This is a genomic window from Chitinophaga silvisoli (genome assembly GCF_003412465.1).
Classification (GTDB): Bacteria; Bacteroidota; Bacteroidia; order Chitinophagales; family Chitinophagaceae; genus Chitinophaga; species Chitinophaga silvisoli.
On sequence record NZ_QTJV01000009.1, the window covers coordinates 1 to 57671 of the forward strand.

Annotated in this window: 47 protein-coding genes (1 of these 47 running past the window's edge); 11 read left to right on the forward strand and 36 right to left on the reverse strand. The window is 42.7% G+C overall.

What is annotated here, in order from left to right; translation table 11 throughout:
* Both DXN04_RS21740 and DXN04_RS21745 read right to left on the reverse strand, forming a co-directional pair.
* Positions 1 to 5249: tandem-95 repeat protein (locus DXN04_RS21740; RefSeq protein WP_116855510.1), on the reverse strand; the 5249-nt coding region annotated here is incomplete at its 3' end.
* A 388-nt stretch (positions 5250 to 5637) separates the two neighbouring features.
* Positions 5638 to 6009, reverse strand: a complete 372-nt coding sequence (locus DXN04_RS21745; RefSeq protein ID WP_116855511.1) for a SpoIIAA family protein — start codon at positions 6007 to 6009, stop codon at positions 5638 to 5640.
* A gap of 69 nt (positions 6010 to 6078) precedes the next feature.
* Here DXN04_RS21745 and DXN04_RS21750 point away from each other — a divergent pair, with 69 nt between their 5' ends.
* Positions 6079 to 6984 carry a helix-turn-helix domain-containing protein gene (locus tag DXN04_RS21750; protein ID WP_116855512.1) on the forward strand — a complete coding sequence of 302 codons (906 nt, stop codon included), beginning with the start codon at positions 6079 to 6081 and terminating at the stop codon, positions 6982 to 6984.
* On the opposite strand, the gene DXN04_RS21755 is transcribed toward DXN04_RS21750, so the two are convergent.
* Positions 6974 to 7219: a hypothetical protein gene (locus DXN04_RS21755; protein ID WP_116855513.1), complete on the reverse strand. Its 246-nt coding sequence runs from the start codon at positions 7217 to 7219 to the stop codon at positions 6974 to 6976. The genes DXN04_RS21750 and DXN04_RS21755 overlap by 11 nt on opposite strands.
* Positions 7220 to 7387: 168 nt before the next feature.
* On the opposite strand from DXN04_RS21755, the gene DXN04_RS21760 reads away from it, so the two are divergent.
* Complete coding sequence (locus tag DXN04_RS21760; RefSeq protein ID WP_116855514.1) at positions 7388 to 8410, forward strand: endo alpha-1,4 polygalactosaminidase; 1023 nt, start codon at positions 7388 to 7390, stop codon at positions 8408 to 8410.
* Between the two features lie 115 nt (positions 8411 to 8525).
* On the opposite strand, the gene DXN04_RS21765 is transcribed toward DXN04_RS21760, so the two are convergent.
* The 9 genes from DXN04_RS21765 to DXN04_RS21805 all read right to left on the reverse strand — a co-directional run bounded on the left by DXN04_RS21765 (position 8526) and on the right by DXN04_RS21805 (position 18287).
* On the reverse strand, positions 8526 to 8864 hold the full coding sequence (locus tag DXN04_RS21765; RefSeq protein WP_116855515.1) for a TfoX/Sxy family protein: 339 nt from the start codon (positions 8862 to 8864) through the stop codon (positions 8526 to 8528).
* A 13-nt stretch (positions 8865 to 8877) separates the two neighbouring features.
* On the reverse strand, positions 8878 to 9810 hold the full coding sequence (locus DXN04_RS21770; protein WP_116855516.1) for a nitrilase family protein: 933 nt from the start codon (positions 9808 to 9810) through the stop codon (positions 8878 to 8880).
* A 28-nt stretch (positions 9811 to 9838) separates the two neighbouring features.
* A complete protein-coding gene (locus tag DXN04_RS21775) occupies positions 9839 to 10561 on the reverse strand; it encodes a DUF6597 domain-containing transcriptional factor (protein ID WP_116855517.1) in 723 nt (240 codons plus the stop codon).
* 137 nt (positions 10562 to 10698) lie between these two features.
* Entirely contained in the window at positions 10699 to 11247 is a 549-nt protein-coding gene (locus DXN04_RS21780; protein WP_116855518.1) for an isochorismatase family cysteine hydrolase, read from the reverse strand.
* Positions 11244 to 12461, reverse strand: a complete 1218-nt coding sequence (locus tag DXN04_RS21785; RefSeq protein ID WP_116855519.1) for an MFS transporter — start codon at positions 12459 to 12461, stop codon at positions 11244 to 11246. Before DXN04_RS21785 ends, DXN04_RS21780 begins: the two co-directional genes overlap by 4 nt.
* 64 nt (positions 12462 to 12525) lie before the next feature.
* Positions 12526 to 13098: a TetR/AcrR family transcriptional regulator gene (locus tag DXN04_RS21790; RefSeq protein WP_116855520.1), complete on the reverse strand. Its 573-nt coding sequence runs from the start codon at positions 13096 to 13098 to the stop codon at positions 12526 to 12528.
* Positions 13099 to 13158: 60 nt separating this feature from the next.
* The gene (locus DXN04_RS21795; RefSeq protein WP_116855521.1) at positions 13159 to 16233 is read right to left on the reverse strand and encodes an AsmA family protein; all 3075 of its coding nucleotides are present in this window, start codon (positions 16231 to 16233) and stop codon (positions 13159 to 13161) included.
* A 96-nt stretch (positions 16234 to 16329) separates the two neighbouring features.
* Positions 16330 to 17169, reverse strand: a complete 840-nt coding sequence (locus DXN04_RS21800) for a TIGR02452 family protein (protein WP_158569104.1) — start codon at positions 17167 to 17169, stop codon at positions 16330 to 16332.
* On the reverse strand, positions 17169 to 18287 hold the full coding sequence (locus DXN04_RS21805) for an acyltransferase family protein (RefSeq protein ID WP_116855523.1): 1119 nt from the start codon (positions 18285 to 18287) through the stop codon (positions 17169 to 17171). The genes DXN04_RS21800 and DXN04_RS21805 overlap by 1 nt, the downstream gene beginning before the upstream one ends.
* Before the next feature lie 212 nt (positions 18288 to 18499).
* Here DXN04_RS21805 and DXN04_RS21810 point away from each other — a divergent pair, with 212 nt between their 5' ends.
* Both DXN04_RS21810 and DXN04_RS21815 read left to right on the forward strand, forming a co-directional pair.
* Entirely contained in the window at positions 18500 to 19567 is a 1068-nt protein-coding gene (locus DXN04_RS21810) for an acyltransferase family protein (protein ID WP_116855524.1), read from the forward strand.
* A 6-nt stretch (positions 19568 to 19573) separates the two neighbouring features.
* A complete protein-coding gene (locus tag DXN04_RS21815; protein ID WP_116855525.1) occupies positions 19574 to 20980 on the forward strand; it encodes a serine hydrolase domain-containing protein in 1407 nt (468 codons plus the stop codon).
* Here the strand turns inward: DXN04_RS21815 and DXN04_RS21820 are convergent.
* The 4 genes from DXN04_RS21820 to DXN04_RS21835 form a co-directional block, all read right to left on the reverse strand.
* A complete protein-coding gene (locus DXN04_RS21820; RefSeq protein WP_116855526.1) occupies positions 20972 to 22444 on the reverse strand; it encodes a hypothetical protein in 1473 nt (490 codons plus the stop codon). The two genes, DXN04_RS21815 and DXN04_RS21820, sit on opposite strands and share 9 nt — an antisense overlap.
* 3 nt (positions 22445 to 22447) lie before the next feature.
* Entirely contained in the window at positions 22448 to 24397 is a 1950-nt protein-coding gene (locus tag DXN04_RS21825; RefSeq protein ID WP_116855527.1) for a fibronectin type III domain-containing protein, read from the reverse strand.
* A gap of 4 nt (positions 24398 to 24401) precedes the next feature.
* Positions 24402 to 28403: a hypothetical protein gene (locus DXN04_RS21830; RefSeq protein ID WP_116855528.1), complete on the reverse strand. Its 4002-nt coding sequence runs from the start codon at positions 28401 to 28403 to the stop codon at positions 24402 to 24404.
* Positions 28404 to 28547: 144 nt separating this feature from the next.
* Positions 28548 to 29090, reverse strand: a complete 543-nt coding sequence (locus DXN04_RS21835; protein ID WP_116855529.1) for a hypothetical protein — start codon at positions 29088 to 29090, stop codon at positions 28548 to 28550.
* A gap of 270 nt (positions 29091 to 29360) precedes the next feature.
* Here DXN04_RS21835 and DXN04_RS21840 point away from each other — a divergent pair, with 270 nt between their 5' ends.
* From DXN04_RS21840 to DXN04_RS21855, 4 genes are all read left to right on the forward strand, one after another.
* On the forward strand, positions 29361 to 30371 hold the full coding sequence (locus DXN04_RS21840) for an NAD-dependent epimerase/dehydratase family protein (protein ID WP_116855530.1): 1011 nt from the start codon (positions 29361 to 29363) through the stop codon (positions 30369 to 30371).
* An 8-nt stretch (positions 30372 to 30379) separates the two neighbouring features.
* Positions 30380 to 30967: a Crp/Fnr family transcriptional regulator gene (locus DXN04_RS21845; protein WP_116855531.1), complete on the forward strand. Its 588-nt coding sequence runs from the start codon at positions 30380 to 30382 to the stop codon at positions 30965 to 30967.
* A gap of 225 nt (positions 30968 to 31192) precedes the next feature.
* The gene (locus tag DXN04_RS21850) at positions 31193 to 32887 is read left to right on the forward strand and encodes an RICIN domain-containing protein (RefSeq protein ID WP_116855532.1); all 1695 of its coding nucleotides are present in this window, start codon (positions 31193 to 31195) and stop codon (positions 32885 to 32887) included.
* Between the two features lie 136 nt (positions 32888 to 33023).
* Entirely contained in the window at positions 33024 to 34523 is a 1500-nt protein-coding gene (locus DXN04_RS21855) for an RICIN domain-containing protein (protein WP_116855533.1), read from the forward strand.
* A gap of 1152 nt (positions 34524 to 35675) precedes the next feature.
* Here the strand turns inward: DXN04_RS21855 and DXN04_RS21870 are convergent.
* Positions 35676 to 36077, reverse strand: a complete 402-nt coding sequence (locus DXN04_RS21870; protein ID WP_147320020.1) for a hypothetical protein — start codon at positions 36075 to 36077, stop codon at positions 35676 to 35678.
* A gap of 452 nt (positions 36078 to 36529) precedes the next feature.
* Between DXN04_RS21870 and DXN04_RS35840 the strand changes: the two genes are divergently transcribed.
* Complete coding sequence (locus tag DXN04_RS35840) at positions 36530 to 36682, forward strand: transposase domain-containing protein (RefSeq protein ID WP_158569105.1); 153 nt, start codon at positions 36530 to 36532, stop codon at positions 36680 to 36682.
* A 245-nt stretch (positions 36683 to 36927) separates the two neighbouring features.
* Here DXN04_RS35840 and DXN04_RS21880 read toward each other — a convergent pair whose 3' ends face one another.
* From DXN04_RS21880 to DXN04_RS35845, 9 genes are all read right to left on the reverse strand, one after another.
* Complete coding sequence (locus DXN04_RS21880; RefSeq protein ID WP_116855538.1) at positions 36928 to 37263, reverse strand: DUF1493 family protein; 336 nt, start codon at positions 37261 to 37263, stop codon at positions 36928 to 36930.
* Between the two features lie 2 nt (positions 37264 to 37265).
* Complete coding sequence (locus DXN04_RS21885; RefSeq protein ID WP_116855539.1) at positions 37266 to 38321, reverse strand: hypothetical protein; 1056 nt, start codon at positions 38319 to 38321, stop codon at positions 37266 to 37268.
* 260 nt (positions 38322 to 38581) lie between these two features.
* Positions 38582 to 39181, reverse strand: coding sequence for a hypothetical protein (locus DXN04_RS21890; RefSeq protein ID WP_116855540.1), 600 nt, complete (start codon positions 39179 to 39181; stop codon positions 38582 to 38584).
* 195 nt (positions 39182 to 39376) lie between these two features.
* Entirely contained in the window at positions 39377 to 40330 is a 954-nt protein-coding gene (locus DXN04_RS21895) for an NlpC/P60 family protein (protein ID WP_116855541.1), read from the reverse strand.
* Between the two features lie 256 nt (positions 40331 to 40586).
* Entirely contained in the window at positions 40587 to 40919 is a 333-nt protein-coding gene (locus DXN04_RS21900) for a hypothetical protein (RefSeq protein WP_147320021.1), read from the reverse strand.
* 60 nt (positions 40920 to 40979) lie between these two features.
* Positions 40980 to 41306 (reverse strand): hypothetical protein, encoded by a 327-nt coding sequence (locus DXN04_RS21905; protein WP_147320022.1) that lies wholly within the window; start codon positions 41304 to 41306, stop codon positions 40980 to 40982.
* A complete protein-coding gene (locus tag DXN04_RS21910; RefSeq protein WP_116855544.1) occupies positions 41281 to 41571 on the reverse strand; it encodes a hypothetical protein in 291 nt (96 codons plus the stop codon). The genes DXN04_RS21905 and DXN04_RS21910 overlap by 26 nt, the downstream gene beginning before the upstream one ends.
* A gap of 51 nt (positions 41572 to 41622) precedes the next feature.
* Positions 41623 to 42831, reverse strand: coding sequence for a hypothetical protein (locus DXN04_RS21915; protein ID WP_147320023.1), 1209 nt, complete (start codon positions 42829 to 42831; stop codon positions 41623 to 41625).
* A gap of 269 nt (positions 42832 to 43100) precedes the next feature.
* Positions 43101 to 43334, reverse strand: a complete 234-nt coding sequence (locus tag DXN04_RS35845) for a DUF4372 domain-containing protein (RefSeq protein ID WP_116855546.1) — start codon at positions 43332 to 43334, stop codon at positions 43101 to 43103.
* A gap of 197 nt (positions 43335 to 43531) precedes the next feature.
* On the opposite strand from DXN04_RS35845, the gene DXN04_RS21925 reads away from it, so the two are divergent.
* Together DXN04_RS21925 and DXN04_RS21930 are read left to right on the forward strand one after the other, a co-directional pair.
* Positions 43532 to 43870 (forward strand): helix-turn-helix domain-containing protein, encoded by a 339-nt coding sequence (locus tag DXN04_RS21925; protein ID WP_116855547.1) that lies wholly within the window; start codon positions 43532 to 43534, stop codon positions 43868 to 43870.
* A 23-nt stretch (positions 43871 to 43893) separates the two neighbouring features.
* Complete coding sequence (locus tag DXN04_RS21930; RefSeq protein WP_116855548.1) at positions 43894 to 44463, forward strand: hypothetical protein; 570 nt, start codon at positions 43894 to 43896, stop codon at positions 44461 to 44463.
* A 234-nt stretch (positions 44464 to 44697) separates the two neighbouring features.
* Here DXN04_RS21930 and DXN04_RS21935 read toward each other — a convergent pair whose 3' ends face one another.
* The 10 genes from DXN04_RS21935 to DXN04_RS21975 all read right to left on the reverse strand — a co-directional run.
* Positions 44698 to 45021 (reverse strand): hypothetical protein, encoded by a 324-nt coding sequence (locus tag DXN04_RS21935; protein ID WP_116855549.1) that lies wholly within the window; start codon positions 45019 to 45021, stop codon positions 44698 to 44700.
* The gene (locus DXN04_RS35640; RefSeq protein ID WP_262512514.1) at positions 45011 to 45133 is read right to left on the reverse strand and encodes a hypothetical protein; all 123 of its coding nucleotides are present in this window, start codon (positions 45131 to 45133) and stop codon (positions 45011 to 45013) included. The genes DXN04_RS21935 and DXN04_RS35640 overlap by 11 nt, the downstream gene beginning before the upstream one ends.
* A gap of 501 nt (positions 45134 to 45634) precedes the next feature.
* Complete coding sequence (locus DXN04_RS21940; protein ID WP_116855550.1) at positions 45635 to 45859, reverse strand: hypothetical protein; 225 nt, start codon at positions 45857 to 45859, stop codon at positions 45635 to 45637.
* Positions 45860 to 45954: 95 nt separating this feature from the next.
* Entirely contained in the window at positions 45955 to 47541 is a 1587-nt protein-coding gene (locus DXN04_RS21945) for a polymorphic toxin type 44 domain-containing protein (protein ID WP_147320024.1), read from the reverse strand.
* Between the two features lie 62 nt (positions 47542 to 47603).
* A complete protein-coding gene (locus tag DXN04_RS21950; protein ID WP_116855552.1) occupies positions 47604 to 48020 on the reverse strand; it encodes a hypothetical protein in 417 nt (138 codons plus the stop codon).
* A gap of 252 nt (positions 48021 to 48272) precedes the next feature.
* Positions 48273 to 48581, reverse strand: coding sequence for a hypothetical protein (locus DXN04_RS21955; protein ID WP_116855553.1), 309 nt, complete (start codon positions 48579 to 48581; stop codon positions 48273 to 48275).
* A gap of 165 nt (positions 48582 to 48746) precedes the next feature.
* Positions 48747 to 49055 (reverse strand): hypothetical protein, encoded by a 309-nt coding sequence (locus DXN04_RS21960; RefSeq protein WP_147320025.1) that lies wholly within the window; start codon positions 49053 to 49055, stop codon positions 48747 to 48749.
* Positions 49056 to 49276: 221 nt separating this feature from the next.
* Positions 49277 to 49441 carry a transposase gene (locus DXN04_RS35850; RefSeq protein ID WP_116855555.1) on the reverse strand — a complete coding sequence of 55 codons (165 nt, stop codon included), beginning with the start codon at positions 49439 to 49441 and terminating at the stop codon, positions 49277 to 49279.
* 65 nt (positions 49442 to 49506) lie between these two features.
* Positions 49507 to 49899: a hypothetical protein gene (locus DXN04_RS21970; protein ID WP_116855556.1), complete on the reverse strand. Its 393-nt coding sequence runs from the start codon at positions 49897 to 49899 to the stop codon at positions 49507 to 49509.
* 4 nt (positions 49900 to 49903) lie between these two features.
* Positions 49904 to 57671 carry the 3' portion of an RHS repeat domain-containing protein gene (locus DXN04_RS21975; protein WP_147320026.1) on the reverse strand. Its footprint extends 659 nt past the window's final position, so only the last 7768 of its 8427 coding nucleotides appear in the window; its start codon lies off the right edge, out of view; it ends in the stop codon at positions 49904 to 49906.

The window sequence follows — 57671 nt, forward strand, 5'->3', positions numbered from 1 at the left end:
CCTTCAGGATCCGTATCATTTGTCAGTACATTGCCTATTGCGTCGGTATCCTCATTGACAGTCACTGCATCGTTTACTGCTACCGGTGCATCATTTACTGCTGTTACTGTAAAGATTACGGTTCCTGTATCACACATGCTTGGAGTACCATTATCACATACCTTATACTTCAAACTATCCAGGCCATTGAAGTCCTGGTTAGGTGTATAAGTGAAGCTACCATCCGCATTCAATACTACGGTACCATGCACAGGCGCTGTCACCAATGAAGCGGTCAATGCATCGCCTTCAGGATCTGTATCATTAGTTAATACATTGCCAATAGCATCAGTATCTTCATTAACAGTTACTGCGTCATTTACTGCTACAGGAGCATCATTTACTGCTGTTACTGTAAAGATTACAGTTCCAGTATCACACATGCTTGGAGTACCATTATCACAAACCTTATACTTCAAACTATCCAGGCCATTGAAGTCCTGGTTAGGTGTATAAGTAAAGCTACCATCTGCATTCAACACTACGGTTCCATGCACTGGCGCTGTCACTAAAGAAGCGGTCAATGCATCTCCTTCAGGATCAGTATCATTTGTTAATACATTGCCTATTGCATCAGTATCCTCATTGACAGTCACCGCATCGTTTACCGCTACCGGTGCATCATTTACTGCTGTTACTGTAAAGATTACAGTTCCAGTATCACACATGCTTGGAGTACCATTATCACATACCTTATACTTCAAACTATCAAGGCCATTGAAGTCCTGGTTAGGTGTATAAGTGAAGCTACCATCCGCATTCAATACTACGGTACCATGCACAGGCGCTGTCACCAATGAAGCGGTCAATGCATCGCCTTCAGGATCTGTATCATTAGTTAATACATTGCCAATAGCATCAGTATCTTCATTAACAGTTACTGCGTCATTTACTGCTACAGGAGCATCATTTACTGCTGTTACTGTAAAGATTACAGTTCCAGTATCACACATGCTTGGAGTACCATTATCACAAACCTTATACTTCAAACTATCCAGGCCATTGAAGTCCTGGTTAGGTGTATAAGTAAAGCTACCATCTGCATTCAACACTACTGTTCCATGCACTGGCGCTGTCACTAAAGAAGCGGTCAATGCATCTCCTTCTACATCCGTATCATTCGTCAGCACATTACCTATTCCATCTGTATCTTCCACCACTGTCACCGAATCTTTCACCGCCACCGGTGCATCATTTACAGCTGTCACCGTAAACATTACCGTACCCGTATCACACATCGAAGGAACTCCATTATCACATACCTGGTACTTCAAACTATCCAACCCATTAAAATCCTTATCAGGTGTATAAGTATAACTACCATCCGCATTCAACACCACCGCACCATGCACAGGTGCTGTGATCAGAGATGCTGTCAACGCATCACCATCCGCATCCGTATCATTCGTCAGCACATTACCACCTTTCTCTACATCCTCTACCACCGTCACCGCATCATCCGTAGCTACCGGCGAATGATTCACCTTCTTCACCGTAATATTCACGGTAATGATTGATGAACTATGCCCATCACTCACCGTTACCGTAAACACATCCGTACCTACATAGCCCGCAGCCGGTATATATTTATATGTACCATCACTATTCACCGTCACCGTACCATGGGCCGGGTTCGTAGCTTTCGTAAACGTAATCGCCTCCCCATCCAGGTCCGTCGCCGTCACTTTACTATCCAGCTCCGTATCCTGGTTGATCTCCTCATGCGTATCCGGACCATATGGTATATCATTCACCGCCGTAATACCCAGCGATATCGTACCACTAGCCGTCTTCGTACCACCCGCACCCGTATTTCCATTATCAGAAACCGTCACCGTAATCGTCTCTGAAGCCGGAGGCGTATGAGACGCTGAATACGTCAGGTTACCACCTGAGATATAACTATTAATTGCAGACACAGTACCTGAAAGCGTCACACTGCCACCAGACCCTGTCACCGTCACTCCAGCTACCGTTGCAGTATTAAACCAACCCGTCGGCACTGTAAACGTCGCCGATACTGTACCCGTACCTGCATCCACATCTGCAAAAGACACATCCTTCAGTGATGCCGGTGTATCCTCCGTTACCGCCAGTCCCGTAGGCAGCGACATCGTAGGCGCATCATTCACCGGCGTAATATTAATCGTCATCGTCGCCGCTGTCGTAGCATAAGACGTTCCATCTGAGCCATTCCACTGGAAAGAAGTCGTTCCATTCCAATTCGCCGTAGGCGTAAACACAATCTTACTCAGATCTGCCGCCACTATCTCCTGCCCCACCGTAATGTTCGTTCCGTTCAATTTGAAACTACCATTCAATGGCAGACTCAAAATCTTTACCTTGGACAACGCCGTTCCATCCGGATCATTATATACACTTGTGAAATTAGCCGCCGTAAATGCTAAAGCAGCATCCTCCGGACCAGACACACTATTATCTGACACTGTCGGCAGATTATTCACCACCGCCGATACCGTAAATGAATAAGTCGCACGATCTGTGTTACTATCATTATTCTTAATCGTCACTACTGCCGTATAAGTACCAATCGCATGTGATGCCGGATTGAAAGTCACCACGAAACCTAAACCGCTGCCGCTGCCAAGACTCGTACCGGAAGGCTGCGAACTCACTGTAAAACCAGCATCTCCACTAATTGTTACAATCGGTGTATTCGTCAGCGTAATCGTACCTGTACCAATGTTCTGCACCGTAAATGAATGACCCAATGCACCACCGGTAGAAGTCAGCACACCATAATTAGTACCATCCGTAGTGGAAGTCGTTGTTCTATTATCCGCAATAGTCTGCCCATTTCCACTCACACTCACCATAGGTGTCGTCAGGATATAAATACTGGTTGTAGAAGACGGCCCCGTTTCCTTCCCATCATTCACTTCCACTGTGATAGTACGCGTAGTGGTATTCGGCGTACCCAATGTGTTCATATACTGGATCAACTTCAGCGCCTCCGCATATGCCGCAGCAGATGCCACCCCTGACAAACGGATCGTATCCGTATTTGCACCTGAAACAGTAATACCGGAAGGCATCGTACCATTCACAATCAGGTACTCTGAACTTCCGTTCTTATCATTCGTCAATACAATCTTTGCACTGGAAATATTATCACCATCCGGATCAGTAACTGTTACATCATTATCTGCGATATTTGCCCCTGTGGCACTACCCGCAGCGAAATAATTGATGAAGTTCTTTGCCGTCGCTCCTGAACTGCTATCAAGGTCCAGGTTTACCACCGGGCAGTTATTCACCGCAATCTGTGAAGAAATCAGGTTATTGTCGTAATAACACTCTTTATATTTACTGTTCTGATTCGCCAGGCTAGCCAATGTAAAAGGCGTGCCCACTGCATGCCCTACCCCGCCAGATACAAATGAACCATTGTCATTCAGTACCATGGACAGCGGAATATTTACATTACTAAAGCTGCTCAGATCCAGGTTAAAATCAAACGAACGGCACTCTCCCTGGGGAATATCCTGGTTGAAAGTACCTGTATATAATAATATCGCAGCCGGATCGGTAGTCGGATCACCGGAATAGAAAGATACCGGCATACCACCACTGCTGTTGCCCGAACCCGGGTTACATACATTCACGGTTGCCTTCACGATATTACAGGAGCTACCCTTCGTAAAGGTGATACCCGCTGCTGTACTAAACGCCACATCCGGACGTGAACCATAATAGTCACAGGACAAGAGGAACTGGTAACTTGGATTTGCCAGACCTGTTTTATTAATTACTGTCAGCTGACTCTTATCGGACGACAGGAAGAAACTGATATCATAAACTGCACCTGAGTTCTTAAAACCAACAGTACCAGAAGCTGTGCGCGTACTGGTACTATCCAGTGGCACATTCTTAAATGCATAGTTGTCATCCCTCCGGGTAGTACCACTCAAACCTACCTGCTGGTAGAAATAACCAGTCACCGTTTTAGCCGTCAGGTCTATATATCCATATGCCGCCAGGGAGTTCTCATTACTTTCCCTGTCGGTATTTACGGCATTACCCGTTTCATTGAAATAAATAAAGTTCGTACCTGAAGGAATGGTGAAGGTGCGCTTCGCTCCCCAGGTATAACTACCATCAAGAATCGCAGAGATATCTGAATCGATAAACTCCGTACTCATTCCCAATCCCACACGTGAATAAAACTCCACTACATACGCATCGTCAAAATCTCTCGCATAGTTTGCATCTCTCTTGATAATCAGGTTGCCATTCGATACATAGATCCTGGGATTGTATAAACCTACTGCACCATCAGTTGTGAGCTTGCCGGTATAGTCACCTGAAATTTTACCGGAAGACACCATATCACTTGTAGCTGTCGTGGCCTTGTTACTGATCACATACGTCGATCTCCTGGTCACAGAACCACCATTCGCCAAGGTCACAAAACCATTCAGGGTACCAGCAGTCAGATCAAGCCCAAAGCGCATATTCGCATACCCCTCTTCCGTACCGGATGCTGAGTTCAGATCGGTATAACTGGAGTTTGTGCCTTTTCCGGAGATAAACACAATCTCAGCACCTGCAGGAATAGGAATACTCAGATCGGTATTTGTTGTCGTAGTTCCGTGCAACAAAGCTCTGATCTGAGGATCGAGGGGGCTTAAAGAGTTATTGTAAGGAGAAAGGTATTCTACATAATAAGAAGAATGGGTCGCGGTTGCATTTTCCTGGATCGTCAGTGTACTGCCTGAAATAGAAAATTTCACGTTGTTGAGGTAAGGCAATGCATCCCCTATTTTACTGGCCTGTGGAATGGTATCACCAAGCGCCACATTCTTCCAGCCATATACGTTCGTACCAGAACCATCAGTATTGGTATTCTTCGCATAGTTTACATAACCGGAAGAGGTTTTGTTGCCCACATCAATGATGGCATTGATGGTGATAAAGTCCTCATCTCCCTGGTCGTAATCGGAAGTACCCGTAGTGATACCTGTTTCTGAGGAAACATATACCGCTATGGACTTGGTACCTGTGGGGATGGTAAATGTAGGGGCAGCGCCGCCGGGAGCCCGGTACTTTGTTTCAAAACCTAGTACGTCGGCTCTTTTACCACCGCTGGGACTACATGGACTAAAAGGTAACTGGCCCTTCGCCAGAAACGGGAACGCTATTAAGCAGATGCAAATGCTTAACGCTACTTTAATGAAATTTTCTTTCATAGGTATGCGAAAAAGTGCGCGGACGTGAAGCCAGTGATTTCATAGATTTCAGGTGATTGTTGTACCATAGAAGCGGTCAAGACTCACCTTGGCCCAAAGAAAATACAGGTGATGATGTTGACATCACGAACAATGCGAATTTTACTGAACAATGCGTTTTTTGGTTAGAGTAAGCCAGAATTTTCGTACTGATTACAGGCATCCTCCTTACCTAAAGAGCAAATATATAAATATTTGTCGTATATATTTAAAAAATAATTTAGAGTAATGTTTGATTTGCAGGTTATAAGGTGCTCATTGGGATAAAAGGGATATTTACATAAGCTGGAAAATTGGGGGGCTTTCAGGAATATCCACCCAATATAGCGCCCCCGTTTAGATTTAAATATTATTGTTGCCCTGTAGACACCCATTGTACTGCCTCCGAAAACTGTTCCGCCGGAAAGCCCCTGAATGTACCCGGCACAAAAATGCTAAATACATCAGTAAATTTATTCAGGAACTCAGAACCAGATACAATCGCTACCCTGTTCCACTTCGAAATCTCCATAATACCTAAAAGCGCATCCTGCAACCATGCTCCCATGGTCCAGTTTTTCAAGGGCGTTTCTATAATCATGAGGTAGTTCAGCTCCCCGGTCCTATTTACCAGCTCCCTCACAACAGGGTCTACAATATTCAGAAAATTGTCCTGCGTTACTTCGCCGGTGGCCCTGAAGCCCACCATATTATTGGGCATGGATGGAAGAATTTCTATCATCAGATTCGTTTACAAAAAGCTGGTACAAAAGTCTTGCCTACATTTATCGTATATTTGAATTTTACAACTATGAAGATTATCTCCGTCGCGGATTTTTACCAGGCTAAAAATATGCCCCTGCCAGCAACTATCAGCAGGGAAATTGGTCATTTCAATGTGTTTGACGTGGCTGAAATTGCAGAAATGCATAAAAAAACTGCTACCATGCCCTACAATAGAAGGGCTTTCTATAAAATCAATCTCATTATAGGCCGTAACCGGGCAGAGTATGCGGATAAGGTGATTAATATCGATAAATGTGCCCTGATCTTTTCTACGCCAAGAATCCCATATAACTGGGTGCCACAGGATCCTGCACAGGCAGGTAATTTCTGCATCTTTACTGAAGAGTTTATGCTTCCCTCCAAAACAGGCCTGGTGCTAGAAGAGTTGCCTATCTTTAAATCAGGTGGCTACCCTGTATTTGAAGTCACAGATGAAATAAGGGAAGAAATTCAACCCATCTTTAAGAAGATGATTAAAGAGATGTCGTCTAATTACGCCTATAAATACGACCTCATTCGCAATTACATTATAGAACTGATTCATTACGGGCAGAAACTGCAACCTGCTACAGCACTATACCCCACACATAATGCGGGTTCCAGGGTATCCTCTCTCTTCGTGGAATTAATGGAAAGGCAGTTTCCTATTGAGTCTACCAGACAGCAATTACAACTCCGCACGGCAAAGGATTATGCTGACCGATTGGCAATTCATGTGAATCACCTGAACAAAGTGCTGAAAGAGCAGACAGGGAAAACCACTACGGACCTGATCAGCAGCCGCATCACACAGGAGGCGAAGATCCTGCTTAAACAAACTAACTGGACGATATCTGAAATCGGTTATTGCCTGGGGTTTGAAGAGGTAGCGCATTTTTCTAATTTCTTTAGAAAACAAACCAGTCTCTCCCCTGTTGCTTTCAGGGAATAACTACTTTCCATTCACACCTAAGATCTGAAATAACTTCTTCCCATTCACCCTTAAGATGTGAAATAACCTCTTCCCATTTACCCATAAGATTTGAAATAACTTCCTTCCATTCACACTTAAGATTTGAAACAACTTCTTCCCATTCACCCTCAAGATTTGAAATAACTTCCTCCCTTTCACACCTTAGATTTGAAATAACCTCCTCCCATTCACACCCAAGATTTGAATTTTGCAAGCCCGGGCAGATCTACGCAATCATCTCCCCGTGAATTCACTATTTCTTAACAAGAAACCCGTTGAGAATCATCATCAAACTGCCCATAAGGTTTTGTTAAAACTCCCAGGCCTTCATCGGGAATAAAAAATTAATCTAATTTTACCCGATAACCGTAACCGTATTTTTATGAGACCTATACTCTTAATTCCATTCGCGCTATTCGTCCTCAGCGCCTGTAGCAAAAACAATGATACTGATACCTCTTCAGGATCCAACAATGATAGTGCTCCTGCCGACACCATTACCACTACCAGCGATTACAAGCAATCCATGCGTGACTTCGTGATCGGCATCAGCAAGTATGCGAAAGCCGCTCATAACGGGTTTATTGTAGTTCCACAAAATGGGATTGAGCTGGTGACTAAAAATGGAGAAAGCACAGGTACACCGGATACTGCTTACCTGAATGCCATCGATGCCAATGGCCAGGAAGACCTGTATTACGGGTATGATGATGATGATGTGGCTACGCCCACCAGCACCATCAATTACCTGAATCCCCTGCTGAAGATTTCTAAAAATGCAGGCAATACCATCCTCGTCACCGACTATTGCTCCACACATTCCAAAATGACGGATTCTTATAACAAGAACAATGCACAGGGCTATATTTCCTTTGCCGCTGATTCTCGTGGACTGAACGATATTCCGGCATTCCCATCCCCGATTTATGCTGAAAATACAAGTGCTGTGACCAGCATTGGCCAGGTGAAAAACTTCCTTTACCTGATTGATCCGGCCAGTGGGTTTAATTCTAAAACAGCATTCATCAATGCAGTGAAAGCAACAAACTATGACCTGCTGATCACTGACCTGTATTTTAATAACAGCGCATTTACTGCTGCTGAACTGGCAGAACTGAAAAAGAAGGCAAATGGTGGTACAAGGCTTGTGATTTCCTATATGTCCATTGGAGAAGCAGAAGATTACAGGTATTACTGGCAGACAAGTTGGGCCACCACTAAACCGGCCTGGTTAGATGCGGAAAATCCAGACTGGAAAGGGAATTTTAAAGTGAAGTATTGGTATAGTGACTGGCAGAAGATTATTTATGGTAATGATAGCTCTTATACAAAGAAGATCCTAAATGCTGGATTCGATGGTGTATACCTGGATATCATTGATGCATTTGAGTACTACGAAAAATAAAATTGGAGAGCTTGTATCAAAAGTAACTTGAAGGTGTTGAGAATTACATCAAAAAAAAATCTCTTCACCAGGTACCCGGATTAAATCCCGGCAATATTACTTTTGATACAAGCGCTTATTTTTTCTTTTTCTTTGCCGACTTTGCCATCGGGTTATATGCCAACGCCAGCTCAATCCAATAATCAAAATCCCCCTTGGTACGCATCCCGGTTTCATCTACCAGCACATAGCCCTTCATCGGGCGATTAAACTCCATCTGCCGGCAGCCATTTCTTTCCAGCACCTCATCCTGCTTAGCCGGGTCTATCCGCACCATCATATCTCCCTTGTATACGCCTACCAGGATCTTGTCATTGTACATAAATGTAAGACCTCCCATCATGCGGAGTTCCTTTAAATTAGGAAGATCTTCCAGCCGTTCGCGAATGCGGTTTGCAAGTAACTCGTTATCCATAAATGAAAGATAATTATTTTTCCGGCGACAACCACACCACCTTCTGCAACGGCGTATGCTCTCCCCCAATAATATCCCTATACAAATCCGGCCTCCTCGCCTGCAAATACCGATACCCTCCCGCCTGGGTCAACTTCTCCTTTGTCAACAATGCCGTCGCCATATCATTATCCAGTGCCCGGCATTCGGCAATCACATCCCCAAATGGATCAAGAATCATCGCACACCCGTTTTTCAGCTGATCATCATCCATCCCGATCGCATTGGCAAATATGCAATACACCGCATTATCATACGCCCTGGCAGGCAACCATTTCATGAGCCATTGCCGCCCTTTTAAGCCATCAAATTCTATCCGGAGACTCGTAGGGTCGCTTACCCTGTTTTGCCACAATAAAGGGTCTACAAAGCCCGCTCCCGGTCTTGTAGAAGGTGTACACATCGTCACATGCGGCATCAGGATAATTTCCGCCCCTAATAAGCGGGTGGCCCTCACATTCTCTATGATATTATTGTCGTAGCAAATCAGCATCCCTATCTTCCAGCCATGCAGCTCAAATACGCAATACTCACTCCCCGGGCTCAGGTGCGGATTGATAAACGGATGCAGTTTCCTGAACCTGGCCAGCAATCCCGTTTTATCTACACACACGTAAGCCTTATAAATGTGATCCCCGTCCTTTTCAAATAAACCTGCTGCAATAGCAATATTATAGGTAGCAGCAATCTCAGTCAATGCCTGAATAGAAGAACCGGAAGGGATCGGCTCCGCCAGCTCCCATAACTGCTCCAGGGTTAGATTGCGCGCAAAGGTGTAGCCGGTGATGGAGCATTCATGAAATACTATAAGATCAGACTTGGCTGTAGCAGCGTATTGTTCTATCACGGAGAGATTGTAGGCCTTATCTCCGCTGCGATGTTCGAATTGTACAGTGGTGACTTTCATGCCACGAAGGTAGCGTGGCTGACAAAACTTAAATTGTACAATTCCGACTTAAAAAATTACTGGCCAATGGATAATTCTCATGCAAATAATTCCTCGGTGTCAGCCCGGTCAGCTTCTTAAAATCCTTAATAGCATGCGACTGGTCACAATACCCATTTTCAAAAACCAGCGGGGTAATCTTCCGGTCCTTCTGCAATGATTTCAAAAACCGGTGTGTCCTTACAATATTACAATACTTTGCCGGACCAATCCCCACACTTGCCTTGAACCTCCTCTCCAGCTGCCGCTCCTGGTACCCGGAAAAATCCTGTAACTGCGCCAGCGTCAACATTCCCTTCTCCCTATCAATATAATCAATCGTCGCCTTTGTAAGCGAGCAGGTATGCTGCTGCAGGGAACAAAAGAATGCATCCACCGTATCCCTTGCAGGGGGCTGCTTAAAAATAAGTGACAGATCTATAAACTGATCCTTCAGTTCTGTAGCCGGAATGCCCGTCAACGCATGCAATCCATAAGGCCTGAACACCACGATCAACAAAGATCCCGAGTAATACAAATCTTTATAATGCGTGATCTGTCCATATGCAAATGCAGGCGGCAAATACTCCCCATCCAGGATCATTTCACCCTCACAAAATACAATCCCGGGATTAGCGTCAGAAAAGAAACGAATAGGCGTGCGCACAGGATTCTCTATAAAAAGATAATGCCGGATGAATGGACGGAGCGATATAGATGGCAGCACCTGCATATTGTAAATATACTTAAAAGAGCTTGTATCAAAAGTAAACTGATGGCATTGAAAATTACATAAACAAAAATCCGCTCCATCTGGTACCCGGAATAAATCCCGGCAAAGTTACTTTTGATACAGCCCTTTTAATAAAACTATTTACTCCACTCTTCCACTGTCATCACCTCCCCCTGCTTAATAAAAATCTTCTCCATCAAAAACGTATGCACATCCTCCTCCCTATCCGCACATGCATCGGACAATACCGTCATCCTAAAATCCCGGTCCGCCGCCTCTCTTAGCGTTGACAATACCACCCCACTCGTTGCAATCCCCGAAAGCACCATTTCCTCAATCTTCATAGCCCTTAGCAACACTTCCAGGTCACTCCCGCAAAAGGCACTCACACGGCGTTTCACCACCACCGCCTCATTTTCCTGCGGTGCCAGATCCGGATGGATCTTCATAAATTCTGCCGGCGGCACATGTGTTACCATCTGCTTCGCCTGGGTAAATCCCTTGTTATTCGCACTGATCTCAGGAGCGCCAGGCCTGAAACCTACCACTACATAAATCACCGGAATACCCTTACTACGCGCGCTGGCAATCGCCCTACCCACGCTGGCAGTCACTGCCGGACCCGCACTCAATGTGCTCAGCATCGCAGCCTGCATGTCCATTACTAATAAAGCACTGTTACTCATTTTGTTGTTTTGAGATAGTTGGAAAATATAAATGCTATGACAAGGGCAATACCTCCCTGCACCAACATCGTCAGCGGTGCTGAGATCCTCTGTGAGGCAGTGCCTGCTAATAAACTTCCTAATGGCAGCATACCAAAGTATGCCATCGCGACATAACTCATGACTCTTCCCCGCATCTGCGCGGCAGCCTCTACCTGTATAATCGTAATACTCGCCGTCATCGGCAACAGTGAAGCCAATCCTATCACCACCGCAAAAGGTATCCCCATATAAAATGAAGTACAGCGTGAAAAACCTATCAACCCTAGCCCCAGTACGACAGTACTGCCAATCAAAATACCTGTCAGATGAGCACTTTTTTTCAAAGATGCCAGGAACAAACTCCCTACTATGGATCCTGCCCCTACCGCAGCCGCGATATATCCAAATGTCCTTGCATTCCCCTGGAAGATCACTTTCGCAAACACCGGCATCAATGTATCATAAGGTAATACCAGCAATCCCATACACATAACCAGCAGAATAATGATCCCGATCTTCGGTGTCTGCCGCAGGTACACAAATCCTTCTGACAACTCCGTCAGCGCATCCTTCTTCTCCACAGGTGCCACAAACGCCGGCAGCTGCATTAGCAACAATGAACCGATCACCGCCAGGAAACTCAATGCATTCAATGCAAAACAGGTATACGCACCATAAGCCTGCAACACGATCCCCGACACTGCCGGTCCTATCAACCGCGCTATATTCACCATCGCCGAATTCAATGCCAGCGCATTCGTGATATCCTCCTTATTATTTACCAGCTCATGCACCATCGGTTGCCTCGCCGGCGTATCAAATGCATTCACAATGCCAAGTACCACACTCAATGCCAGGATCTGCCATACCTCGTAATGCCCGCTGAATGTAAGGATCGCCAGCATCAATGATTGTATCAGTGAAGCCGCCTGCGTAATAATCAGGATCTTCCGGCGACTATACCTGTCAGACACAATCCCCCCTGGCAACGAAAACAAAAATGACGGAAACTGCTGCATAAAAACCGCCAGTCCCAACATGTATGCAGAATGCGTAACCGAATACACCACCCAGCTCACCGCCGTTCGCTGCATCCAGGTACCAATCTGTGAAATAGACTGCCCACAAAAAAACAAAGCATAATTCCTGTTCCTAAATGCCCTGAAAGCGTTTCCTTTTCCTGCCTGAATCATATCATTTTATTATTGACCTTTCGACACAATCCGGTAAAATGTCGAATATAAGAGAAAAAAAAAGCTAGCTTTTTAAAGCCAGCATTGTCATACGTACCAGTGCATCGATAGCTGGCTCCATACGCGCATAACTATTTTCAAGATCCCATTCCCGCTTGAAACCACGCAGACTACTTGTAAATACAAATATAATCGCCTCCTTGTCTTCCACCTTACAATCCGCCAGTACACGGCTCAGCAATACCAGCTCATCCTTCCGGATCTTCTTCTGGATCACCTTTTTCCGCTGTGTATACTGCGACAACTCCTCCGGGTTCATAGCCGTCTCAAAGATGTCAAAAAAGCTCTTCCGCTTGCGGCCAATCTTCGTCTTCGTAATACCATAAGCACGCAACTTCCCCTCCAGCGTCTGCTCCCTATCTACCACCTTCGTAATCTCCTCAATGATCTCATCCACCTCCGCAATCATCACCGCATCAAAAACCTCATCCTTATTCTTATAATAATAATACAAGGAACTTCTTCCCTTGCCAATCGCCTTCGCTACATCATCCATGGTTACCTTCTGATAACCATGCTTTTGAAATAGCTGCCGGGCGGCCCGCAGAATCTGTTGTTGTATTATATCCTCTGGCATACCCTACAAAGCTAATACTTTTTCGACATTTAGACAACAAATGTCGAAAAAGTAATTATTTTACTGTTCCTTCCCTTCCTGCAAATCCATATCCTTATTCTTCCCCAACTTCACTACCGGGTTATGCTGGGTCCCCGTCACATTAAACGGTATCCCCCAAATTCCCAAAGGCGGCAAACCTACACGCCCCCTCAGGTTCAATCGCCCGTCAAAACTCACCTGGCCTTCAAAGCGGGGACGCATACCCGCTATCCGCAACTTCGTCCTCTCTATGGTTATGATATTATTCGCAATTGAACTACGGATATTCACTTCTGACAATCCCGGATCCTTTATATCCTCCTTACCCGTCTTGTTCGCCACCGTATTCAATAACTTAAATCCTTTCAGCTTAATTTTCTTCAAGGTCAATACCCCCTCCCCTGTCAGCGATGGATAAGACACCTTCATATTCTCATCCAGCCTGCCATTCACATGATACTCCAGGCCAACTATACCGCTGGCCGACGAAGCTGAAGTCGCCATATCATGGAAGAGCTTTATTTCCCTATAAGCACGTTTGATATCAAACTCCTTTGCACTGATCCTGAAATCAAATTGCGCCCGTTTTGCACTCAGACTCGTATACTGTGCATCCATCACTACCGGCGCATCGATTATATTGAACCCGGTATTGCTCATGGAAAGACTCCCATTCTCTATTGACAGGTTGCCATGAAAACGATGCAGGTCTATACTACTATAATTCACCCTATCAGCCGCTGCATTGATCGTCAACCTTACATTCGCAGGAATGATCACCACACCCGGTACACCCGCTGCCGCATCCGCCGGATCACTGTTGCCCGTATAAGCTGCCAGTTCATCCACCTGGATATAATGACTCTTCAGGTCCAGCGCTCCCTGTAAATGCTGATCCGGCTGCATCATATACCCGATCAGGTTATTGAGGTAGCCATCTATATGCAGGTCTGATTTACCATAGTGAACATCGAACTTATCAAACCACATCTTATCATCTGCAAAACGGAAGACCCCATCATTTATATGAAAAGGCAGTGGGAAGATGTTCGCTTTCACCGTTACATCTTTCACCGTCAGCGATCCCCTATTATTCAGTTTCGCATACTGGCCAGACATCGCATCACTCTGCGTACCATGCAGTGACAGGTCAGCCCTGATCATCCCATTTACATCATAACCATCCTTACCCAGTACCTTATAAATCTTTCCCAGGTCTATGGCACCATTCGCTGTTATATCATAATGCGGATCATTGAAATTGTCTACCGATGCTTTCAGGTTGAATGTCTGCCCCTCGAACTCAAATGCCACCGGTTTTATATCAAATCGCAAAGCATTGAAATTGCCCGTTGTATCTACCAGCACCGCATCCACATTGATCTTCTCGATCGGGTGTGGATAATACTTCGTCTTCACCACACCATTACTCATTTTCAGGGATGCCGTGGTGACAGGGAACAATTTCTGTGCAGGTACCCATGGACCTTTACTAAGCACATTTATTTTCACATCTCCATTCAGATCTATGCCATCGACCGGATAGAATTGTTTTAACTCCTCCATATGCAGTAAGCCCACCAGGTTTGCATCTATATCCGGTGCCAGCGCATTGTTGACCTGTATATTTCCTTTGATATAGTTGCTCAGTGCCTCGGCATTGATCTGGCTCACATCCAGGTGTACATTGGTATAACTATTATCCCTGCTGTAAGCCTCCACTACAAATCCAATGTTCTTAACCGGCTCCTTTACATCTTCAAAATGCAGTGAACCATCGCTGAAGGTTGACTTGAAATCAAAGGTCGGCACACTCACATTCTTCACATAACGGCCATCGGCCTTCAGCCTGGCCTGCAGGCGTCCTGTAAGCAGAAATTTATCATAGCCTATCGCTTTCGTCCATTTCTCCATATCGATATCCGCATCCATCCGGGCCTTTATCAAAGGTTTCGTCAGACCCGTTATATCAATATCTGCATTCAGGTGACCTTTATCCAATTGAAATGACAGCGAATCCAGGCTGATATTCAAACGGTCCGGATTCATCTGCGGTATGTGTGTAATGAAGTCCAGCCTTAATTTTTCAATCTTGCTGGATGAACCTGCACTTGAAATCTCGCCATCTCTTACCTTGATCTTAAATGTAAAATCAGGCATCCTGTTCGCATTCGCCATGTACTTTCCCTTCAGTGAAGCAGAGAGTTCCGCATCACCTTCTATATCAGTATGCTCCATCCAGCTCAGGTACTTGGCAGGCAGGGCACTAAACAGCGCTTCCAGTGTTGAAGCCCCTGAGCCCAGCTGAAAATCCATGTTATAGCCATTGCGCAGGAAACTGAATTCCCCTTTGAACTGTACAGGCAACTGGTTAATCTTCAGATCATTCTTTTCAAACACCAGGTCGAGCGACTTCGTATTGATCCTTGTGATCAGGTTTCCCTTCAGTTTCTTGGATTGGATATAAGGCACACCTCCATAAGAGAGGTCAAATGAATTGATGACAACCCTGGAATAAAGGTCGAACTTGTTGGATTTCAAACTGCCCTTTCCTGTATAATTCACATCATTGGCCTTGATATTCAATGCCAGTGAACGGTCATTATAAATGATACGGCAATGTTCCAGTTGTATACGATCTATATTCAGGGCCGCCCCACTGGTATCTACTTTGGAAGCCTTCGTGGGCGCTGCTGGCTGATAGATGTTGTAATTAGGCCGGCCATCAGTATCTACCTGCACATGTACATTGCCTTTAGTCAGGTAGATTTCATTGATTTTTATGGTTTTAGAAAAAACGGTAGATAAGTCTACACCCAGTGAAACCTCTGATGCCACCACCAGTGTATCCTGCTCAAAAGGTGCAGACCCCTTCAGACTAAAATCATAGAGGGTGAGTGTTAAAGAAGGAAAATGGTTAAAAAAGGATAGTCTTGCCTTCGAAAAATTCAGTTCACTGGTGATACTATTATTGGCCCAGGCCTTAATTTTGTTTGAAACAGCCTTTGGAAAAAGCAAAGGCAGGATAAATAGCAATACTAATACTCCTCCGAAAGACAAAGAAATAACTTTCAATGCTTTCAAGGAAGACTTCTTGAAACTAGCACTTAGCATAAAAAGGTATAGGAGCGTTAATTAGGATTCCGCTTGCGGGCGCAAAGATAGAACTTCTCCAACCTGTTTTTCAAATAATTTTAACACTCCCTGTTTTCAGGTAAAAATTTCCTGGAATGCCTTCATATTAGGCGTGGCAGCGCTTTTGTCGAGGACTGCAAAAACGACTGATTTAAAGCATTTACTGTACTTTCCTTCCCCCAATAAATAAGAACCGAAGTAGCGCGCAATATCCTTTGGGTCATTCCGGAATACGCCACAGCCCCATGCACCAAGCAGGAGATGCTGAATATTATGATGGGCAAATACACCCAGTACCCTGTCCATCCTGCGCATCATCACATCTTCCGCCTGCGCTTTTTCGTGCGGGCGGTTATTCATAATCGCACCTATATTCACTGCTGGACTGGTGATGAACGAGACAGGGTAAGGATCTGGCAGCAGTTCGCCATTGTCATTCCGGAATACGGCCACATCCGGGCTCCAGATCATATGGTCCGAGTACAGCAGCGTAGGCCTGGCCCTGTTATACTCGTACATTTCAAAATGTTTTGAGAGGGTCGCGTACAGGGTCGATGACATCGCCAGACTTTCTTCCTGTGCGACGGCACCTCCCAGGAAACCGCCCCCGGGGTTCTTGGCAGAGGCAAAATTGAGGCAACCGATTTTTTTGCCCTCCCGGATCATGGCAGCAGCAGCATCCAGCACCGTAGTGTTGATGACTTCGAATGTTGTGACTTCGTTTGCAGCAGCCACTTTTTCGGCCAGCGCCGGCATGAGGGTGTCGAAATCTTCGGGGGTATACAATTTGCAGTCTTCGAGCATAGTGGCAATAGATGCCTTGATGTTGACAACCTCGTCCTTCACACGATAATAGCCCTGTTCAATGATCTGTAGGGTCTCCTGGGCCTTCTCGGCCCGTGTTGTTTTTTTCATTATGTAATGGATTTCTTTTTCAGCCATGCCCGTATGGGTTCATCATACAGCTTAAGACAGGCATAGCCCACAAGAATGGAAACGACGAAGGTGATCAGTCCATAGCCAATGGCCTGTGAGGGCGCAGCTCCCCTGTTGTCGTATACCCATCCTGTGTAAATGTAAATAAATGGGTAATGGGTGATGTAAATTGGGTATGAGATGTCACCCAGGAATTTGCAGATCTTATTTTCTTTTATACTGTGGGTCTGTCCACCAGCACCGAGGTAAACGATCAGGGGAAACACACATATTATAGCCAGTGCTTCGTATAAACCATTTGCCCACAGGTGCTCAGCACCTCCTATTCTAGGCATAAATAAAACGATGGCCAGTAAGAGACTTGCCCAGAAGAACGCGTTTTTAATACGTACCGGCCGGGTCACCCTGGCTAACAATAAACCACCGAAGAAAGGAAACATCATCCTGGTAAAACCAATCTTAATCTGCTCAGGCGTCAGGGACCAGCCGCCAATGATATCGCCTGATTTGCTGGTAATCGTGTAATGCATTAACGCAGCAGCAGAAAGGACGACCAACGCAGTCAATAATCCCTTTGAAAATTTGCGGATCCCTAATCCGTATAATATGTTCGCAATGTACTCGTAGAACAATGACCAACCCGGGCCATCCAGCGGATGCAATTCCTGCCAGCCCCTGATGTCCATAGATACAGGCACAGGCAGCAGTGTAAAGCCTACAAGCATGGTCAGCAGTACTTTCCATACAGGCACCGTATGAATCTGGGGGAATAAAGCAGGTGAATCGCTGAAATAAAAACAGGCAGCACCAATGATCATACCCATAATCACCATCGGCTGCAGTCTTTCAAGACGGCGGCGGAAGAAACTGCCAACCGTCATCTTATGCCAGCGGTCGTCGTAAGCATAGGAAATCACATACCCCGACAGCAGGAAGAAGAAGTCAACGGCCAGGTATCCATGGTTAATAATCTGCGTGAGATGACTAGTGGCATGGGCTTCAAAAATGTGAAAGGTGACTACGATTAAGGCGGCTACACCTCTTAAACCATCCAGGATCTGGTAGTGTGGCTTGGATGGGAGAACATTTACATTCATAACGGATTCAGATAAAAGTACAGTAAGGTAATAATTTTGGGATAAAAACAAAGGGCATACAAATCATTTATTCTGCAAATAGATAGCATATTATTTTAAAACCTGCGGCAAAGTACTGCGATTCAGGTGACCTTTTAAATGAAACCAATGCATTTACCGGCCGCAAATTTATAATTTGTATTTGTAATCCTGGATGATTATTTTCAGCAGCTATGAAAGAGGACTTACTGAAATCAAAGCAGCATTATGAAATCCTGGATGGTTTGAGAGGTGTAGCCGCTATTGCCGTGGTGTCATTTCATTTTATGGAGATCGTTTATACACCTGATAAAAACTTTATCAGCCACGGATTCCTCGCCGTTGATTTCTTCTTTTGCCTGAGTGGATTTGTGATTGCATATGCGTATGATAATCGTATAGGCAACATGGGAATGAAGGAGTTCTTCCTCTCCAGGATCATACGTTTGCATCCCCTGGTGGTGCTGGGTACTGTATTGGGACTGATCAGTTTTATCTGGGATCCCTTTATGGCACTGCCTGCTGCGTACGGGCCGGGCAAGCTGACACTGCTGTTCCTGTGTGGTATCCTGATGATCCCCTACCCCGTGGTGGCTGAGCGTTGGTATAACCTGTTCAACCTGAATGCGCCATCCTGGTCCCTGTTCTGGGAGTATGTGGCAAATATCGTGTATGGACTACTGTTGTGGAAACTGAGCAGAAGAGTACTTTTGCTGCTCCTGCTGATTGCCGCGGCGGTATTATGCTATGTAAGTTATACTGTCGGCAACCTTTTAGGTGGCTGGAGCGGTGAAACCTTCTGGCAGGGCGGTGCCCGTATTTCATATAGCTTCCTGGCAGGTATGCTGGTGTATAGGTACCAGCTGGTGATAAAAAATAAACTAGGTTTTATAGGTCTTTCGATCCTCTTACTGGCAGCCTTGCTTATGCCGGCCACGAAGTGGAACTGGATCACAGAACTGCTGGCTGTAGTACTGTATTTCCCCGTCCTTATTATGCTGGGAGCAGGTGCAGGACTGCATTCGGCCGCCAGGGGATTATGCAATTTCCTGGGCCGGCTCTCCTACCCTTTGTACATGACGCATTATATGGTCATGTTTGCCTTCGCAAATTATTACAATAAATACAAGCCGGATACCCCTCATCTTGTCATGATTGTTTTAGCTGGATTGCTGGCGCTGATTGGGTTTGCGTACCTGGTAATGACCGTATTCGATACCCCCGTAAGAAAATATTTAACCAAACTACGAAATAATTCGTAGTTTGGTATGATGAGAACGATTTCATTGTTAATACTGTGCCTGGTGGCACAGATGCCCGCTATCGCCCAGTTAGATACCACGTTTTTTTATGGCAGTGTGTTGGCTGCCCGTTCCGGACATATAATTTTTCAGCAAAGCCATGGATTTGCTGATATTGAAGCAGGGATCCCCAATAGTCCCCAAACGAATTTCGAACTGGCTTCTTTGTCAAAAGTATTTACGGCAGTAGCTGTCATGCAACTGGCCGAAAAGTCCTATATCAGGCTGGATGATCCTGTCAACAAGTACCTGGAAGACTTCCCCTACGCAGGGATTACCATCCGGCAATTACTCTCTCATACAAGTGGATTACCTGATTTTGAAATATTTGACAAGGCATACCAGGCGCAACCCGATCGTGTGTTTACAAAGGAGGATATTATACCTGCACTGAAAGCATGGGGGCCATTGAAATTGCAACCTGGCGGGCAATGGAGTTATAGCAGTCCCGGTATGGGTTTGCTCGCCCTGATCGTGGAGAAAGTAAGTCACATTTCATTCCAGGAATACCTGGCAAAGCAAATCTTCAAACCGGCAGGTATGAAGCATACTTATCTCCATTATGTCAAAGATAGTACACGCGCAAAGGCGTATAGTCATCCCTATTACTTTTCCGTTGAGTATGAGAACAGTGATACCGTACCGCGTAACCAGCAGTTCCTGCATGAGTCGGGAGGCGTGGAGGGACCGGGACTGGTGGTGAGCAGCATTAATGATCTATATGCTTTTGACAAAGCCCTGTTTTCAGGGAAATTGCTGCGCAATACAGATACAATGTTTACGCCCGTACGACTGGCCAATGGTGAGCTTGCGATGGCAGGAAAGAATAATTTTGGATTAGGCTGGTTCCTCGTACCTGGCAGTAATATCGTCATGCATTCAGGATATAAGCCCGGTACAAATACAATCCTGCTGCATGACCTGAAGGCAAATGCCACCGTAATCATACTTGACAATGGGAATAGTGGCGGCATCACGCAGTCAGGACTCTACCTGATGCGCACCTTGTTGTCAGCGCCGGCAGCCGGATTGAAAGCCGCGATTATCTTCCCTTTTGGCAGGGATCTGGTCACCCATGGTATAGATCATGCCACCCTGCTGCTGGGAAATATGCTGGCAGATACGGTGCACTATACACAGGTAGTGAGAGACTGGATTGCGATGGGGTATGAGTTGTATCGGACGGGACATCTGCAGGAATCACTGGCCACTTTCCGGGTAGGACATCTGCTCTATCCCAATAATGATTTTCTGTGCATGCTGTATGGAGATGCAATCGCTAAAAATGGGGATCCGCTCACGGCACGGGAGCTGTACCAAAAGGCATTGCTGTTGAATCCTTCCAACAAAGAAGTGGCGGAGCGGTTAAAATGAATAAGAATAATTCATAGTACCGGTCCACTCTGTAACCCGCCCTTTGTGCAGGTAAAGTAAGGAACTGCCCAGCTGGTGTTTCTTCCCCCCGGGCGCATAACCCAGTGTTAGTCCGGTGTTGAAGAGACTGGATTGAGTATAGGCTACTTTAGTAACATTGTAGGTGGCTGATAATGCAGCTTTGCAGGTCTTATCAAAAAACTGCTTGCTGATATTGATATTAGGTCCGAAGAATGCTGTACTTAATCCTGTAGCGGTATTATAGTAATAATTGAATGCACTGGTAAATGATAAATTTTGCTTTATTAATAAATAAGTATAGCCCAGATTAGCAGTAAAAAAACTACTGAGCTGATCACTGGCATCACTTTGATCACTGGCGTGCTGGAAAGAACTGCTCAGGGTAATGGCACTGCGATTGATGCGGTACATCAGCATGGAATTATAACTTGTATTTACCTGGTAATAATCCAGGGTATCCAGTGGACGAGTAAAATATGGATCGGCTAAGGGGCGTACACGGGTGAAGGTACTGAAGTTTGAATAGCCGGCACTTAGCAACCAATGTTCATTGGGAGTCATGCTTGTATTGAAATTCGCCACCCAGCGGCGGGTATCGCTCATTTTGGCATGGTTTAAATTATTAACCTGCATACCGGCATTAGCTGTCAGGGATATTTTTCCTTTGAAGAGTTGCAACGCAGGAGCAATGGTGATATTACGCATATCGTTCACAACCGAATAGGCACCTAAGGTAGTGTAATCAGGTGCGATGCGTTCATAGCGGAGCTGCAGGGAATAAGTATTGCCGGTGTACCCGATGCCTGTCTGGATGGCATCGTAGTGAAGATGATTTAAAAACGAAATTGAATAGGATGCATCTGCAAAAATGCGTTTGCTGATGCGTTGTTTTATGGCAAATGCGGCCGTTTGATTGTAATAAGTGGGATCCTTTGCGGTGAATAGCGCTATACTATAACTATTTCCATTGTGTTCATAGCCAAGTTTTGTCCCATATCCTTTCCTGTTTACATTTTTCAGGAGTGTGCCATACATGGCTGCAATGCGCCATTTGCCGGGACTTAGCTCCACTCCTGCTCCATTGAATACATGCCCTGCCAGGGTGTAATCGGAGAACTGCATACTGCTGCTGCCCAGGTATAATTTTGCCCATTTATAAGATGGGGCAAAACGGTATTGATTGAAGGGCTGGGAATACCTGGCTCCCTGGTTACTGTAACTAAAAGAAAAAGGCATGTTGTAGCCAAAGAGCTGCATGTTGATATTGCCATTCAGGTACCATGCCAGCGGGTCACGGCGTTGTTCCATTCCATAGGCTTTGTAGGCAGTGGTGCTGGTATTGATACTGCCATTCATAGTAATGCCTTTTTTAATGCCCAGCTGGTCGATAGCCTGGGCCGGGGCTTGCTGCACAAACAGGAGGGTGAAGATTACGTATTTCATAGTTTAATAGATTACTTCAATTACCCTGCTCATGGTGGACTTTACATCCCCATGTAGTACGGCGCTGATTTTATATTTATATACATTGCCCGGGAAGAGGAGACTGTCTGTAAATTCATTGACGGTGCCCGGCTGGGTAGTATACAGGGTAAACAAATCATTATTCTTCGCCCGGTAGATGCGATATTGCTTTACACCGGGGAGCAGGTATGCCCAGTGTAATACGATGCGGTTATTTTGTTTTTCCGCCCTCCAGGTGGAGATGGGTGTACGGCTGCCTGATTCAAAATAGACATCGCTGCTGGTTTCGATGGCTTTATTCCCTGCATCATCCCGGGTAATGAGTTCATAGTAGTAAGTGTTACCTTGCCGGACAGCGGTGTCAATGAAAGCGCTGATTAATTGGGTGCTATCCCAGCTGGCTACCTGTAGTGGAATGCTGTCTTTTGTATTAATCCTGTACAGGGCATATTGAATAGCATCTTCACTCGTGCTGTTATACCAGTTCAGGCGGATAGCGGTATCTGTGCTAATGACCCGGGTGAATAAAGCTGCGGACGGAGGAATTGTATCCGGTCTTTTTAATAGAACAGGGAGCGAATAGGGTGAAGTATTGTAGTTTTTATCTACAGCAATTATTTTAAAATAAATGCGGGGACTAAGTGTATGTAAAGTAATAGTATCAGCAAATGAAGGAATATTAATTATCGTCTTTGTTACTTCTACAAATTCTTCTCTTAGGCTGTTAGCCCGGAATACACGGTAGCCAAGCAAATCAGGTTCCGTATTCGCATGCCAGGACAAGGTAACAATACCTGCAGAATCTACACTCCCTTTTAATGCAGTTGGGCTGGCCGGGCCTATCGTATCTATCAGTTGGGCAAAGTAAGGAAATGATAAAATCTCCTGCCCTTGTTTTGTAATTCCTTTAATCCGGTAATAATTTGCAGCAGCAGGATTTTGGTCTGTATAAGCATATAGGATTTTATTATAAGTAGCAATAGGAAGAAATGGACCTTTGCTGTTGTTGGCTCTTGTAATAATGATCCTGGATAATTGATTGCGCAAATCTCCCGGTAGGAGCCAGCGGATCTCAATGCTTTGATTATCCTTTACGATGATGGTATCCAGTACAGGCCTGTCGCTTAGCTCCTGAATGCCCATCGCAGTGATTGTTTCAGAGTAAGGACCATATTCTCCGAATGGGGTAATTCCTTTGATCCGGTAGAAATACCTATGCTCATTTTCGGGTAAGGTATCTTTAAATTGAGCGGAAACTACCGGCAGTACTGAAATAGCCTGGAAGTCCTTTCCATTTGCAGATCGCTCTACAATGTAAGCTGTATAGCTATCTTTTCGCCATGCCAGTGTGGCTGTCTTATCAGCACTGATGATGGTCAGTTCACGGGGTTTATGCAACAGCCTGGGTACCGCAACGACTACAGCGGTATCGATCAGCATATTCTTTGCCTGCCGCGCCAGCGAAATGCGGTAGATGTAACGCTGACCTTCCTTAATGTTCCTATCCTCAAAATACAAACCCGCACTCTTTGCTGCAGGAATGGACAGATCGCAGGATAACAATGCCATAGCCATTCTCCATTCGTGCTTATTTTTGGTGTCGTAGAAGGATCCAAAACCTTTTTCTGCTACCGGGTTTTCTCCGTAAATGACCTCCGCTACAATAGCCACCCGTTCATTATTGGCATCCATTTCAGCCAAAGGAATGGGTTGAATGGGTTGGGGAGTCAATAAGGTGGCTTTTTTTTCGCCAGGGGTAAGGCGCTCTATAGTATAACCATACCTGATCCCTAATGACCATCCTACAATACTGGAGGGTGCCCATCGTAACCTGATTAAGCCAGGCTTTACATCTGCCACAGCAGCGATATGGTGGTCCTGTGCTACTACCAGGTGACAATAACACAGTAAAAACAACAAGATACGGTACATGGAATTATAGTTTGTAAAAAATGCTTTTGGTAATAGATGAGGTGATATGGTTTGTGCCCGGTAAGCGGTAAGCAAGATCTACAGGATAATAAATGTTCCGCTGCAGATCAGGATACAGGCTACCCAGGAATGGCGATGAAGGATTGAGTTTTGCGGTGCTGTTCAGGAGTTCATGGTAGTCAGTGTTGGCTTCACAGGATACATAATAGACCATGCGGGCACGCCCTGCCGTATAATCGTCGTTGGCCAGGTAAACAGCGTCCAGCGGTGGGGTGCTATTTGCATAAATCAACGGTATAATCTGGGTTTGCAACCAACTGTTATTGGTATTGGCCTTCGCCGACACAAGGTCTTTCAACTCACATTCATCGAAAGTCTCCGGCAGATCCCAGCGCTGGCCAATGACACTGATGTAGCCCGTACCTACATCAAAGAAATCTTTCTGATTACTGGCGGCACTCATTTTTTCAACAAAACTGTTATACCTGCTGGTACGGAATCCATATGCCAGCAGCTCCTTGCTGATGGCGGCAGTAGCAGTCCCTTTCAGGGTATTTTGGGTAATAGTGGTAGTATCTCCGCTGGCAGTAATGCTGGTATTACTACCCGCAATCACATTACCTGTACTTGCCCCTGGTTCTTTTATGATGCTCAGCTTGTAATCCATTTCCTTCATCATGCCTGGGGGAATAGCAAAATTGAGTTGAGCCATACCTGAGTCATAAGCAAAGGATGTTTTTAAAGACGGCCCCTTGTCAGCATTGAAGTTGAGGCTGACATCGTCAGAGAATAGATAAGGCTGTCCCCGTTTGAGTTTAATATATCCACCAGGCGATTCCTTTGGAAGAAAATGTGCCTGCCCTTTTACGGGGTATTCATAGGCTACGTTCTCCCATGGAATATAATCAGGCGCTGTACCTGTTGTAAAGGTAGCGGACCTGGTTTCATGATCATCCAGCACCTGCCAGTTTGCTCCATTTTTTCTTTCTATATGCACTTTGGCATTTACATTCAAAATAGTAGTTGCCGGCAGAACATCCCTGAGTTGTAAGGTGGCGGCTGTACCATCACCTGAAATTTCAGTTATTCCTGTAATGATTGTTTTATCATGCAATAAAGTAATCCCATCCAATTGTACCCTGTAGGTTTCCACTTCATCATAATTATTCAGCATGGCAAATGCCTGGCCTACAGGAATATTGAAGGCCACCTGCGGTGCAGCAAATACACTCACTTCGCCGGATTGATGTGCCGGGCTGATATCATTGATAATTGCCAGGTCCAGCTCCTTTGCATCGGTCAACTCACATTGCGATCCCAATTCAACTTTGATATTCGCGGTACCATGTACCATTCCTCCTAATACGGAATACTTCACGCCCAGCGTGCCTTTCATCCAGGCGGGATTAGGCATCTTTGCCTGTAACAATACAGCTGCCGCCAGCCTGGCAATCGGAAACCCGCGTTTCTTGCCGAAGACTTTCACCCGCATCCCTAATTCCCCGTTCAGATAAGCATAGGCCTGGCCGGAGGCATACCAGCCATTGATCCCAATGATTTCATTACTCCCTTTACAGCGGGCTTCTCCATAATCACGCAGGCAAATATCAGCACCTGCACCAATATTAAAATCTCCATATACCCCGTAATCAAAACTGAATCCCATGCAGAAATGTGCGCCAAAAGCCAGACCGGCTCCGTTTTTGAGCGGGAACTCCATCGTGTTATAATCACCAAGTACATCACTCACTTCTTTCGGCAAAGGTGGCATGTCTTCCACCTGGGAGCCGGTCATAAAATAAGTCTTCACAGTCGCAAGTCCGGCAATATCCAGGTTAAACATCTGCGAAGGACGACCTATATAAAAGTACCAGCCATCCGGCCCTGTATGCAAGGCACTCTCCCCGGTACCTTTTATGAAACAATTGATGTAAGTTTTTGCAATCGCATCAAAGGTACCATTCACCTGGTCATAGCGCATTTTCAGGTTGATGCGCACAGGTGCGCCATCATCATGGGCAGGAGCCTTAAGGGGCAAATGCAATACATATCCGTCTCCATCAAATTGCGCATACCGGAAGGCACCATCTGTACCAAACTGCACTTCCAGCGATGCGTTGACATTGACGATCATTTCTTTGACAAGTGCGAGGGATACACCTCCCATAAAACCAAGCCCGGCTTTGCTGGTGGGCGTGTATAAAAAGATTTCATCCTGGGCCTTCAATCCTCCCTGTTCATCGACTTTATTCCGGGCAGCATAAGCATCAAAATCAGCAGGTCTTTCCATATGATAGGATAGCCCACCCATCAACCCAGTGAGATTGAGCATAGGCGGTATCGGTATATTCGTTCCTACGTACGCGTCTACATGGTAATACCTGTAATCATCCTTTGAACCGAAATAAGCAGTGGCCTTTGCTGCTGGTATTGGCCCGGGCAGACTAAAATTCAAATACCCCCTGAAGCCATTGCCATAAATGGGATGCTTGTCGAACAGCGTTAGGATGCCATCCATCTTAAATGCCATCACAGCTACGCTGAGATGAATATCACTGATCCTGACCTGGCCATCACTCACTATAAAGGTCGTAGCAGCGCTAAAACCTTTGTCCGCCGCATTCATAAAATTCATTTTCACATCTGCACCGATAGCGATCTTACCTTCAGCAATGCCCAGGCGGATACTGTCAAATGAAATTGGGAAAGCAGCCATCTTACTACTGTTGCTGCTCAGGGAGAAAGTACCGCTATGTACATAGGGAGCCTGGGTAGAAAGCACCAGGTCCTGGAAAGCTACCCCTCCTATATTCAATACGCCTTTGTTAATATTGAGCTTTCCATGCAGGGTAGCTTCGGGCACAAAATCCCTTACATCTATCCTGGAGTTTTGATCTAAGATAATTTCACCGGCAAAGCATTCGTACTTCCGGTTGTCTGTTATTGCCAATGCGAAGGAATAATAGGGATTGTCTCCCCGCATATTCACAGCGGCCGTATAGTCCACGGGGCTTGCTCCCAGGAAAGGTATTTGCAACTGTCCGCCCAGGGAACCGCCATTGAGTTTATTTTTACTGAAACCAATACTGAGAGAATTGATGGATATGGGCCATCCACCGAGGTTCGCATCGCCTAATGGCAAAAGGTCTTTGCCGCTCAATGTGCCGCTGATGCCCTGATCGTCTATCATAAAATCAGTCACCTTCAGCACGGGCCTTCCCAATTGTACAGGCAAGGCAACTTCCAGTTCCTGCAGGTAAAATCCCCGCCACAATGCATCTGATGCCGGCAGACCTGCGGGATTTGCCAGGTCACTTAAGTCCACTACGGCATTCGTGACCTTAAAACTAAAGTCGTTCAAACCTGCAATATGAAAAGCGGGCAGGTCTATGGCGGCCATAATATCACTGAGATCGGATACATGTACCTGCAAGCTGGCTTTTAGCTGATTTAGGGAGGGATCCTCCGGTGTCAGCCACTTAGGATCAAATTCAAAGATGCCGCTTAAATTAGCCCCTTTAAAGCCGTTACAATCCCATTCGATATAATTACGCCCATCGCCGGGAAAAACGAGCTGTAGGTGCTCGTTCAGGCCAATATGCTGATCGCTGAGTAATACCAGCTTTGTAGCACCGCCTGCACCGATGCCGCCGGGTGTGAAAGCGATATCCTTCCCGCCAAAAATCAGGTCATAATCCGTACCGGGAAATGTAAATTTGAAATATGCATTCAGGTAAGCACCCCTGGGTGTGAACCGTGCACTGTCAATGGCAATGACATATACCCGGCCATTGATCTCACGGACAAGGCCTACGGGCAGATGGCCCATTTCCTGCGATCCCAGGGCACTTATATAGTGCCCGCTATCCTGTATTGCTTTAAATATACCTGCTACATAGTTTGTATCCGGTGTGGTACCTGCCAGGGAGCTGGCGGGAGATAACAGACATAGGATGACCAACCACAATTGCTGTAGCACAGGTATAGGGTTACCGTTAAGCTTCATGATGATCAGGTTTCAAACAATATTTTGAATATATGATTATTTTCGCATTAATAATTATTTAATTATTTCAGGAAATTCTTATGATCGGGTGAATATTGTTTGTGCTGCTGTTTAACATGAAGAAAAAGTGGACCGGAAGATCGATCACGGCTCCAGCAGTAGTTCCCTGACGGTTTCATTCCCTGCCAGGTCTTCCGCTATCACTTTAATTTTACCACCCGGCGGCAAACTCGCCGCGGTAAAAGACCAATCTACACCATTCCTGCCTAAAGTAGCCTTTCCCCTTTCCTGCAGCCGTCCTTCGGCATCAAATATGCGTACTTCCACATCCGCTACCCTGAATTCATCTTTGGCTTTTACAACTACTGTTGTGTCTTCGATTTTGATCTGCTGTACTTCGGGGGAATTATATGCATCCTTGATCGCCATATTCCAGGCGTTTTGTCCCGGGCCGGCTTTGGATTGATAATAAGCCAGCATCTCAGGGTCCTGCAGAATAGCCTTGGCATAACCTGCTGCTACCATCATCTTCGCCCTGGCCTCCAGCTGCTTAGCTGTGGGCTTTTTATTGGAGGGTCCACGCTTCCTGGCGATGATAACCAGCCCGTTTCGTTTGTAAATAACGAATTCTTTGCCCAGGCGGCCTTCGACGCATTGAAAAAGAACACTGTCTTTAATGATTGCCATAAAAATTGTTTTTGGGGTTCAATAATCAATGTTAAAAAATAGTAAGAAGCTATAGTGCTTCTTTTATACCAATTGAGTATTAATACGTCACTTTTTCGTCACCAGGAGTACACCTCAATATCCATTCGATATTGAGGTGTACTCCTGGTGACCTTTTAATGACCTTTTAATGACCTTAATGTTTCGAAGCCCGGACGAATTTAACTAACAAATGTCAAGTAGATTCGGTGGCCCGGTGCTGACATTTGTGTTGTCAAAAACAAATAAGCAATGGCACAAAAGCATTTAGCCCTCGTATCCGGTGCAAACGGACATTTAGGCAATAACCTCCTGAGACTCCTCATCAAAAAAGGCATCCCTGTAAGAGCGACCGTAAGAAATATCAATAACAAAACCCCTTTCCATGGCCTCGATTGCGAAGTAGTGCAGGCAGACATCACCGACAAGGCTTCTTTTGTCAAAGCCCTGCAGGGAGTTGAGACTTTCTATGCAGTAGGGGCCTCTTTTAAACTCTGGGCCAGGGATCCTAAAAAGGAGATCTATGATGTGAATATGGACGGCACCCGCAATACCATCGAAGCTGCCGCCGCTGCAGGTGTAAAAAGGATTGTGTATGTCAGCTCCATTGCAGCACTGAACTATGCGAAACTACCCACCAAAGAAAGCAATGGATATAATCCTGACCGCCGGGATATGTATTACAACTCTAAAAATGACGGTGAATTACTGGCATTCAAACTGGCCAAAGAACTGGGTATTGAACTGGTATCGGTAATGCCTTCGGCAATGATCGGCAGCGAAGCTTTTCTGCCATTGAATGTTTCTTATGGCATTCTCCGGCTCATTCTCAACAAACAAATTCCGATCGATACAAGGATCACACTGAACTGGGTAGATGTAAAGGATGTAGCAGAAGGATGTTACCTTGCTGCACAGAAAGGCAGACCCGGTGAGCGTTACATCCTGGCGAATGAACAATGCATGACGATTACAGATACCACCAGTCTGGCACAGGAATTATATCCTGCACTGAAATTGAAAATTCCGGGCAGGGTACCCAAATTCATGCTCTTTGCAATTGCCGGTGTGATGGAATTGTCTGCGCGGATGAAGCATAAAGCGCCGGTGCTGACAAGGAAAGATATTGCCATGTTTGCCGGCCTGCAACAGGATTTTGATATTTCCAAAGCAAGAAAGGAATTAGGGTTTAATCCTACATCACCAAAGCAGGCAGTGACGGAAGCACTAGCCTACCTGATGGAACACAGGGAATTATTGTAACTTCGCTTATGCATAGAAAACTGCTGCAATATATCACTTCTAATATAACACTCACGGAAAGGGATATAGCACTGATTGAAAAATATTTCGACCCGGTGCTATATCCCAAAAACCGGATCCTGGAAGAAGAAGGGAAGGCACCCCAGTACCTTTACTACATCGTATCCGGTTATCTCCGGCTCTTTCATTATAATGAGAACGGGGATGAAGTCACCACACATATTAATTGTCCGCCGGGATTTTTTACTTCTTATTTTAATTTCATTCACCAGACCAGGTCTGATGAAAATGTAGAATGCGTGACGGATTGTGAACTGCTGCGAATTACTAAAGCAGACCTGGATCAGCTGACAGCAGAAAGTGATGCTATGAAAGATTTTAGTATACGGGTGTTTCAGCAATCTATTAGTTATAATGAAAACAGGTCGAAAGAATTAGCTACACTCACCGCTGAACAACGGTATTTGAAATTGATTAATAATTACCCGGATATTTTGCATAATGTACCCGTGCAGTACATTGCATCTTTCTTAGGGATGAAGGCGGAAAGCCTGAGCAGGATCCGGAGGAAACTGGTGAATGAGCATAAAGGGTAACGAAATTCAAAACGGCTATTTATTTAAAAGACGTAAAAGAAGCATCTATCCTCCCCTGTGCAAAAAGGCACTTCCCTTTATGAAATATCATAAATCCCCCTATCAAATTCACGAAATATCGTAAGGTTCGCGCCTATCCATTTTTCTTAATCCCCTCATTCGCAAACCATTGTTAATATGGCATAGTATTCGCCAACCCCGCTGCCAGAAATAACCAATATTCTTATGAAGAAAACCTTTCTCGCCGCAGGGCTGCTGCTTGCCCTCTTATCTGGCTGTACAAAAAAAGACCTTAATGAAAAAGCCCCAACTGTAGCTGCCGGTGCCGCTGCCGGTTCTCCTGTCGGAGATGTTGTCGGCAAAGTGACCGTTGGCTACCAGGGATGGTTCAATGCTCCCGGCGATGGTTCCGCTGTAAACAGGTGGACACACCAGAACCTGGAAATGTGGCCGGATATGCGTGAATACACGACTACTTACGCCAGCACATTTCCTATGCTGGCCAATGGCGATACCGCAAAGATGTTCTCCTCCTATGATCAATCTACGGTAAACACCCACTTCAGGTGGATGCAGGAAAACGGAATCGATGTAGCCGCACTGCAAAGGTTCTCAGGGGAACTGGCTGATCCTGCCTTTAAATCCATGCGTGATGGCATGGCACAAAAAGTAAGAGCTGCTGCCGAAGCCACCGGCCGCAAGTTCTATATCATGTACGATGTATCGGGCGATGTCAACATGCAGGAACGTTTAAAATCTGATTTTACCAATACAATTTTGGGTAGCCTGGATTTACTCTCCTCCCCTGCTTATGCCAAACAAAATGGCAAACCAGTAATCTGTATTTTCGGTATGGGCTACCAGGGTGCTCCAGCACCCGGTCCCGGCGATTCCGCACAATGCCTGGATGTAATCAACTGGTTTAAAAACCAGGGATATTACGTGATTGGCAGTGTGCCGATGGACTGGCGTGAACCTAACGTGTTCTCACGCAGCAATTTCAGCACTGTATACAATTCATTCAATATGCTGGCACCATGGGCCGTGGCGGCACAGGTAGTGGCTACTTACCAGCCATGGATCCAGGGTGATTTTGATTATTGTGAAGCACATGGTATCGATTATCAGCCGATTGCTTACCCCGGTTTCTCTTTTCATAATTCGAATGCAAACAGTCCGCTGAATGAGATTCCGCGTAACCACGGCGATTTCCTGTGGGCACAGGTAGCGGTGATGAAACAGGTAGGTGTGCATAGTCTGTACATCGCCATGTTCGACGAGGTAAACGAAGGCACGGCGATTTTTAAAGTGGCAGAAAATGCTTCGCAGGCACCGGCTAACACAACTTTTGTACACCTGGACCAGGACGGTGTGGCAGTGTCTGCCGACTTCTACCTGCGACTGGTGAATGATGCCGGCAAAATGATTAAGGGTGAAACACCTTACCAGGCTACGCATCCTACACAGCACATCATTGGTGGAAGCGGGCCGCTGGCGGACGGAACGTATAAGATCATTAACCGCAACAGCAATCTTTCACTGGACGCTGCGGGTCAGGGTACTGCCAATGAAACAGCGATACAGCAATATGGGTATAGCGGTGGTACCAATCAGCAATGGACGATTACAAGTGTAGGTGGAGATCACTATAAGATCATCGGGGTGCAGAGTGGCAAAGCACTGGATATAAAAGGACAGTCTTTATTGGATGGGGCTGCACTGCAATTATATGATTATAATGGTGGGGCGAATCAGCAGTTTATTCTTTCACCGGTGACAGGTGGGTATTTTACGATCCAGGGAGTACAGAGTGGTAAGTTGCTCGAAGTGCCGGCGTTCTCTACGACAGCGGGTACGAAGATAGAACAGTACCAGGCGAATAATGGGGCGAACCAGCAATGGATCATTACAAAATTATAATAGGAAGCCCGCTTGCTCAAAATTGGGGCAGCGGGCTTTCTTCAAAGTCACCAGGAACAATTATTTTTTTTTAGCGTTGAAATTCCTGGATAGGAGATTTCAATGTGCAAATACCCTTATTAAAATAACCTGACCAATGCTACGCAATTATATCCTAATATTGCTCACCCTTCTTCTTGGTGCCTGCACCCCGAAGGGCGCAAATGACGACAATATGCTCAAAGCAGATCAACTGGCTTTCGCGGCCCCGGCAACGGGCTATGGCAGTCTCAAAGACACCAACATCCTTTACTTTGGCAGATGGGATTTCAGCGACAGCACAAAATTTAACGCCTACTGGGGTGGAGCCTATATCAAAGTCAACTTTACAGGTACCACCGTAAAGCTGCAAACCGCAAATATCAGTAACTTCTATGCCAGCATAGATGGCGGTCCATGGATATCCTACAAAGATGCAGGAGGCACTAAGGGAGTCATCAACCTTACACCTTCCCCGCTTTCTGCCGGGAATCATACCCTCAGTATTGCACAGGGAAAGGACTACGACTATCTATTCAGTTTCCAGGGCCTGATCCTGGATCCGGGGGCTACTACCAGCAAACCAGCTGCATCTGACTACCTCATCGAATATATCGGTGATTCCATCACTGCCGGCTACCTCGATGACCAGGCCAATGTATCGGACTATGCCTGGATTTGTTCCGAAGCATTAGGTACCGAGCATACACAAATCGCGTACCCTGGTATTGCCCTCGTCAGCAGTCCGCGACATGGGGTCGCCATGGATAGCCAGTATTTCAAATTACAGCCACCGAATTATTCACCCCGTATAGCATGGGATTTTTCAAGGTATACACCGAAAGCAATTGTACTGAACCTGGGTACGAATGATAGTGATTATGAAGATTCAGACAGCACTTTCCAGGCTGTATACGAGTATTTATTAGGCAGTATCAGAACGAAGTTCCCGCAGGCAGAGATTTTTGTACTTCGTACTTTCCTGGGCATCAGGGCACAACCTACTGCCGCAGCAGTAGCGGCACGTATTGCCGCTGGTGATAAGAAGGTGCATTATGTAAATACCGAAGGCTGGATTACACAATCTACTTCTGATTATCTCACAGACAACCTGCATCCAAGTGAATCAGGGCATATCAAAATAGCGGGCTTATTGCGGGCGGTATTAGCGCCATATGTAAAAGGGACGACAGTGATTCCGGATGGGACTTATACAATTGTTAACAAGAACAGCGGTCTCGTATTGGATGCTGCAGGTCAGGGTACTGCCAGTGGAACGGCTATACAGCAGTATACAGAGAATGGTGGCAGCAATCAACGCTGGCAACTAAGTTCACTGGGGAATAACCGGTATAAGATCATCGGGGTGCAGAGTGGGAAGTCTTTTGATATCAAAGGGCAGTCGCTGGCGAATGGTGCGGCATTGCAATTGTATGATTACAATGGAGGTGAGAATCAGCAGTGGATCATCAGCAAAAATGCAGGTGGCTATTATACTATCACCGGTGTACAGAGTGGCAAGGTATTGGAGATTCCTGCCCTTTCAGTGACACCCGGTACTGCGGTGGAACAGTATGAGAATAATGGAGGGAATAACCAGTTATGGTTGTTTAAATAAAATAAATACGGCTGTATTTTTGAAGTACAGCCGTATTTATTAAATACCAGAACTTATTTCATAAATGGGATGTAAGCCTCCTTAATATGGTATAAGCAAAAGCGAGATGAACCCTTTTCATTTTAATTCTTCTTCAACGTATTCACACAAAGTTTGAAATAAATAACTTTCAATTCATCGGCTGATTTATCCTTATTTAGAAGCTGAATCATCTCTATTCAGTGATGTTCGCTTCAATCTTAAATTTCCTTTGAAACCCAAAAGTCATGTCCAACATTATTTTTTTATCAAATACCAGTCCCAAAGCTGCTAGAAATCCTTTAATGTAGATTTTATAGGTATTGTAATCAGGCTCTTCTAAAAAAAAACATTCTAGGACTTTTTTGCAGTGTCTCAACAAATAATTTAATAGAAGATTTAATATCCATAGTATATTATTTTACTTCAGTTTTCATGTTTTCGTAATTGTAAAGTTTTGACCGTAATTGTAAAGAGTATAATGATACACACCCGCGTTATAATAATTGTAAAACGTAGTTAATGGGAAAGGGGCTCATAAATAATAAAAAGAGACAACCACAACTTACCAAACTATTGATAGTTACACATGATATTAATGAAATCCTTATTTTCGAACAACCATATATCATCAAACCTCAATCATCATATTCATTCACTATAAGTATCGTCAATAGTAATACTTTGTAGATTTTATAAGCCATAGGTAAAAACCAACTATACCCTATATAAGGCATAAACAACCCTACAACTGTAGCAGTTGTATCAACAAGTAGTTCAAAAGAACACAAGGAACGATAAATAAAAAAACATAAGTGATTAGCGTATTTAAAGTACCTGATAAAAATGAAAAATGAACCTTGTAAAAGTAATTATTAATTACATGCCGCTGAAAAATTGCCATAAACAAAGCGAAATTGGATGTCATAGCAATAGACATAAATATCATACTACCTACTGCCCAATCTCGCTTGCTATTGTGTTGTGATTTTGCACGTTTTATACAATCCACCCAAATTCTATAATATAATCCTATCATTATTATATTTCATTTATTAAAGCAAACAAATATTAAAGTGGATCCACACCCGTCTATAATACTCTATTTCATAATGAACCCCATCATTATATTATTCATCGCGCATAATAATAGCATTGTCCATTAATACATTTGTAAGGTATAGATGCTATAAACGCACTATCTATTGGTTGAAACAAATATGCAAAATAAAAAGCGCCTTTTTCAAAAATCATTCCATTTAAAGATGATGAATAAGCAATATGATCAACTTTTAAATTGAAATAAGTTCTTACAACATCAAAACCATTTATTGAACGGAAATTCGGATTATCTACATCTAGCCAAAAAGTCTCCTGCGCTTCTTTTGATACTGTTCGCAGGATAATACTATCACCATCATTATAACTGATAAAGGCATAAAAAACCATATCAGAGGGAATGTAGTGAGAACTGACTAGATTAGACCCGTCTCTATTTGAAATCTGCCAATCTCTGAATAAGGATGGATTTGTCACATTAATTCTATTATATACCTGATCCAGCTTCTCTTCCGATCTAAAGTGATTACATGAGTAAAATACCAAAATAATACAAAGAAGGAATTTGTACCTTTTCATAAGAAAACATTTAATTTTTCCTGGGCCATTCAAATCCTTAATGGATAGAAAATTGATCATCTTTACCACTTCTCTTAACGCCCCAGTATTCATCATATTATCTCTTATTACTTCATCCGGGACACCAGATCTAATTGGCTATTTTTTATCATCGAGCAACTGCTTGCAGTTTTGATCAACTACGTACTGGGCAATATCTTTTATTCTTTTTGAAATGGCACAAACTAAAAGCATTTACAAGCCTTGGATACCTCGATGCTGACAACAATGGCGTATAAAGGGCCATCAGACCCGTTACGACCTTCCGCAATAATAGTCTCTTTGCAGGCAATGAAAATGGAGCAGAGAGAGTGGCGCTTTTTTACTCCCTGATCGAGTCTTGCAAACTCAATAACATCGATCCTTATATCTATCTTAACGATATCTATGACCGCCTTCATGACTGCCCTGCTCATGAACTTGTTAATCTGCTGCTTCCATATTGGGAAAAGAAAAATACCTGACTACATCAATTACCAGATTAGCCCCGAATTACAAAGAACTTTATTTTTAGCCAATACCATGATTACAGCAGCAAAGATAAGGGCTGTATATCCTTATTCTGGAATGCCGAGAACCGAATACTTACGGTAACCCTGAACTTTTAAATGCGCAAACTTTACTTTAAAAACAAGCCCTGGCTTTTACCAGAGCTTGTTTTAAGTTTTTATGGACAGCACACTAATTTAGAGTCAACATCTGCCATTATCTAAATCAAAAAACCATTTTCAACTGCTTTTTGCAAATGAGCAATTGTAAACGTTTCTAATTTATCAACTGGCAAGGGAAGCCACTTTCTTTGACCAAAGACAAACCTAAACACACTAAAGACCCAGCTCTCTGTAGTAAAATATCTTTTGCTTTCAAACCTCTTATAGTCAACGGAAAACTCAGTAATAAACTGAGTTAAAAAATCGTCGATATCTTCATCTATAATTCCCAGATCTTTTTCAATCGAAAGGTCTTCTGTAAGCTCTATGTCAACGTCTTCATTATAATATTCGCGTAAATACCGTCGAATAAACTGTTCAAGATTCTTATCCATAATTATCTTTCACCTAACTTCTGAAGGGAAGGTTCTATTTTTTTATATAAAAAGAACATAGGATTCCACCAATGATTATAAGTTTCCTGAACCTCCTCAAAAGATGGATTTGTCGTAACTATTCTATAATTAATATAAGTATTTTCAGCAACTTGAAGAGCAACCGCAGCCTGACCTAGATATGCAGGGAGTGCTCTACCAAACTTAGTTCCAAAGTGAGCTGCACCCAAATCAGCACTAACAAGTTTATTAAGCCCTGTAATTCTTGAAGCATATGATGCTACAGAAGAATACTCATTACCTATTATTATATTCCTAGAATAGGGCCCAAATGGAATCTTTTGAATCAACCACTTAGGAACGGGGCTTTTCCCAATTAACGACCCAAACAAATGCGCGTGAGTATCAGCTCTAATCAATTTTAAGGAGAAATCATTAGACAATGATTGTTCAGCTTCAAATGCCAGTTTATTATTATCCTTATCATAATATCCTGAAAATGTAAGAGCTTCCGGATTGAACTTAGCCACAAACTCCTTGCCTCCCACAGTAAAGCTTTTCGCTGTTCCGGGTGTAATATTTAACTCTGCACCATCATTCTTCCCATTAGGATTAGACAATCTATACTTAATGTCTTTTGCAAAAAAGCTCGCTTTTATATCATCACCAATAACTACCCCTTTATTATCTGCGGTAGTTACGGTCGTATCCTTATCACCGTTAACATCAGTTCTATCAATAGGGTTATTACTAAAGCACGCATAACTACTTTCCCACTCTTTTTTTACAGGATCGATATTCCATCTTCTTCCAATTCTCGGATCATACTCCCAGAACGCGGCAGTATAACTATTTCCCGCTCCCTTTATTTCGTGAGATTTCTCCTGCCCATTAAACCCATAACGATAACCACCTCCCGATTGCCTCCCCGGCATTAACATACCAAACGGATAATACTCCTGGCTGGAACTGATAGCCGGCTCATAATGATCTACCAAAATCCCATCCTTCGAAATACCTACCCTACGATCTGACACCGTAACCAACACATTTCCCAAATGATTACTTAACTCAAAGAACTTCTCTCCACGCGTAAATTATTATTTATTCCTGATCCTAATCCTGTCATATTTACTCCGGGTAACACACTCCCATCTTCTACATTAACTTTCACTGCGTTAACACCCAATCGGCTGCTTCCATACAAATGCCCTTCTGTCTGACTTAAAGCTCCATTATTAATAATTCATGTCCAACATTATTTTTTATCAAATACCAATCCCAAACCTGCTAGAAATTAATTCATGAGTTGGATGTACTATCTATCTACAGGTTCTAACTTGCCACTAAAAAAAACATCTACATAAAACAATTGCCCTACATCCGAGAGAGGCACTTCAATAAGATAATTTATTCTACAAACATTTTTACCAATCTTAATATCATTAAATAGCAAGGCCCCGTAATCAAACAATTCATAATGATTGTTATTAATTAAGGTTTTCGAAAAAACTGATTTGTCGATTGTAGTATCAACTAGAAGACTATCATTCGTTTCTATACGAATAGAGGATTCAAAGTTGTTAGATATAAATTTTTTCATACCAAGCAACTTAACATATACTTCAGGCACAATTAATGAACTATCAAATAAGCAATAATGCCTGAAAGTTATATGAATATTATCAACACCTTTTTTTAAAACAGTATCAATTGTAATAGTATCCCTATATCTGTGGTTCCAGGATTTTATTAACTCATCGGCATTCACAGGGTCAGGTATTTCTTCCCGAGAAGTTATACTATCCTTACTTCTGACAGTATCTGTATCCTGTTTTACATCCTGCTCAACTTTAACTTTATTTTCACTATTGCAACCAATGATTAAAAAACAAAACGAATAAAATATAATTTTCATAAAATATTATTTGGATAGCGGCGGGCTATAGATTTTACTTCTGTAAAGGTTCACCTGACGCATGTACACATTATAAAGAGTTTGATTTCCGGACTTTAACGCTCTAAAAGCTCCCAGGGTAGATACTTTTAAATTAGCATAATCACTTACCTCAGATTTGTTGTCAAAAGTCAACATTTTATGAATTAGACTATTTCAATAAAGACTTGCATTCACCTTTTTTACAGGATCAGGTATCATATCAAATTTCAAATAACCAGATATATGTTTGGCATAATAATCCTTTCCATCAAGGGGTACCGTTTTTTCATTTAGCCCAATTGACCCTGAAGAATGTATTAGTGTAAAACTTTGTATATTCCCAGCCTCATCACGTTGAACACTTGATATGATACCAATATGGTACGGTGCATCCTCGTCAGCAGGGAAATAAAATGTCGCTAAATTCCCAGGTACGACATCTTTTGGATCAACCCTTGGAAGGTTCTGTTCGATATTTGAAACTCCATGTCCTGTACTTCCATAATTTGGATCCGTTTCACCTGCATAAATAATAAGCTGTGAAATTAATCCTGAACAATCGATGGTACCTTCACCTGGCTGAGCACCTTTAGCTCCATATTCATATGTATTCTTCTTAGGTTTCTTATCGATATATTCTCTCCCTCTTCGAATCGCCTTATTTCTTTGTGTTGAATCCATTCCATTAGGATCCCCTAACCAAATTGGTCTGTTATCAAAAGTTGCGAACGGACTTTCATAATGTTTTACTACAGGGTCAATATTCCACCTTCTTCCTAATCTACTGTCATATTCCCAAAATTCAGCAGTCGTATGATTGCCTTTTCCAGACAGTTCGTCACTCTTTTTCTGACCATTAAATCCATATCTATAGGCGCTACTGCTCCCTCTGCCGGGCATCATAAATCCAAACGGATAATACTCCTGAGTTGATGTAAGAATGGCCTCATAATGATCAAACACACTATTATTATAGGAAATACCCGTTTTTCGATCTGAAACCGTAGCTAGTACATTTCCTAAATGATTCGTTAACTCATAGGATTTTAGCCCACGTATAAAGTTAATAGAAAATCCACCATCAATTCCAGACATATTAGTCACTGGATATAATGTAGATTCCTGCATATTGGTAAATAGGGTGGCTAAGCCTAACCTGCTACCACCATACAAATGATTTTCTGTTTGTGATAACTGACCATTATTTATATTTTCATCTCCATATGTATAAACGCTGGCTACATTCCCCGGGCATCAAGCACATACCAGGTTTGAACACCATCTGTTGATTTACTGATTCGACGGCCCATCATATCAAATGTATAGGAGATAACAGACCCGTTGTGTTTATATATAGCAGCCACCTTACCATACATATTCCATTTTATCTGTCAATTCCTGCCTGAATATCTGATATTATATTTCCGATAGAGTCATATCGATAGTTACCCGCTATCTGATCATCCACATCGTTACTATAGCTGCTTGCATTTACTGCGTCATGTACATAATCTAGTTTATTTGTTCCTGGACGATAATGATAATTTAGACTATCCATATCTAATGGACTACCCGCGAATGTGTTATTCCCATTTCGTTTATATTTAAGGATATTGCCATTTTCATCATAACTAATCGATTCCTGGAAATCAGCAAGTGTAGTCAGATTATTAGTCCATTGATTCGTCAAACTATCAAACCCTTCACTTACATCCATGTTTATCAAGCGATTGATCGCATCATAACTGTATGAATACTCAAATGGAGTGATAAGAGACTAGACATTTTGACTAATCGCAGAGATATTACCATTAAATATTGGCTTAAGACTTGTTGATGCAGCAAAAGGTGTGACAGATGAACTGATAGGAGAATAATCTTTGTTACCGTAATAATGCAATCCAAGGCCAAATACATCTCTTGCTAGCTGACTTTCAGCAGCACCATCCTCACCCATATCAAATTTAGGTGTAAGTGCCGTACTATTTATCCCCTTCATGCCACCCTCAATAGTGTAAGCATAGTCAATTCCCTGCACCTGCTGCAGACCAATGACTATTCGCGCAAGCAGTCCATGCTTATAGTACTGGTAAATAAGCATCATTTTCCCAATAAATACCATCCTGACTGGTCTCTACATTAGTAACCCTGTTTATCGCATCATAGGTGTACCTGTGATAGAAGGCATCTTTCTGCCCAGGTTGATAGTCTAACTGATTTGTTTTACCACTGATCAAATCATATTGATATACTAATTTTTTAAACCGGTTATTTTGTTGTTGCATAATACCCTGCTTATAGTCATGTAAAACTGTATCTACACTTCCTCCTATATCATAACTATAAAAGGATGCAGATGCAAAACCCATGGTATCTAATGCTTTTACATCATTAAATAATGCGGTCCAGGAAATTCTATTTCACAGGTTTCCTGGCGTTAGCTGTAATTCGGACAAAGAACTATAAGCATTATCATAATTAGTTCTTGCGATCTCTTTCCGGGATGTAGATGCAGCTGCCAACCAATTAAATAACAAAGTAGTATCCCGGCTGATAAAATCATTCATTAGCGTAGCACTGCTTAACTCTCCTATTTCATTTATTCTTCCAATCTTATCATAACTAATATATCTGTACCTATTTTCTTTCAATTGATTGCCATCCTGAGATAATATTAATCGTCCCAGCCTATCATACCAGAAATGAGTGATACCTCCGTCAGGTGATATCTGAGCGACCTTAAGAATTAGTGTATTATAGCGAAACTGCGTAGCCATTGAATGTGGAGGAACAATTGTCGTACCTGCCGCCCTGGCCGCCCTTACCCTGTTCACCCAGTCAGTTGAACGATCGATTACTACACATGCAGGAGGGATGATCTTAACAAGGTTCCCTGCTTGGTCATAATAACTAAGCGTATAATGATATTCACTAGTACTATAACTCACCGTAAACACTTCCTGCTGACCTCCCGCAATTGCCATCGCCAGGTAATCGGCATCAAAACTGCCATTCAGTGAATCCCTGTACGAATTATATATCTCAGTCCCCTTACTCACCGCAAAGAACTCATTATCCGTACAATTGGTGACACTATTCACAGCCACTTTCCCAAATACCGGTGTTGAATTGCCACATAACAATGGACCCTTATGTAAGGTATAACAACCCTGCAGTGTGCCATCACAACCTATCTTTTTATGGATCGGATGTACGCCAATGGCTGTCACGCTATAATCAACCATATAACTCGTCTCCCACTTGTAATTGATCGCAAATGTATCGGTAGTTGAATAACTTGTACTCAGCGTATTCAAGGTTACTTTCACCGCGCGGTCTGAACAACCTCTCAGACCTGATGGCTGGGTGAACAGCAGGAAAGCACCATTATTATACCCGCCACTGCCGGCATAACTACTGTCTGTCCGCTGAAAAACACGGTACATAATCAGACTACTGTCCACCTTCATCCAGTTGGATAACCCGATGGTTTTATCTGCATTGAACTTCCTAAATACCACCTGCGTTTTACCGCTATAAGTAAAGTTCTCTGCTGCTATCAATCCGCCATCCAATGTCACAGACGGCAGTTGTGATCCTGACAAACTCAATAACTCCGCTAAATGCATCCATCATCGCGTGTACTTTTATTCCGCCCTTTTACCGAAACCATCCAATCGGTTTCGACCCACGCCTTGCAACATATCACTGGACAAGGATATCGTTGTACAATCAATAATTCTCAAATTTCGGATACTCAAAGGACTCAGGCGGCTGTCCGAGATAAATTAATGGTATTTATTTCTTCAGCAATCCGTAATATATCGTTCAAAGACCTGGTAGCTACGTTTGTTGTTTGCATCCGATATCGTAATGCGCGCCGGGGCTTTATCCAGACCTAAATGGGACATTTACCCTCGCTGGTCAACATGCGTTCACAAAATTCCGTCAGACCATTACAATAACTGAATACCCAATACAGCAGCGTTATTATATAAACTCTTAGTGGCAACCGCTTATAATAGCAGTTTAACTGATGTTTCCGATTGAATGACCGTATTGGTGAATTTGGTATTACATCCAATATTTGTGACAAAACAGGCTGTCCGGGAAATTTCTTATTATCACCCATCGTTAGTTATAGTTTTTGTGTGGTAACTCAAACTTAACTAATATGGGCGGTTCTTCGGAACTGCCCATATTAGTTTAACTTAGAACTTTAGTCCGACAACACTGAAAAAATATTTATGGTTTTATTAGCTCATTTTTTGTCAGTATTTTTATAAAAAAAATGCTTAAAAAGCTTTTAAATACCGTAAATGCGCCAATATGAGCAGTTTCGGAAAAAAAACAAGAGAGGCCAAAGAAGCTAAAAGCTTGTCCCAGTCGGAGTTGGCAAGGCAAATAACCTCGCATCATTCCATTATCGGTAAATATGAACGAGATGAAGTGAAGCCTACTATCGATGTCGTTAAAAGACTCGCTGAGGTGCGGGAGACAACTGTGAGATACTTATTGGGAGAGTCTGAAGACAGGGAACTTTTAAAAGATCCCTCTATGCTCAAACGATTGAATGATCTTTCTAAATTACTCGATCATAGCATCAAGTGTATACTGTATACACTTGATGCTATGATCAACAATGTAAAATTCAAAGCTATTCAATAAGTAATAACCTTATCTTAATTTACATGGAGTTAATTGCGGATTACAATACTTTTGAAGTCAAGTTTTGGAATAAAAATAACCTCATATTTTCTGGCATCAGAACAACTGAAAAGTATCGTTATAAATGGCTGCTATTTGATTTAGAGGAAAATATCATTTCGTTGATAAGGTTAAAACCATATATTATTTCCTTCTCTCTCAATGAAGAATATCTGATCTCATATTCTAATAACAGTAGCCCATATAATCTAACATTATATTATAAAGTCAAAAAAGGGCCTCACTATAAAGCTCTTTTTAACAATGAGCTTTTCGAGATTATTTTACACAAGGGCAATAAGGTTTCATTTTTAAAAAACCAGATACAATTTGCATATTTAACCGAACAAGCAATAACTACTGGCTTTTCGAAAAAATTACATATTGTAGCTGATGATGATACCAACATTAGTTTCTTTTGCACACTTATCTACGGGATTATATGTACAACAGAAACAAATGATGTCAATATTAACTTTAATTTCGGCAACATATCTGCAGAATTAAAGCAATTTGATACTCAATGGCAGCCTAGGCTAAAGCTTAGTAACTGATTAAATAACCTGCTCGAATGTCTCCCGGTATCGCGCATAATTTCCTGCAGGCTCATTATCTCCCATACAATTTATAAATAATAATGATACTCACTCGTATTATAAAATGATAAAACGTAGTCAATGAGAAAGGGGCTGTCTCATAAATAAAAATGAGACAGCCCCAAATGGATTTGCTACATTATCTTTAATGTTAGCTTTCGTATTATGCAAGACCTTATAAAGTTTCATCCTCTAATGCTCTGAATACCGTAAAGCTATAAACTCATCAAATGCTAATTTAAAAAGGCTCAGTGTATTACCATCACCAAACCCATGATACCTAATTAGCCTTACCCATTCGATAGCCTCTTTGGTCTCAAACCTTTCATTTAAGCTTTTGCTAAAATCTTCTATTAATTTATCTAACAACTCACGATCGCTTGCGATACATGCATGCTTATAGCCTAATATCACTAACGCCAAGTCCTCAACATTATTAACCATATACATCCCTGGCCTATCTGTTATGGCATTTATAAGCTTTATAAAATTTTCCAGGTCGTTCTTAATTACCATTTGTCACTTCTTTTGCACTTTTTAATAATTGTTCTCCTCCAATCATCTTTCCATCGTTACTAAAACCAGCTATTTTCTCCATGTATTCACCTTTCGAAATCTTCAGCCACATGCTCTAGTTCCGAATCAATAAACAATCTTGCCCATGAGGTATTTCTATACAGCCAAATATCCTCTGGCTGCACCTTAACAACGTGGATCATTGTACAAATCCATCCAAACAATATACTAATTATCCCAACTAAGGGGACCCTATAAATTGCTGGCCCTTTCAAGGGCTCTACTGACCACCTATTCATTATTTTACCATTTTATAGGAAGTATACGAAAAGGAAAGCGATTAAGTAAAGACGATTCCTTTTACTTAATCGCATTTGAACTGAGTTCTATCAAAGAGGCACTTTTTCAGTGCCCTTCCTTACGGTTAGCCTTTTCATTACCTTCATTTAAAGACTTAACAATTAAGTTGTTGATACTAGATAATCAACTCTTAAAATTTAATCATTATAGTGTCAGGCCCACGCTTATAATAACCAGTATCACTTACAACTAACCCTAGCACGCTATCTCCTACTAAATCAGAGTTCACGAAGCTATTATATTCCTTAATATTTCAAACAACATCAAATTCCCCATTTTCATATAACCTTCTTACTTGAATGACATCTTCTGTCGTTGCTCCTGCAGAAACATAATTTATTTCTATGACATAATTCTTTCCTTTAACAGGGATTTTTGATAAGCTAACACTTTCTACATCAAACATCTTAAAACTAGCTAGCTTCCAAATAATGAATGACAATATAACAATAACAACTACAATAATTATTCTCCTCATTCAATAAAATTTTAGTCTTTCTTAGATTTATTATAATCCAAAATATAATATCTAAATCCTCTTTTAATCATATTCTGATCTTGCGGATCATCTCCCTATGGAGGCAAGGGTACTTTTTCCTCATATTGCTCTCCCCGACCAGCATTATGGACCTGTATCCGATAATTCTGCCATTCAGGCATGGAAGTACCTGCAGCTATCTGTGCTTTACCCGCCTCCAACAATAATGTATGTTCTGAGAATAAGTAAAATGCTTTGCCTGTCGCACCATAATGATAATTCCCCAAATCCTGTGCAGTATATAACTCACCTTGAAAGGAAAATTGTGTTTTGTTATCTTTTCCTTTATCAAAGGCATTCGCTAAACCATAAATAGTTCCAGTATTCTTTTTAAGATCCCAAGTTCCTTTATTTTTTACAAGATTTCGGAATGTCCATGGGCTTACTAAGCCCTTAGAGATAGCTATATTTTCATCAAGCAAATTCTTGAAAATCTCGTTGGCATCTATCTTACCTCCAATTTCACCAATATAAGAATTAGTATTATCCTTAAAATGATGTACGTAAACACTATTTCCGATCTTATCATTAGATATAATCATCCCTGTGTTATTCACAATAGTGGTATCCCCAAGAGGATCAATAACCCATATAGGACCATTTCGGAATACAGAATATTCACTCATTCCCACCGTCGGCTTCGGATCTAAATTCCATCTCCTTCCTATTCTCGGATCATACTCCCAGAACGCGGCAGTATAACTATTTCCCGCTCCCTTTATTTCGTGAGATTTCTCCTTCCCATTAAACCCATACCTATAACCACCTCTCGATTGCCTCCCCGGCATTAACATTCCAAACGGATAATACTCCTGGCTGGAACTGATAGCCGGCTCATAATGATCTACAAAAATCCCATCCTTCGAAATACCTACCCTACGATCTAACACCGTAACCAACACATTTCCCAAATGATTACTTAACTCAAAGGACTTCTCTCCACGCGTAAAATTATTATTTATTCCTGATCCTAATCCTGTCATATTTACTCCGGGTAACACACTCCCATCTTCTACATTGACCTTCACTGCGTTAACACCCAATCGGCTGCTTCCATACAAATGCCCTTCTGTCTGACTTAAAGCTCCATTATTAATACTACCGTCACCTTTCGTATAGATACTCATCACATTACCCGCAGCATCACGTACATACCACGTCTCTACCCCATTCACCCGCTTACTGATCCTGTTTCCTCCTACATCATACGTATACCTGATCTCACTTCCATTCGATTTCTTTATCCTACTTATCTTTCCATAAACTGTCCATTCTATACTATCAATCCCCGCTCCCTGATCTGATCTCAGATTCCCTATAGCGTCATATTGATAATTCCCCGCCGTCTGACCATCTATATCATTTTCATAATTAGATGCTCCCACAGAATCATACACAAAATCCAGCTGATTTGTCCCCGTCTTATATGTATATCTCATAGAATCCATCCCTAACGGAGTGCCCGCAAAACTATGATTACCATTCCGCCGGTAACTAAGAATATTACCATTCGCATCATAACTCACCCGTTCCTTAAAGTCGTCCAATACCTCCGGTTCCCATATATTCGTAACGGTATTCAATTCTCTCGATACCTGCATACCTGTCAGCCGGTTCAGCACATCATAGCTATAATTGGATTGTAACGGCGATCCTACTGAGGGAAGACTATTATCATTACCGGCTACTTTTTAACCTTCATATTTAGAACGATAATTATGAGTGCAGCAATTAAAGTTGCAACTAAAGGAAAAAGCATCTCGCTTAATTCTAAACGCTTAATTAAAAAAAGCACCAGTAATAAGAAAACACTTAATATAGCATTAACTATGCTAAGCGTAGAAGCATTGATCGTTTTCTTTCCGGATAACAAGGAAATAATTATAAGAAAAAGTGGCAAATAAAGCAAACTAAAAATAATCGTCTTCATCGCAATTGCCCAAGCTACGCCTTCTATATTCTCAATCAATAAATTACTTTTAGAGAAATCAGCAAGTGTATTAATGCCCAAATACTCCATTGTTATTATTAACAAAATCTCAATGGCACCCTGAAAAATCAAATATTTAAATCCCGCAAATAGTTTTTTAGTAATACTCATATACTTTCTTTAACGTCCACTAATTTCTGTGGAATTTTGTGTTTCGTTAAAATTAACCTGAGTCGCAGGCTTTTTATCTTTACTACTACCCTTTAAATTATACTTATGCTCCATTGGAGGAAACAACCCTCTATGAGATTCATTTTTCTCCGTTGGTGTCCTATTAAACAATAAAAAATGATTTCTTCTGTTAAATTGGAACTGAAATTCTCCTTAATATGATATAGCAAAAGCGAGATGCACCCTTTTTCATTATAATTCTTCTTCAACGTTTTCACGCAAAGTTTGAAATAAAATAACTTTTAATTCATCGTCTGATTTATCCTTATTCAAAAGTGGAATCATCTCTATCCAGTGATGCTTCGCTTCAATCTTAAACTTCTCCTGATACCACAATGTCAATTTTAACATTATTTTTGTATCAAATGCCAATTCTAAACCTGCTAAAAATCCTTTAATGTAAATTTTATAGGTATTGTAAACAGGCTCTTCTGAAAAAAACATTCTAGGCCTTTTTTGCAGTGTCTCAACAAATAATTTAATAGAAGATTTAATATCCATAGTATATTATTTTACTTCAGTTTGCATGTTTCCGTAATTGTAAAGTCTTGACCGCAATAGTAAAGAGTATAATGATAAACACCTGTGTTATAACAATTGTAAAACGTAGTTAATGGGAAAGGAACTCATAAATAATAAAATGCATTTGCTCGACAACTATTTATATTACAGTTTTTCCTCAACGTAATCGCTCAGTGTTTGTAACAAAATAACAATCAATTCATCATCAGTTTTCCCTTTATAATAAATCGGAATCATATCTGTCCAATGATATTTTGCTTCAATTTTTAATTTCCTTTGAAACCAAAAAGTCATGTCTAACATTATTCTTGTATCATAGGCCGATTCCAAGCCTAACAAAAATCCATCTAAAAAGACTTTATATGTATTAAAATCAGGATTTCCTAACAATAACATATGCGGTCTCTCTTTCAACGTCTCAACAAATAGCTTAATAGAATTTTTTATATCCATAATTCTTTATTTTACTTTAGAGTGTATGTTTTCACTCCATTTGAGGAACAGCCCTCTAGGAGTTTCATTTTTCTCCCTTGGTGTCCTACAAAACAATAAATAAGAATTATCACTTGTCTCATACTGAATGTTTTCAAAATATTTATAAAATAATGGCACTTCTCACAAAGAGGCTAACATTATTGTAATAATTATAAAACGAATTTATTGACATTATCCATCTATGCCGCACCAGTCGGTAATACCCACATAACTCCGTTCATATCATCACGATCACTATGTTCTCTTGGACGGCCTTTGATGTCTGCCCTAATAGGATCTGGTGTTATTAATGGGGATATAAAGGACCATTGCTCGTCAGTAAGATATTCTCGTCTGGCTGCCATAAAGCAAAGATTTGAATATTTTATCCATAATATCCATTTATGAAATGAACCCTAGTAGTTATTTATTACATCTTTCTAAACAAGCTGTCAAATTTGGGAGTCTCACCAGATGGTAATTTATCAATTCCTCCATCAGGTATTTTTATATTATCAGGTACTATAACATCATATAGTAACTCGCTTCTATCTGGTATTTTAGACGAGAATTTGATCCAATATCGTCCATTAGGAACAACTTCATCATGATATGGATCTGACCCTTCATATTCTTTTCCGTCCACCCAATAAGAATACTCAACTTTCTGCAATCCCTTGCCGGTATAGTATATTCTTTTGGTATGACCAATAGTATATTTGGAATATTTATTCAAATAATAACCTCTGATTGCGATCCAAACAATTGTGGAGAAAAACAGTAAAACGATTGAAATAGAAATAATAAATTTAATTTTTTTCATTATTTTAATCTTTTGAATTTGTCAAATTATCAAGAACCCCACCAGTGATATCCAGCGTTTTAGGAGACACTTGTGTTGCTCCAATGTAAAAAGTGGTTGCAGCAGCAGTAGCTACTTTCGGACCTAAAGATAATGAGCCCGACATATAAATGCCCATAGAAATTCCCCTGATAGATTTTGTCGCATAATCACCAAATTTCTCTCCGAATTTCTCTCCTAGTTTACCAAAAGCGACTCCAAACCCAACAGACTTTGCATAATTAAACAAAGAAACCTCACCATCGAAAGTCGTCTGAAGACCTCCGTTATAACTATACTGGAACATATTTCCGATGATATTGGATGAATACAGAGGGAGGCCTACTCCACTCAAAAACGTAGCTGTTAAATTTGCATCTTTTAAAGCTTTAATTGGATTCGTTCTGTTTAAAATAGAAGTTGTCGTCGTTTGTGCAAATAAATCTAAAGCAACATTTTTGGCGAAGGTTCCTAGTGCAAGACGGGCACCATTTGCAGTAAGTAATTCCCCTCCAGCATACAAACCTCTTAAAGTGAGCCCCACCTCACCAACACCTGTGGCTAACAAACCTACGCTTATCATTGCAGTAGCAGCTTTTCCTGCCTCTTCGGATGCTATATCTTGAGCTACTTTAAAATATTCTTTTGAATGATTTAAATATGGGTTGCCTGGATAATTCTGATAAACTACAGGCTTTGATAATGGTTTATAACTTGTATCACCTGAAAGATCATAAAACATAATAGGAGCGTTTTTCAAAACAGAATACATACTCACCCCATCTTCAGGCCTGGGATCTAAATTCCATCTCCGTCCTATTCGCGTGTCATATTCCCAAAACTCAGCAGTGTAATTATTACCACTTCCAGCTATATGATCATCTCTTTCCTGCCCATTAAACCCATACCTATAACCACCTCCCGATTGCCTCCCCGGCATTAACATACCAAACGGATAATACTCCTGGCTGGAACTGATAGCCGGCTCATAATGATCTACAAAAATCCCATCCGTTGAAATACCTCCTCTACGATCTAACACCGTAACCAACACATTTCCCAAATGATTACTTAACTCAAAGAACTTCTCTCCTCGCGTAAAATTAATATTTATTCCTGATCCTAATCCTGTCATATTTACTCCAGGCAACACACTCCCATTTTCCACATTGACTTTCACTGCGTTAATACCCAATCGACTACTTCCATACAAATGTGCTTCTGTCTGACTTAAAGCTCCATTATTAATACTACCGTCCCCTTTCGTATAGATACTCATCACATTACCCGCAGCATCACGTACATACCACGTCTCTACCCCATTCACCCGCTTACTGACCCTGTTCCCAAAAGCATCATAAGTATAACTGATCTCACTTCCATTCGATTTCTTTATCCTACTTATCTTTCCATAAACTGTCCATTCTATACTATCAATCCCCGCTCCCTGATCTGATCTCAGATTCCCTATAGCGTCATATTGATAATTCCCCGCCGTCTGACCATCTATATCATTTTCATAATTAGATGCTCCCACAGAATCATACACAAAATCCAGCTGATTTGTCCCCGTCTTATATGTATATCTCAGAGAATCCATCCCTAACGGCGTGCCCGCAAAACTATGATTACCATTCCGCCGGTAACTAAGAATATTCCCATTCGCATCATAACTCACCCGTTCCTTAAAGTCGGCCAATACCTCCGGTTCCCATATATTCGTACCGGCATTCAATCCTTTCGATACCTGCATACCTGTTAGCCGGTTCAGCACATCATAGCTATAATTGGATTGTAACGGCGTACCTACTGAGGAAAGATTTTGGCTAATGGCGGAGATATTGCCATTAAATAAAGGCTTCAGGTTAGTGCCGGATGCAAAAGGGTGAACCGTACCTATAGGCGAATAATCCCTTCCTCCATAATAGTGTAATGCAAATCCAAATACATCCTTTGCTACCTGCGTTCCACTACCACCATCGCCTCCAGGATCATAGCCAGGGGTCACCGCCGTACTGTTCACCCCTTTTAACCAACCCTGTAAAGTATATCCATAATCTACTCCCTGTACCTGTTCCTGGCCTAAAACCATCCTGCTTAATGGACCATGCTTATAATAATGGTAATATGCATCATTGTCCCAATTAATACTATCATGACTCGTCTCTACATTCGTTATCCGGTTCAGCGCATCATAGCTATACCGGTGATAAAATGCATCCTGCTGACCTGGCTGGTATCCTACTTCATTCACCTTTCCACTAATCAGATCATAACCATACACCATCTTCTTAAACCGGTTATTACTCTCCTGCATCCCCCCCTGCTTATAATCCTGCAATAAAGTATCAACATTCCCATGCACATCATAGCTGTAAAATGTAGCAGTCGCAAAACCCATCGTATCCTGAGCTGCAGCATCATTGAATAATGCCGTCCATGACACCCTGTTGCGAAGATTCCCTGGGGTCAGGTATAACTGGGATAATGAGCTATACGCTATATCATAAGTAGTTTTCGTAATCTGTTTACGAGAATTATTCGCTGTGGCCAACCAGTCTGACAACAATGTTGTATCCCGGCTGATGAAATCATTCATGACTGCAGCACTCGTCAGCTCTCCAACTTCATTGATCCTACCCAGTGCATCATAGGTCGTATAACTGTACTTATTATCGGGGTGCTGCTTTGCATCCTGCGATAATATAAGACGGCCCAAACGGTCGTACCAGAAATGGCTCTCACCTCCATCAGGTGATACCTTCGACACTACCTGGTTAAGCGTATTATAACGATACTGCGTAGCCATCCTATGTCCTGGCACCAATGTGATCCCCGCCGCCCTGGCCGCCCGTACCCTGTTCACCCAGTCAGTTGAACGATCTATCACCACACCTGCCGGTGAAATCGTCTTCACCAGGTTCCCCGCCTGGTCATAATAGTAAAGCGTATAATGATACTCGCTCGTACTATAACTCACCGTAAACACTTCCTGCTGACCTCCCGCAATTGCCATCGCCAGGTAATCGGCATCAAAACTGCCATTCAGTGAATCCTTATAAGCATTATATATCTCAGTTCCCTTACTCACCGCAAAGAACTCATTATCCGTACAATTGGTGACACTATTCACAGCCACTGTTCCAAATACCGGTGTCGAATTGCCACATAACAATGGACCCTTATGTAAGGTATAACAACCCTGCAGTGTGCCATCACAACCTGACTTTTTATGGATCGGATGTATACCAATGGCCGTCACGCTGTAATCAACCATATAACCCGTCTCCCACTTGTAATTGATCGCAAATGTATCGGTAGTTGAATAACTTGTACTCAGGGTATTCAGGGTTACCTTCACCGTGCTGTCTGAACAACCTCTCAGACCTGATGGCTGGGTGAACAGCAGGAAAGCACCATTATTATACCCGCCACTGCCAACATAACTACTGTCTGTCCGCTGAAAAACACGGTACATAATCATACTACTGTCCATCCTCATCCAGTTGGATAACCCGATGGTTTTATCTGCATTGAACTTCCTAAACACCACCTGCGTCTTACCGCTATAAGTAAAGTTCTCTGCAGCTATCAATCCGCCATCCAATGTCACAGACGTTGGCATTATCTGTGTGGAAACTGAATCTAAAGGAGCAGACATCCATTTGTTGTACAACACCCCTCCGCTATTTGATATACCTAAAAAGCTGTTGTTCGTTTTTCCGGCGGAAGTAGTATTGGCGATGTTTAACGCATAACCAGCAGACGTTTTATTAATATAACCTGAATAATTACCTATCGAGGTAAAGCCATCCAGTGTGTGAGAGAACCTGGTTAATTTTTCTACCGTACCATTATACCGGTTGAACATGGACAATATCGGACGGTAATAAGATAAATAAAGCGCACACCCAAAAGCCACCAATGTGTCCCCATTCTGAACGAGGGAATAACCTTCATCTCCACTATTATAACCAAACTGCCTGATCCATTGAGCAGTACCATCAGCGGAAACTACTCCGATCATACCATCTGTAAGACTACCATAAAAATTAGTTTTCCCGATAAAGGCAAAAGAGCTATCCGATTGCTGGATCACATCCTGACCTACTTCCCCATTTGCTGTGTTAAATCCTAAACGCTTACTCCATACCACCTTTCCGGTATCATTGGTCTTCACCAGCCAGAGATCTCTCGCTGCAGTTCCTGTATTGGTAACTGTACCTACGGCGATATAACCTCCATCAAAGGTCGGTTTCATCCGGTTAAAGTATTCATTGCCATTGGCCTTATATTTCTTTGCCCAAACTACATTCCCTGTAGAATCGGCTTTCAGCAGATAGCCATCCTGGTCGGTGCCGGTTGTAGTTTGACCTGCCATGATATACCCACCATCTTTGGTTCTTTGCATATCATAGATCATGTCTTTATCACCACTGTTATACGTATGTAGTATGCCATTATTCACACAAACAGAGCTATCTTTTGATGTATATAATGTACAGGTGTCCTCTATAAATGTCAGGTATTCCCAGGCCTGTTTGGAGAAGCCGGTATGGTTATTCATGTAAGCGGCGAATAGCGAATTCACCTGTTGCTGCATGCTGCTATCCCCTTCCTCTTTTGTTGGTTTCAGTGAAGGATAGGTTGATTTAAAACTGGTATAAAGATCCTGGATAGTTGTACAGGACGCGCATGCAGCCGCTGTATTACATTGAATAATCGCAGGGATCGTGATCGCAGGTGTCACATAGGTACAAGCTGCGTTGTCAGGATCACAGGCAGACAACAATGCGTCCAGCTGAGACGCTGTTAATGTCGTATTACGGGTGCGATTCAGATAAGCGGCAAAAGTGGTATCTGTACTTTTCTTAAAGGATTTGTATTCTAATTGCAGTGTACTGAGCGTAGTACATTCACATGCTGTTGGTTTGGTATAAGTGGTACTTTCTGCATATACTGCCTGTGCATCATATGGAAGCGGCGCCGTTACCAACAGGTAATTACAGTTTAATGTATCCGTAATATTATGTGCGTTGTTGTATTCATCTATAATCGCCTGAAAACTGCTGTATTCATTTGTACTACCAGGTGCCACTGTGCTGGATCCCATTACATGGGTCGCATCTGCTCCTGCTTTACAGACAGCCAGCATCTTAGGGATGAATATCTGGTTGATAACTGCGGTATCGTAATACCTGCAGGTTTGCAACTGGCTAAGCCAGGTACTTACATAGCTCTGACAGTTGGATGCGTATGTCGCAGCTAAATTCGCAGCTACCGAATCTTTTGCTTTTGTCGAATCACCGCTGGCGATATAACTAATGCCTGAAGATGTTAAAGCCGTTGAATAATCTGTAAAATGAACTGATTTCCCGGCGGCGATCAGCTCATTGGTGGTAGCAGTACATTTGGTCAGCTGGATCAAGCTATCCAGCATACGGGATTTTGTAGCTAAGTATAATTCCCTGAATGTACGCCATGCCATATCCAGGTCACCGTCACACATGGTGCTTTCATTGAAGGCACTCGACATTGTTTTGTAGGTCGCTACACAATCACTGCCCAGTCCATCACATTTTACACCGATTGTGGATACACTGTACATAGAAATCCCCTTGGTAGTATCAGCAACATCAGAATAGAACTTCAGTTTCTTATTCAGCATGGTCGCCTGCGTAGCTGCCATAGGGTCTATATTAGCTGTGACTGACTTGAATGGAATACTGCTGTTGCCCGTAGGGTTCAGGAAACCGGAATCCCGCGCAGCCGCGTAAGTATTTACTGCCTCAAACCGTCTGTCCCACAAAAGGCTGCTCTCGTAAGACTGGTAAACCAGGAACTTGCAATACTCAGGATGATATTCCAATAATGCACTTGCCCACGATGGCTTGAACTTCGCTGAAAAGTCTTCTGCACTGAGCGACTGTGGTAACACAAACCCACCCACACTTTCATCATACACACTATCTACAGTGCCTGTGGCACTCTTGTAACTAAGAGACTTCAGGCTATAGAGTGGCTCAGAATCATTATCGTCAGAGTAGAAGATGGAATAAATATCACTTGAATCTTCTACATTGGCATACTGACCGGAGGATGGCGACATGTCTTCCAGCATGGCAGTTCTCATCTCATCGACTGGTGAGGTGGTATTACAAAGCGCATTACAGGCATCTACGGCATCATTATAAGCGGTGAGCGCCTCCGCACGATATCCTGCGCTGTCCTGGGTCGGGACACCTGCCTTCGTCAAATACCTGGTACGGAAAGCATTCCAGTCACCTATACTATCGCGGCAGGATTGACAATCGGGTACACAGGTTGTATTTACCTGCAGATCACGCTGCTCCTGGATGATTTGAGACAGGGTGGTACACAGGTTGCGCAACATAAAAATACTATCACGATAATAGGCCATTGCTTCACGATTCACAGTCAAACGCTTGGTGATCATGTAACTACCTTTCTCCAGATTTTGAAGGGTGAAATCTGCTACGAATGATTCAGGCGTACCACAATCGGCAATGATGGAATCTGCTTTGAAATTATGGTAAGTGACCTCGTAAGGCTTGCCACCAAGGTGTTGGTTGTAAACGTCGTCTGTGATGGTAATCTCAAGATCATATAAGCCGTTATAACATACTGTATCTCCATTACAATCTGGTTTACGTAATACCGGGGGCGTTAAGGAATAGTGAAAATGATAATCTCCTTTCTGCGCCACCAACTGGCTATGTGTACTCTCAAGGGTCAAATCCCTGATCGTGTTACTACCAGCCCTGGATAAAGTATCAGTTACTGTAAATCCTATATTAGAAGAAAGATTTTCCAGGTCAGCACTATCTGCCACGCCAGCCAGCGCAGTTGCCACTGTACGACCATGCATATCTACATAAGAGACCGACATCTGCCCATTGGCATCCTGCACAGTGTTCTTAAAATAATGAGACTTGTCACCGGCTTCTGTACCAAACAATACATCCAGATCATTATCATTAGGTGCATCATAATAATATTTAGTCTCATGGTTGCCTCCCAACCTAAAGGTCTCACCCAGGCCCCCCTGCCTGCTGATCCTGTTAGTATTATCCTGCGTATACACTGTTTCTGTAAACGCATACCCTCCTGCATCTGGTATATAGCGGTTCATGCCTTCATCCTTCTCCGGATTATTGGAAGAATAATACTGGTTGGCACCACTCTCCGTGGACATCTTTGCAGCACTCGCTGTCAGGAAAGCCTCCGGAGTAGGCAAGGTATCATAATTACTCTTATCATATTCTCCATTCAGACCCCGGTTGAAATTGCGGGAATATTTTATTACTGAACTCAATGTAGGAGAAGGCATGACCTGGATCGTTTCACGACCCTGGTAGTCATATAGTTTCTCTCCAACAATAGTCGTATTTGTTGTATTATCTTTTGTAACAGTCTGCCGGTTCCTTAGGGAACCATCATAATAAGCTACAACCACATTTCGCTTACCATCTTCTGCAAAACTCACCTTTGAATTCCAATTCAAGGCACGCTGGTGTCCTACAAAATCAAAACTACCCAGCCCACCGCTGAATGAAGAACTCCAGGGCGTTTCTATCCTGGCGTAACTACCTTTATCCTGCACGGCACGGACCCTGAAAAACAAAGTCCCTTTGCCATCATACAATAATGGAATACTGTATGAAGTACCCGTAATTGTTACACGGGAAGCATTGTTCCTGAATAATAATACCGGGTTAATGGGATCACCATAT

Coding starts and splice junctions, on each gene's coding strand:
- DXN04_RS21955 (WP_116855553.1), bottom strand. CDS start 48,581: ATGGATATTAAATCTTCTATTAAATTATTTGTTGAGACACTGCAAAAA.
- DXN04_RS21760 (WP_116855514.1), top strand. CDS start 7,388: ATGAGACCTATACTCTTAATTCCATTCGCGCTATTCGTCCTCAGCGCC.
- DXN04_RS21785 (WP_116855519.1), bottom strand. CDS start 12,461: ATGATTCAGGCAGGAAAAGGAAACGCTTTCAGGGCATTTAGGAACAGG.
- DXN04_RS21930 (WP_116855548.1), top strand. CDS start 43,894: ATGGAGTTAATTGCGGATTACAATACTTTTGAAGTCAAGTTTTGGAAT.
- DXN04_RS21940 (WP_116855550.1), bottom strand. CDS start 45,859: ATGAGGAGAATAATTATTGTAGTTGTTATTGTTATATTGTCATTCATT.
- DXN04_RS21825 (WP_116855527.1), bottom strand. CDS start 24,397: ATGTACCGTATCTTGTTGTTTTTACTGTGTTATTGTCACCTGGTAGTA.
- DXN04_RS21890 (WP_116855540.1), bottom strand. CDS start 39,181: ATGAAAATTATATTTTATTCGTTTTGTTTTTTAATCATTGGTTGCAAT.
- DXN04_RS21960 (WP_147320025.1), bottom strand. CDS start 49,055: ATGGATATAAAAAATTCTATTAAGCTATTTGTTGAGACGTTGAAAGAG.
- DXN04_RS21780 (WP_116855518.1), bottom strand. CDS start 11,247: ATGAGTAACAGTGCTTTATTAGTAATGGACATGCAGGCTGCGATGCTG.
- DXN04_RS21845 (WP_116855531.1), top strand. CDS start 30,380: ATGCATAGAAAACTGCTGCAATATATCACTTCTAATATAACACTCACG.
- DXN04_RS21910 (WP_116855544.1), bottom strand. CDS start 41,571: ATGGGTTTTGCATCTGCATCCTTTTATAGTTATGATATAGGAGGAAGT.
- DXN04_RS21900 (WP_147320021.1), bottom strand. CDS start 40,919: ATGGATGTAAGTGAAGGGTTTGATAGTTTGACGAATCAATGGACTAAT.
- DXN04_RS35850 (WP_116855555.1), bottom strand. CDS start 49,441: ATGGCAGCCAGACGAGAATATCTTACTGACGAGCAATGGTCCTTTATA.
- DXN04_RS21800 (WP_158569104.1), bottom strand. CDS start 17,169: ATGAAAAAAACAACACGGGCCGAGAAGGCCCAGGAGACCCTACAGATC.
- DXN04_RS21765 (WP_116855515.1), bottom strand. CDS start 8,864: ATGGATAACGAGTTACTTGCAAACCGCATTCGCGAACGGCTGGAAGAT.
- DXN04_RS21950 (WP_116855552.1), bottom strand. CDS start 48,020: ATGAGTATTACTAAAAAACTATTTGCGGGATTTAAATATTTGATTTTT.
- DXN04_RS35845 (WP_116855546.1), bottom strand. CDS start 43,334: ATGGGTGATAATAAGAAATTTCCCGGACAGCCTGTTTTGTCACAAATA.
- DXN04_RS21935 (WP_116855549.1), bottom strand. CDS start 45,021: ATGGTAATTAAGAACGACCTGGAAAATTTTATAAAGCTTATAAATGCC.
- DXN04_RS21815 (WP_116855525.1), top strand. CDS start 19,574: ATGATGAGAACGATTTCATTGTTAATACTGTGCCTGGTGGCACAGATG.
- DXN04_RS21750 (WP_116855512.1), top strand. CDS start 6,079: ATGAAGATTATCTCCGTCGCGGATTTTTACCAGGCTAAAAATATGCCC.
- DXN04_RS21840 (WP_116855530.1), top strand. CDS start 29,361: ATGGCACAAAAGCATTTAGCCCTCGTATCCGGTGCAAACGGACATTTA.
- DXN04_RS21795 (WP_116855521.1), bottom strand. CDS start 16,233: ATGCTAAGTGCTAGTTTCAAGAAGTCTTCCTTGAAAGCATTGAAAGTT.
- DXN04_RS21905 (WP_147320022.1), bottom strand. CDS start 41,306: ATGATGCTTATTTACCAGTACTATAAGCATGGACTGCTTGCGCGAATA.
- DXN04_RS21790 (WP_116855520.1), bottom strand. CDS start 13,098: ATGCCAGAGGATATAATACAACAACAGATTCTGCGGGCCGCCCGGCAG.
- DXN04_RS21770 (WP_116855516.1), bottom strand. CDS start 9,810: ATGAAAGTCACCACTGTACAATTCGAACATCGCAGCGGAGATAAGGCC.
- DXN04_RS21855 (WP_116855533.1), top strand. CDS start 33,024: ATGCTACGCAATTATATCCTAATATTGCTCACCCTTCTTCTTGGTGCC.
- DXN04_RS21895 (WP_116855541.1), bottom strand. CDS start 40,330: ATGCAGGAATCTACATTATATCCAGTGACTAATATGTCTGGAATTGAT.
- DXN04_RS35640 (WP_262512514.1), bottom strand. CDS start 45,133: ATGTGGCTGAAGATTTCGAAAGGTGAATACATGGAGAAAATAGCTGGT.
- DXN04_RS21775 (WP_116855517.1), bottom strand. CDS start 10,561: ATGCAGGTGCTGCCATCTATATCGCTCCGTCCATTCATCCGGCATTAT.
- DXN04_RS21970 (WP_116855556.1), bottom strand. CDS start 49,899: ATGAAAAAAATTAAATTTATTATTTCTATTTCAATCGTTTTACTGTTT.
- DXN04_RS21835 (WP_116855529.1), bottom strand. CDS start 29,090: ATGGCAATCATTAAAGACAGTGTTCTTTTTCAATGCGTCGAAGGCCGC.
- DXN04_RS21745 (WP_116855511.1), bottom strand. CDS start 6,009: ATGATAGAAATTCTTCCATCCATGCCCAATAATATGGTGGGCTTCAGG.
- DXN04_RS21805 (WP_116855523.1), bottom strand. CDS start 18,287: ATGAATGTAAATGTTCTCCCATCCAAGCCACACTACCAGATCCTGGAT.
- DXN04_RS21830 (WP_116855528.1), bottom strand. CDS start 28,403: ATGAAGCTTAACGGTAACCCTATACCTGTGCTACAGCAATTGTGGTTG.
- DXN04_RS21915 (WP_147320023.1), bottom strand. CDS start 42,831: ATGCATTTAGCGGAGTTATTGAGTTTGTCAGGATCACAACTGCCGTCT.
- DXN04_RS21810 (WP_116855524.1), top strand. CDS start 18,500: ATGAAAGAGGACTTACTGAAATCAAAGCAGCATTATGAAATCCTGGAT.
- DXN04_RS21820 (WP_116855526.1), bottom strand. CDS start 22,444: ATGAAATACGTAATCTTCACCCTCCTGTTTGTGCAGCAAGCCCCGGCC.
- DXN04_RS21880 (WP_116855538.1), bottom strand. CDS start 37,263: ATGGATAAGAATCTTGAACAGTTTATTCGACGGTATTTACGCGAATAT.
- DXN04_RS21850 (WP_116855532.1), top strand. CDS start 31,193: ATGAAGAAAACCTTTCTCGCCGCAGGGCTGCTGCTTGCCCTCTTATCT.
- DXN04_RS21925 (WP_116855547.1), top strand. CDS start 43,532: ATGAGCAGTTTCGGAAAAAAAACAAGAGAGGCCAAAGAAGCTAAAAGC.